The sequence below is a fragment of the Pseudonocardia sp. ICBG1034 genome (genome assembly GCF_020131375.1).
Lineage (GTDB): Bacteria > Actinomycetota > Actinomycetes > Mycobacteriales > Pseudonocardiaceae > Pseudonocardia > Pseudonocardia alni.
Window position 1 is genome coordinate 1,017,568 of record NZ_JAHLEK010000015.1, and the last position, 55,145, is coordinate 1,072,712.

The window sequence follows — 55,145 nt, forward strand, 5'->3', positions numbered from 1 at the left end:
GACATGTAGCCGATGTTCGCCGGCGTCCCGAGGACGACGGCGTCCGCGGCGAGCAGGTCGCTCGCCGTCGCGGCCAGGGCGGCGCGGGCGACGACCTCCACCCCGGTGATGTCCGGGTCGGACGCGCCCGCGCGGACCTCCGCGAGCAGCTCCGCGGTGGCGGGGGACGGCGTGTGGTGGACCAGGAGCAGGCGCGCGCTCATCCGGCGAGCATCCCGTCGACCTCCGTGCACAGCGCGTCGAGACGCTCCGCGGCGACGGCCCGCGACGCCGGCACCGCGGCCACGTCGCCGGTGGGGTCCTCCACGACCTCCAGGTAGGCCTTGAGCTTCGGCTCGGTCCCCGACGGGCGGATCACCACGCGGGTCCCGGGGCGCCGCAGCCGCAGCACGTCGGGGGCCGGGCGGTCGGCCTCCCAGCCGGCCGGGGGTGCGTCGCGCAGCCGGGCGACGGCGGCGTCGCGCTCGACGGGGGCCATCCGGATCGAGACACCCCGGGTGGCGTGCACGCCGAACTCCGCGGCCAGCTCGTCGAGCCGCCGCGGCACCGACGACCCGGCCGCGGCGAGCCCGCGCACCAGGTCCGCGGCGACGACGGCGGCGGAGACGCCGTCCTTGTCCCGGACGCCGCCGGGGTCGACGCAGAGCCCGATCGCCTCCTCGTAGCCGAAGACGAGCCCGTCGCCGGCCCGCACGATCCACTTGAACCCGGTGAGGGTCTCGGCGGAGCGGGCCCCGCGGGCGGCCGCGACCCGGGCGAGCATCGACGACGACACGACGGTCGTCGCGACCAGCGGGTCCGCCGCGGTCCCGGTCCGCAGGACGTGGTCGCCGAGCAGCACGCCGGTCTCGTCGCCGGACAGCATCCGCCAGCCGTCACCGAAGGCGACGCCGAGCGCGCACCGGTCGGCGTCCGGGTCCAGCGCGACGGCGAGGTCCGCGCCGCTCCGGGCGGCCAGCGCGAGCAGCGCGTCGGTCGCGCCGGGCTCCTCCGGGTTCGGGAAGGCGACCGTCGGGAAGTCGGGGTCGGGCACGGCCTGGCTCGCGACGACGGCCACGTCGAGCACCCCGGCCCGGGCGAGCGCGGCGACCGCGGTCGCGCCGCCGACGCCGTGCATCGGGGTGAGCGCGATCCGCGGCGCGGGCGCCCCGGTGTTCCGCGACAGCGTCGCGACCCGGTCCAGGTAGGCGCCGGTGACCTCCGCCGGGTCCGGCAGCGGCCCGAGCGGCACCGACACCGCGGGCGGGGCGGCGGTGATCGCGTCCTCGATGGCGGCGTCGTCGGGGCCCACGAGCTGCGCGCCGTCGGCGAGGTAGACCTTGTAGCCGTTGTCCGCGGGCGGGTTGTGCGAGGCGGTGACGGCGATCCCGGCGACCGCGCCGAGGTGGCGCACGGCGAAGGCCACCAGCGGGGTGGGAACGGGGCCGTCGAGCAGGGTCACGGTGAACCCGGCGCCGGTCAGCACCCGGGCGGTGGCCTCGGCGAACGCCGCCGACCCGTGCCGGGCGTCCCGGCCGACGACGACCCGCCCGGTGCCCGTGGTCCGGGCCAGGTGGGCGGCCAGCCCGGCGGTCGCCCGGGTCACGACGGCGACGTTCATCCCCGACGGCCCGGCCCGCACCGGCCCCCGCAGCCCGGCGGTGCCGAAGCGCAGCGGCCCGGACAGCCGGTCGGCCAGCTCGTCGCCGGCCGCCGCGGCGCCGTCGCCGCCGGCCATCGCGGTGGCCAGCACGCGCTGCAGCTCGGCCCGGGTGGCCGGGTCGGGGTCGTCGGCGATCCAGCGCAGCGCCGCATCGCGCAGCGGCCCCGGGAGCACCATCAGATGCGGCCGACGAGGTCGCGCAGCAGCGAGCCCATCCGGGTCGCCGCCGCGGCGCCGGCGTCGAGGACCTCCTGGTGGTTCAGCGGCTGCCCGGACAGGCCCGCGGCCAGGTTGGTGACCAGCGAGATGCCGGCGACCTCCAGCCCGGCGGCGCGGGCGGCGATCGTCTCGGCGACGGTGGACATCCCGACCAGGTCCGCACCCAGCGTGCGCAGCATCCGGATCTCGGCCGGGGTCTCGAAGTGCGGACCGGGCAGCCCGGCGTAGACGCCGTCGACCAGCGACGGGTCCAGCTCGCGGGCGGCGGCGCGCAGCCGCGGGGAGTAGGCGTCGGTGAGGTCGACGAAGTGCGCGCCGTGCAGCGGCGAGCGCGCCAGCAGGTTGAGGTGGTCGGAGATCAGCACCGGCTGCCCGACCGACAGGCCCTCGGTGACGCCGCCCGCCGCGTTGGTCAGCACGACCGTGCGGACACCGGCCGCCGCGGCGGTGCGGACGCCGTGCACGACCGGGTCCATCCCGTGGCCCTCGTAGAGGTGGGTGCGCCCGAGCAGGACCAGCACCCGGGTGTCGCCGATGCGCAGCGAGCGGGCGGTGCCGCCGTGGCCGACCGCGGACGGCGCGACGAACCCGGGCAGCTCGGCCATCGGGACCTCGGTGTCCGGGGTGCCGAGGACGTCGGCGGCCGGACGCCAGCCGGAGCCCAGGACCACCGCCACGTCGTGGGCGTCGGTGCCGGTGCGGCGGGCGAGCTCGGCGGCGGCGGCGTGGGCACGAGCGGTGGGGTCGGCGGTGTCGGCCATGCGCGCCAGCCTAGGGGGCGCCGGCGCCGTGGCCGGTTCAGCCCGGGGTGGCGCGGAAGCCCGAGGCGACGGCGTCGAACAGGCCCGCGACGGCGTCCTCGGCGCGGCCGGCGGGGGAGGTCAGCTGCAGTACCCAGACCCCGCCGAGCTGGTCGCGGCCGGGAATGATGCGCATCAGCGTGCTGCGCTGCGCGCTGCCGCTGCCGGTGGTGAGCGCGACCTGGCTGGAGCCGTCGGGCAGCTGCTCGACCGGTCCGGCCTCGACCGGGTCGACGCCCAGCGCCTCGGGGGTGAGGGCCTCGGTGACGGCCCCGACCGAGGTCGCCGCCCGGACCGACAGCTCCTGACGGCCGTCCGGGCTGACGAAGCGGACGACGACCGAGCCGTCGGGGGCGGGCGAGCGGAACTGGGTCCAGCCGTCGGGCACCGGCACGGTGAAGCCGAGCGGGTCCGGGTAGGTGGTGCGCAGCGACCGGTCGGTGGCGACGGTGACCGTCGACAGCGGTTCCTGCCCGGCCAGCGCGCGGACCCCGGCGAACCCGGCGAGCGCGCCGAGCAGCACGATCAGGGCGCCGCCGAGCACCAGCGGGACGGCGCCGAGCACGGTGGTCGGGCCGGCCGCCGCGGTACGGGCGGGCGCCGCCCCCCGCGACGACGGGCGGGCCTGCCGGGGGCGCGGCGGCTCGGCGGGCGGCGGTGCGGGCACGGGGTCGGTGACCGGGACGCGGCCGTAGGTGCCGGTGCCGGTGGGGCCGACCGGGCCGGGCGGGGGCGGTGCGGCGACCCGCGGCGGTGCCGGTGCCGGGGCCGCGCCGGTCGGTGCGGGCACCCGCGCCATCACGGTCGGCACGTCCGGGGAGCCGGGGAAGATCGGGTCGTCCGGGTCGGCGAGCAGCGGGCGCAGCCGGGCCCGGACCTCGTCGAGCGGCATCCGGCCCGACGGCTCCTTGACCATCAGCCCGGCGATGACCTCGGCGAGCGGGCCGGTGACCGTCGGCGCGGGGACGGGACCGTCGACGACCTCGGTGATGGTGCGGACCGGGTCACCGTCGACGTCGTAGGGCGGGCGGCCCTCGACGGCGGCCCAGAGCGTCGCGCCGAGGCCCCACAGGTCCGCGGCCGGCGTGACCGGCTGGCCCGCGGCGACCTCGGGCGCGATGTAGGCGGGCGAGCCGAGCACGAGACCCGCGGAGGTCATCGGCGCGTCGGACTCGTTGCGGGCGATGCCGAAGTCGGTGAGCTTGATCCGGCCGTCGTCGGAGATCAGGACGTTGCCGGGCTTCACGTCGCGGTGGGTGATCCCGGCCCGGTGCGCGGCCCGCAGCGCCGCCGCGGTGCCGTGCCCGACGACGCCGGCCTGCGCGGCGTCGAGCCTGCCCAGCTCGGTGATCGCCGCGGCCAGGTTCTTCGACGGCACCAGCTCCATGACCACCAGCGGCTCGTCGCCGCCGGAGTCGAGCACGTCGAAGACGGTCACGACGTTGGGGTGCGACAGCCCGGCGAGTGCCCGGGCCTCCCGCATGATGCGTTCCCGCAGCTCCAGCTTCTCCCCGGCCGGGATGCCGTCGGGGATCTTCAGCTCCTTGAGCGCGACGCGGCGGTGCAGGACCTCGTCGAAACCCGACCAGACGGTGCCCATCGCGCCGCTCCCGAGCGGACCGTCGACGCGGTACCGCCCGGCGAACTGTCGGCGCTGGACCTCGCCCTCGGGAACGGACACGGCGCCGATTGTTCCATCGTGCCCGCGCGGCCCGTCCCCGCACACCGTTCCCGGCCGGGATCGTCACCGCCGGTGCACAGTGGTGACAATGTGTGACGACACTGGTCGTTCCGGGACGCCGGACGGCCGCCGCGGCGGGCCGGGCGTGCGGACGGTCACGGTCCGGTGGCGTTCCGGCCGCGGGCCGGTGTCGTCGTCCCGGGAGTTCTCCGTGACGGGCGTCCGAACCGCCGGTGAACGGCGAGGACGGCCGTTCGCCGACGGGAGGAACGGTCGCACGCGGCCGTTCACCTGGAGCGGTGAACCCGCTGGCAGCAGCTCGCCGACCCCTTGCCGCCCCGTGGCGTGAACGGACGATTTCGACTGGAACACCGCCGGACGGGTGAGCACCATCATGGGTGGTGGGAGACGACCGAACGCCGTCCGCGTCGACCGCGGACACGCGGGCCGTTCCCGCCGAGGGCCAGTACGAGGAGGACAAGGTGACTGCGCTGCAGACCCGCACCGAGCTCCCGGAGATCACCGATCCCGCGGTCGACGATCTCGGCTCCGGCACGGGTCCGGCCTGGCTGGAGTCGTGGATGCGGGCGCACAAGGGCGAGATCGTCGGCTGGCGCCGCGCGATCCACGCCCAGCCCGAGCTGGCCCGTCGCGAGCACCTCACGACCGCGCGGGTCGCGGAGACCCTGCTGCGGGCCGGTCTGGAGCCGCGCACGCTGCGCGGCGGCACCGGTGTCGTCTGCGAGGTGGGGCACGGCGAGCCGCTGGTCGCCCTGCGCGCGGACATGGACGCGCTGCCCCTGCAGGAGCAGACCGGTCTGCCGTTCGCCTCCGAGGTGCCCGGCGTCATGCACGCCTGCGGGCACGACGCGCACACCGCGATGCTGCTCGGCGCGGCACTGGCGCTGCAGTCCGCGCCGTCGCTGCCCGGCCGGGTCCGGCTGGTGTTCCAGCCGGCCGAGGAGGTGCAGCCGGGCGGCGCGCTCGACGCCGTCGAGCAGGGCGTGATGGAGGGGGTGCAGCGGATCTTCGCTCTGCACTGCGACCCGCGCCTGGAGGTCGGACGGCTCGGAACCCGGGTCGGGCCGATCACCTCGGCCTGCGACCTCATCGAGGTCCGGCTGACCTCCCCGGGCGGGCACACCTCGCGCCCGCACCTGACCGCCGACCTCGTGCAGGCGCTCGGGCTGCTGGCCACGCAGGTGCCGCTGCTGCTGACCCGCCACGTCGACCCGCGCTCGGGCACCGTCCTGACCTGGGGTGCGGTGCACGCCGGGGACGCGGCGAACGCGATCCCGCAGTCCGGCCTGCTGCGCGGCACCCTGCGCACCGCCGACCACACCACCTGGACCGAGCTCGAGGAGAAGCTGCGGGCGCTCGTCGCGTCCGTGCTGGCCCCGACCGGTGTCGGCTACGTGCTCGACCACGTCCGCGGTGTCCCGCCGGTCGTCAACGACGCGGTGTCCACCGGGATGCTGCGCGACGCCGCGGTGACCGTCGGTGGCGAGGTCGCCGACGCGTCCACGGAGCAGTCCTCCGGCGGCGAGGACTTCGCCTGGTACCTGGAGCACTCCGCGGGCGCCATGGCGCGGCTCGGGGTGTGGTCGGGCACCGGCAAGCAGCGGGACATCCACCAGCCGACCTTCGACCTCGACGAGCGGGCCCTGCCGTTCGGGTCGCGGGTGCTGGTGCAGGCCGCGCTGTCCGCGCTGGCGCAGGCGGCCTCCTGAACCACCGTCTCCCGCGGTGAACGACGACGGCCCGGTCCCCTCGCGGGGGCCGGGCCGTCGTCGTCAGCCGGTGCGGCCGGTCAGGACCGGTTGCCGGGGGAGGACTTGCGGCTGGGCCTGCTGCGCAGCTCGTTGACGTAGTCGTCCGGGGCGCCCGCGGTCTCCGCGGCGTCGGCGATCACGCCCAGGTAGCGGGCCGACGGGTCCCCGCCCTCGTAGGCGTTCAGCACGTAGATGAACGCGAGGACGCTGCCGTCGAGGGTGGCGACCCGCAGCCGCAGCTTCTTGTGCATGCCCAGCTCGCCGCCCTCCCAGCGGTCGAGCTGGCGTTCGTCGTGCTCGGGGACGTCGTAGAGCACGACGAACACCTGCGAGCCCGGCTCCTCCACCACGGTGGAGAGCGCGCCCTCCCAGGTGTAGTCCTCGCCGCCGAACGTCAGCCGCCAGCCCTGGAGCCACCCGGTCCCGGCCATCGGCGAGTGCGGGGCGCGCTCCTTCATCTGCTCGGGGTCCATGTTCGACCCGTACGCGGCATACAGCGGCACGCGTGCAGGGTAATGGGGAGCCCGGCGGGGCCTCGACCCGCCCGGTCGTAACGATGGGACACGCGTACTGTGAGCCCCGTCGACGCCGGCGGGCGGGACCGCCTGCCGGTCCACCACCACCGACTTCTCCAGGGGGATCTCCCGTGACCCGCATCGTCATCATGGGCGGCGGACCGGCCGGTTACGAGGCCGCACTCGTCGCGGCACAGCACGGCAGCGAGGTGACCGTCGTCGAGCGGGACGGGATGGGCGGCGCCTGCGTCGTCTACGACTGCGTCCCCTCGAAGACCTTCATCTCCTCCGCGGCCGTCCGGGTCGACCTGCACCGTGCCGAGGACCTCGGCGTGCTGGTGGACCGCGGCAACTCCGCGGTCGACCTGCCCGCGGTCAACGAGCGGGTCAAGTCCCTCGCCCTCGCCCAGTCCGCCGACGTGCGGGCCCGGCTGGAGAACGAGGGCGTCCGGATCATCGCCGGCACCGCGCAGTTCGCCGGGCCCGCCGCGGCCCGCGCCGCGCACGAGGTGACCGTCACCCATGCCGACGGGACGGTCGAGGAGCTCGTCGCCGACGTCGTCCTCATCGCGACCGGGGCCACCCCGCGGGTGCTGGACTCCGCCCGCCCCGACGGCGACCGGATCCTGGACTGGCGCCAGCTCTACGACCTCGACGAGCTGCCCGAGCACCTGATCGTGATCGGGTCGGGCGTGACCGGCGCGGAGTTCTGCTCCGCCTACGTCGAGCTCGGCTGCCGGGTCAGCCTGGTCTCCAGCCGTGACCGGGTCCTCCCGCACGAGGACGCCGACGCCGCCGCCGTGCTCGAGGAGGTCTTCGCCGAGCGCGGCGTCGAGATCCTCGCCCACGCCCGCGCGGACTCGGTCGAGAACACCGGTGACGGCGTCCGTGTCACGCTGTCCGACGGCCGGGTCGTCGAGGGCTCGCACGCCCTGATGACCGTCGGGTCGATCCCGAACACCGCCGACCTCGGCCTGGAGAAGATCGGCATCGAGACCGACCGCGGCGGGTTCGTCCCCGTCGACAAGGTCTCGCGCACCTCCGAGCCGGGCGTCTACGCGGCCGGCGACTGCACCGGCGTGCTCATGCTCGCCTCGGTCGCGGCCATGCAGGGCCGGATCGCGATGTGGCACGCGCTGGGCGAGGGCGTGTCCCCCATCCGGCTGCGGACCGTCGCGGCGAACGTGTTCACCCGCCCCGAGATCGCGACCGTCGGGATCAGCCAGAACGCGATCGACTCCGGTGAGGTCCCGGCCCGCACCGTGATGCTGCCGCTGTCGACGAACCCGCGCGCCAAGATGCGCGGGCTGCGCCGCGGCTTCGTGAAGCTGTTCTGCCGCCCGGCGTCCGGCGTGGTCATCGGTGGTGTCGTGGTCGCCCCGGTCGCGAGCGAGCTGATCCTGCCGATCGCGATGGCGGTCCAGAACGGGCTCGGTGTGGACGACCTGGCCCACACCTTCTCGGTGTACCCGTCGCTGTCCGGGTCGATCACCGAGGCGGGCCGTCAGCTCATGCAGCACTCCGACCTGGACTGAACAGCTCCGCGAACCGGTCGCGCAGCTCGCCGTCGCCCGCGGGGGCGAGGGTGGACCACTCGGGTCCGCCGTGCGCGCCGGTCCCGCGGGTCAGCCGGTAGCGCCCTCGCGGCGTGTCGACGACGGCGACGTGCCCCGGCAGCCGCGACGGGCTGCCCCAGCGGTCGTGCCGGACGGCACAGATCTGCGCCCGGTGCGCGGGCCCGGCGAGCAGCGGCTCGAGCCGGGCCCGGTGCTCGACGTCCCCGTCCGTGCCGGGGTCGGTGTGCACGTCCGCCTCGAGGAGGCGGGCCAGCTCGCTGGTGGGCAGGGCCACGGCGGGCCCGGGCCCCGGCGCGCGCCGGGGCAGGGCCGACACCGCGGCGTGCGCCGGTGAGCCCGCCGCGGTGACGGTGACGGCTCCGCCGGTGTGGACGGCGAGGACGCCGTCGCCGTCGCGTTCGGCGGCGACCGCGCGCAGCGGCCCGTCGTCGAAACGGCCGCGCACCTCCAGGTGACGGTCGGGACGGGCGAGCAGGGCCAGCAGCCGTACCAGCGCGGGGTCGGGTCCGGCCGGACCGGCGAGGCCGCGGGCGCGCAGCCCGCCGACGCCGGCCGCCACGACCCGGCGTCGTTCCTCGCGGGTGCGCCCGGGGGAGGGCAGCCGCAGCGCCACCGGGGTGGGGCCGAGCCCCAGGTGCTCCCAGACGACGTCGAACTCGGCGCCGATGAGCACGAACGGCACCGACGGGGTCCAGGGCGCGGGCTCAGCCACGGCCCCTCCAGCGGGCGTCGGGGCGCAGGACGCCGGGGTCCGGTCGGGCATCGGGCTGCTCCGGGGGGTCGTCGGGGGCGGCGTGCTCGTCGGCGACGAGGCGCCAGGCCGGGGTGCGGGGGTCGGCGGGCGCGCCGACGGTCGCCGCGGCCGGGAGCGGGGCGGCCGGGACCGCGCCCACCGGTACCCCGGCGGGGGTGACGGCCGGCTCGCCCGGTGCCGGCGTCGGCGGCGGGGCGTGGCGGGCGTGTGTGGCGGCGCCGTGGGGCGCCGGGCCGTCGGGGTGGGGAACGGCGAGGTCGCCGGTGGTGACGCCGTGGTGGACCGGGCTCCGGGGACCGTCGGGGCCTTCGGGGGCGGCACCGCCGCCCGCTCCGTCCGGGGACGGTCGGTCGCTCGTGGTCGCACCGGGAGCGGGGCCTGCGTGTGGCGCGGGACCGCCGTCGGGCGCGGTGTTCCCGGTGGCGCCGTCCGGGGCGGGGTCACCGGGCGTCGGCGGCGCCCCACCGTCGGCGGCCGGGGCGCCGTTGGGGGCGCGGGTGCCGCTGGTCGTCGCGTCGCCGGACGGCGGGCGGTGCTCGGCCCCGCTCGGCGGTCCGTCACCCGGCGCCTCCTGGGCGACACGGCCGGACGGTGTCCCGTGGCCGACCGCGTCGCCGGGCCGCGGGCCCTCAGCGGGGGTGGCGTCGCCGCCGGGGCGCGGGTGCCCGGGCGGCGTGCCGTCCCCGGCGGGCCCGCGTCCGTCCCGGGCCTGCCGCTCCCGGCGGATCGTCGCGCCGACCAGGATCCCGGCCCCGCCGAGCGCTCCGCCCGCGAGCACCGCGGCGGTCACCGCGGTGCTGCCGCCGCCGGGGTCCGCGCCGCCGACGCCGTCCGGGACGCCCGCGCCCGCGGGGGACGCCGGACCGGCCGGAAGCTCACCGGTGCCGGGTCCGGTGTCCGTGCCGGGTGCGCCGGTCGTGCCGGTGCGGGGGGCATCGGTCGAGGGGGCCGGCCCGGAGGAGGGCCCGCCGACGTCGATCGGCCGCGCCCCGGGCACCCCGGCCCGTCCGTTCCCGGTCAGCACCGCCGCGGTGATCCCGCCGAAGCCGATCCCCGCGAACACCGTCGTCCCCGTCGCAGCGCCGCCCGCCGGGTCCGGGGCCGGGTCCGCGTCGCCGCCGGGCGGGGGCCCGCCGGGCGACGGGGCCGGGACGGCGGGGGAGGCGGGGGCGGCGCCCTCGTGGGTGACGACCGGGGACACACCCCACCCGGTCCACGGGGCGCCGGTGACACGGGTGTCGTCGTCGTAACGGACCATCAGCTCCGCGGCCCGGCCGGCCGAGTTGCCCGCGGCGAGGTCGGCGGCCGCCCAGTCGTCGAGCAGGGCCGGGCCGGTGGGTGCGGTCTCGGGCGGCGTCGGCGCCGCGGCGGCAGGCATCCGGGCCCGGAGGTCCGCGGCGAGCCCGGCCTGGGCGGCCAGCGCGTCGGCGGTGCGGCCCGCGTCGACGGCGGCGGAGACGACCCAGCCGTCCAGCGACCCGCACGCCACGGTGACGCCGTCCGCGGTGCCGCCGGACCATCCTCCGGGCAGGTCACGGACCTGCCCGGCCAGCTCGCGGTGGACGTCGGTGAGCGCGGCGGCGGCGTCGCGCCACGCCCGCTCCGCCCCGGCCGACGCCGCGGGGCCCGGACCGGCCGCCACCATCGCGACGATCTCGGCGTGGCTCAGTCCCGCCCAGCGCGGCGCGGTCACCGGGCACCCCGGCTCAGCGCGTCCGTCGTCGACTCCTCGGTGCGGGTGTAGGCACGCCCGGTGGCACCGGCGGCGTCGCGGGCCCGCAGCAGCTCCGCGTGCAGCGTGTGCAGCCGCCCGATCGCGGCGTCGGGGCCGTCCGCGGCGTGCACGGCGTAGCGGGCCGCGGCCTCGGCGCTGGCCGGATCCCCCAGCCACGGCTCGACCCGGCGGGCGTCGGCGTCGAGGGTGCGGAGCGCGACGGCCAGCCGGGACGCGGCCCGGTCGAGCGCCTCCGCCGCCCCGGCCGGGGCGGCCGGGTCGACACGCAGGTCCGGGTGGATGTCGGGCACGTCGGCCTCCGGTGCGGACGGGCGGATCACGGACGGGCGCACGCTAGGCCCGCACCGGCCGTCGCCGCGGCGGTTCGCCGCGGAACGGTCGCGATCGCGAAGCCCGCACACGACGACACCCCCGTCCGCACCGGTGGTCACCGGCGCGGACGGGGGTGTGTGTCGCGGTCAGGCCGCCGTCACCTCGGCCGGCTCCGGGACCTCGACCGGGGCGCACCCGCGCAGCGGGCACGGCGGTGGGGCCCAGGACCTGGGCGTCCCGCCGAGGGCGGGAACGGTCCCCGCGAACGGCCACCGGCCTGCGAAACGTTGCAGGTACCAGTAGACGAACAGGTGGTCCGGTTCCTCCGGGTCGGAGACGAACAGCGCACGCCCGCCCAGGTCGGTGACCCAGGCTGCGTAGTCGTTCGCCACCTGCCCCGGTGGGCGCGAGGCCCGCCGGGTCAGGAGCCAGTCCTCCGCCCGGGTGCGCCAGGTCGCCAGCGCGGTCGGGTGCAGGGTGGCCCCCGGGAGCTCCCGGAGGTTGGCGGTGAAGGTGCCGATCAGGACCCCGTCCGCGCCGTACGCGGAGGAGGCCAGGGTGAGCAGGGAGTGCGGGCCCGGGATCGGGCCGTCGGTGTGGAGGTGCGTCGTGACGTGGAACGTCGTCGGCGCGATGTCGAGCTCTGGGGGCATGACGGATCCTGTGACGTCTCGGTCGAACTGGGACGGCTCACGGCGCGGCAGGGCCTGCGTGGTGAGCGGATCCGCGGCGCGGTACTCCGCGTGGCGGTAGTTCCGGGCCCCGTGGATCGGGCACACGGGTCGGCTGTGGAGTTGTGAGGTTGCGTGCCGCGGGCGCCGGACGGCGTGCGCGACACGCCGGGAACGCTAGAACGGCGCGACGTGCCGGTCAACGGGCGGTGACCCGGTCGGCACGGCGCGTTCCGCGGCACGCGGCTGTCGCCGTGCGGGCGACGGGGCCGGGCGGAGCGCCTCAGCCCTCGCCCGACAACCGCCCCAGCACGACGACGTCGACCCGCTCGCCGTCGACGGTCCACGCCTCCCGCAGCCGCCCCTCCGGCACGAACCCCAGCGCCGCGGCGACGGCGGCGGAGGCCCGGTTCGGCTCGGCGTGCATCCAGGTGACGCGGTGCAACCCGAGCCCGCCGAAGGCGAAGCGCACGACCGCCCCGGCCGCGGTGCGGGCCAGACCGCGTCCGCGGGCGCCGGGCAGCGTCCAGCAGCGCAGCTCGGCGGTGCCGTGGGCGATGTCCAGGTGCTCCAGGGTGATCTCGCCGAGCATCTCCCCGGTCGTCGGCTCGGCGACGGCCCAGGCACAGCGGGTGCCGCGGGCCCAGCCGTCGATCCGATCCGCGACGTGCGCGGTCACCTGCTCGTCGAAGTCCGGGGCGGCCGGGTCCGGACGGTTGCGCCAGCGCCGGATCTCCGGGTCCCGGCAGGACGCGGCGACGGCCGGGCGGTCGTCCACCCGGCCGTCGTGCCGTGGTCCGCGCAGGTACCACGTCCCGGCGTTGATCTCGACCGGGTCGAGCACCGGGCCGGGAGCGGGGACGGGCACCTGGTCCAGGGGACTCAGTCCTTGATCTCGCAGATGACGGTGCCCTGGGTGACCGAGGCGCCCTGCTCCGCGTCCAGGCCGGTCACGGTGCCGGCCTTGGTCGCGGTGACCGGGTTCTCCATCTTCATCGCCTCGAGGACGACGATCAGGTCACCCACCTCGACGGTGTCGCCCTCGGAGACCGCGATCTTGATGATCGTGCCCTGCATCGGCGCGGTGACGGCGTCGCCGGAGGCCTTCGCCCCGCCGCCGCCCTTGCCGCCGCGCTTGCGCGGGGCCGCCTTGGCCGCGCCGCCGCCGTTGCCGCCGCCGCCGAGGGCGAGGTCACCGGGCAGCGAGACCTCCAGGCGTCGCCCGCCGACCTCGACGACGACGGTCTGCCGCTCGCCGGACTCGTCGTCGGCACCCGCGCCGCCCTCGAACGGCGGGACGGTGTTGTCCCACTCGGTCTCGATCCAGCGGGTGTGCACGGTGAAGTCCTCGAGGGTCTCGGCGGCGTAGGCCGGGTCGGAGACGACGAGACGGTGGAACTCGAGCACGGTCGCCATGCCCTCGACCGTGAACTCGCCGAGTGCGCGACGGGCCCGCTGCAGCGCCTGCTGCCGGTCGCTGCCCCACACGATCAGCTTGGCCAGCAGCGAGTCGAACTGACCCCCGATGACCGAGCCGTCCTCGACGCCCGCGTCCATCCGGACGCCCGGCCCGGCCGGGTACCAGATCCGCTCGACGGTGCCCGGCGCCGGCAGGAAGTTGCGCCCGGCGTCCTCGCCGTTGATGCGGAACTCGATGGCGTGCCCGCGCGGCTGCGGGTCGTCGTCGAAGTCCAGCTCCTGGCCCTCGGCGATCCGGAACATCTGGCGGACCAGGTCGATCCCGGTGGTCTCCTCCGAGACCGGGTGCTCGACCTGCAGACGGGTGTTGACCTCGAGGAAGGTGATCATGCCGTCCTGGCCGATCAGGAACTCGACGGTCCCGGCGCCGTAGTAGCCGGCCTCCTTGCAGATCGCCTTCGAGGCGTCGTACAGGGTCTTGCGCTGCTCGTCGCTCAGGAACGGCGCGGGTGCCTCCTCGACGAGCTTCTGGAAGCGGCGCTGCAGCGAGCAGTCCCGCGTCCCGACGACGACGACGTTCCCGTGCTGGTCGGCCAGCACCTGGGTCTCGACGTGGCGCGGCTTGTCCAGGTAGCGCTCGACGAAGCACTCGCCGCGGCCGAACGCCGCGGTGGCCTCACGGACCGCGGACTCGTACAGCTCGGCGATCTCGGAGCGCTCGCGGGCGACCTTCATGCCGCGCCCGCCACCGCCGAAGGCGGCCTTGATCGCGACCGGCAGGCCGTGCTCGTCGGCGAAGGCGATGACCTCGTCCGCGTCCTTGACCGGGTCCTTCGTGCCGGGCACCAGCGGGGCGCCGGCCTTCAGGGCGATGTGACGCGCGGTCACCTTGTCGCCGAGATCGCGGATCGACTGCGGCGACGGGCCGATCCAGGTCAGCTCGGCGTCGATCACGGCCTGGGCGAAGTCGGCGTTCTCCGACAGGAAGCCGTAGCCGGGGTGGATCGCGTCGGCACCGGCCTGCTTCGCGGCACCGATGACCTTCTCGATGTCGAGGTAGGACTCGGCGGCGGTCGAGCCACCCAGCGCGAAGGCCTCGTCGGCGAGCCGCACGAACATCGCGTCCCGGTCCGGGTCCGCGTAGACGGCGACGCTCTGAAGTCCCGCGTCCTTCGCTGCTCGGATCACGCGGACGGCGATCTCTCCCCGGTTGGCGACGAGCACTTTGCGCAGTGCGGGCACGGTCGAACTCCTCCGGTCACGGCGCCGGCCCGATGCTCCGGCGCAGGGTTAGGCGGAGTGTAAGAGCAGAGCCGCCGGAAGTTACCGGTGGGGAATGTGGCGATGGCAACGTCGTCACCCGTCCGAGGGCCCCGACCTCGACCCCGATCGCTCCGGTCGTGACCGGTACCACCATCGGGACAGGCGGTTCCGGGGGCGCGGGGCGGTGCGGCCGTCGTAGTGCAGCACCGCCTCGCGTGCGGCCAGCTCGCGCCGCGCGCCGGCACCGAGCCGCCCGGCGGCCGCGAGCTCGCGGGCCAGGTCCCAGCCCTCCCGCTCCGGGCCGTAGGGGGCGACGCCGTCGAAGCGGGCGTCGAACCGGGCCTGCCAGTCCGCCCCGGCGTCGACGGCGAGCAGCGGCCACGCCGCGGCGACGAGCCCGGCCCGCTTGCGCAGCAGCGCCGCCCGGGCCGCGGCCAGGCGCGCCGCGTCGAACCCGGCCGGGTCCGCCCCACCGGCGACGAGCGCCGCCACCAGCTCGGCCTGCCGCCGCGCGAGCCCGGCGCTCACGTCGGGCCCGGCCCGTCCGCGGGGGGCGCCGCCACCGGCCCGGCCCCGCGCCCGGCGCCCGCACCCGCCCGGCACGGTGCCGCGTGCCCGGCCGCGGCCGCGACGGCGTCCAGCTCCGCGCGCAGCACCGCGGCGGGCGGGTAGCGGCCGTCGCGTTCCAGCATCACCGGTGGCGGCACCGGCAGCTGCGCGACGGTGTGGGTCAGCAGCGCCAGCACCGCGTCCGGGACGGGGTCGGTGTGGGTGTCGTGCAGCAGCCCCGCCGCGTCGGCGGCGTGCCCGGCGACGTGGCAGTAGGCCACCGCCCCGGGCGGCAGCCCGGCGAGCAGCGCGTCGACGTCCGCCCGCGGGTCACGGCCCCGGTTGCGGGCGTTGACGAACACGTTCGCGACGTCCAGGAGCAGCGGCGCCCCGGTCCGGTCGTGCAGCCGGTGCAGGAAGCCCGCCTCGTCGAACTCGTCGCCGGGCCAGTCGAACAGGGCCGCGATCGGCTCCAGCGCCAGCGGGACGTCCAGCTCCGCGCGGGTCGCCGTCACGTTGGCGACGAGCACGTCGAGCGCCTCGCGGGTGCGGGGCAGCGGCAGCAGGTGTCCCGCCTCGATCCCGCCGGCCCGGGTGAACGCGATGTGCTCGCTGACCAGCGCCGCACCCGTCGCCGCGGCGCAGGCCGCGAGGTGGGCGACCCTGCCCGGGTCGACGCCCTCGGGTGAGCCGGGCGACAGCCGCACCCCGTGCACGACGACGGGCCTGCGCAGCAGCGACGCCGGCACCGCGTCCGGGCGCAGCGACTCGGCGATGACCTCGTGGAACGCGAGACCGTCGACGTCGTCGAGGACGGCGGCGACAGCGCTGCGCCAGCCGACCCCGGTCCCGCCCGGGACACCCGTCATGTCGCCACCTCCGCCCGTACGAGCCGTCCCCGCAGCTTCACACCCCCCACGGTGCAGCTGCGGGGACGGCAGATCCGGTTCCCCGCGCGGGCTCAGCCGCCGCAGCCGCCTCCGCCGCCACAGCCCCCGCCGCCTCCGCCGCAGCTGCTCCCGCCGCTGTCACCGCCGGACCAGCCGACGACGCCACCGCCGTCGGAGGAGCCGCCCCCGGTCGCGGCGGGCGCCCCACCGAGCGTGGCGAGCTTCTGCGCGGCGAGCTCCTCGGCGAAGGCGGGCTCGGCGGCCAGCATCGCGCCGACCCCGAACGCACCGACCGACAGCGCGGCCGCGGCGGGCCCGACGGCCGTCCAGTCCGGGCGCATCGACGGCGACAGCGCGTCGTTCCGGGACCGGACGACGGTGAGCGCGGCGTCCCCGGCCCGGGTCCGGTCGGGCACCCGCGTCGCGAGCACCGTGGCGAACACCGCGGTGGCGGCGACGAGCGCGAACAGGAACCCGACCGGGCGCCCACCGCCCAGACCGGCGGCGATCCGTACCGCACCGGCGAGGGCGAGCACCCCGACCGGCCAGGCGGTCGCCCGGTAGCGGACCCGGTCGGCCGGGGACAGCAGCAGCCCCGCGGTCTCCAGCCGTTGCGCGGCCCGGGCCAGCTCGGTGCGGACCGGCTCGTGGGTGCCCAGCATCCGGCCCGGGGTCAGGCGCTGCGCGGAGCGGTGGATCGCCCGCTGCAGCGCCGTCGCGCCGTGCCCGGGGACCCGGCCCGCCCGCACCTGTCCCGTGGTGCGGCCGGAGGTGACCAGGCTGCCGTCGACGTGCATGGCCGACAGGGCCGCGTACACGGCCAGCTCGGGGCCGCCGTTGAGGTACGCGACGTCCTCGGGCCTGCTGTCGAGGGTGCGGGCGCCGCGCGGATCCCCCTGCGCGATCGTCCGCCGCCGGCGCAGCACGATCCCGGAGACCAGGACCAGCGCGACGACGTAGAGGACCAGGAAGGTCTGACCCGGGATGCCCCAGGTGTCCCCGGTGAGGTTCGTGCCCATCTCCACCACCCCCTGCGGTGAGCGACACTTCGTCGTTCGAAGCAGTGTGCGCCCGCTCACCCCGACCGGGTGACCGATTTGAGGTGGACTTGAGGAAGGGCCGCGGACGACGACAGCCGGGGTCACCGACGGTGACCCCGGCTGTCGCGGGAGTGAGTGTGGGGGCTCAGGCGGTCGCGGCCCGCACCTGGTTCTTGATGCGCGCCAGCATCGCCGCGATGCCGCGCAGCCGCAGCGGGCTGACGGCCTCGGCGAGGCCGAGGTCGGTGTAGAAGTCGTCCGGCACGGCCAGCACCGCCGCGGCGGGCTGCCCGTCCAGCCCGGTCACCATGATCGAGGCGAACCCGCGGGTGGTCGGCGCCTCCTTCGGTGCGGAGAAGAACAGGTGCACCGGCCGCTCACCGCCGTCCTCCACCTCGACGGCGAGGAACAGCGGCGACTGGCACTCGTGGACCTGCTCCATGGTGTCCGCGCTGTCGGCGTAGCGCTCGGGCAGGTCCGGCAGCTCCTGGGACAGCTCCAGCAGCAGCTGGAGACGGTCCTTCGGGCCGACCGCGGCGAAGTCGTCGACCAGCTCGGCGAGATCGGGGGGCAGGGTGCCCGGGTCGGTGGAGCTCACGCGGACCCGCGCTCCTCGCCCTGCACGATCGGCACGCGCACGGCGTTGCCCCACTCGGTCCAGCTGCCGTCGTAGTTGCGGACCCGGTCGAAGCCCAGCAGGTACGTCAATACGAACCAGGTGTGGCTGGAACGCTCGCCGATCCGGCAGTAGGCGACGACGTCGTCCGAGGCCGACAGCCCCTGCTCCTGCTCGTAGATCGCGGACAGCTCGGCACGGCTCCGGAAGGACCCGTCCTCGGCGGCGGCGCGGGCCCACGGGACGCTCGCGGCGCCCGGGATGTGCCCGCCGCGGACCGCGCCCTCCTGCGGGTAGTCGGGCATGTGCAGCTTCTCGCCGGTGTACTCCTGCGGGGACCGCACGTCGACCAGCGGCCTGCCCAGGTGGGCGAGGACGTCGTCCTTGAAGGCGCGGATGCCGGAGTCGTCGCGCTCGACGACCGGGTAGTCGGCCCGGGCCGGGGTGGGCGCGTCGGTGACCATCTCGCGGCCCTCGGCGACCCACTTGGACCGGCCGCCGTCGAGCAGCCGCACGTCGGCGTGGCCGAACAGGGAGAACACCCACAGCGCGTAGGCGGCCCACCAGTTGTTCCGGTCCCCGTAGACGACGATCGTGGTGTCCCGGCCGATGCCACGCTCGGACATGATCTCGGCGAAGCGGGTGCCGTCGACGTAGTCCCGGGTGACCGGGTCGTTGAGCTCGGTGTGCCAGTCGACCTTCACCGCGCCGGGGATGTGCCCGGTGTCGTAGAGCAGGACGTCCTCGTCCGACTCCACGACCACCAGACCGGGGTCCTTCAGGTGCTCCGCCAGCCAGGCGGTGGTGACCAGGCGCTCGGGGTGCGCGTACTCGGCGAGCTTCGGGTCGGGGTCGTGTCCGACAGTCATGGCCGCAGGGTAACCGCGCGCCCCGACACCCACACGGCGGTCAGGACCGTGGCGTCCACAGATCGACCACCGACACCCCGACCGCGCCCAGCAGACGGCGCAGCAGCGGCAGGCTGATCCCGATCACGTTGGACGGATCGCCGTCGATGCCCTCGACGAACCAGCCGCCCAGCCCGTCCAGGGTGAACGCGCCCGCGACCTCCAGCGGCTCCCCGGTGGCGAGGTAGGCGTCCAGCTCGGCGTCGGTCGGCTCGGCGAAGCGCACCCCGGTCCCGGCGTGCCCCTCGGCCTCCTGCGCGACCGCTCCGCCGGCCAGGCGCAGCACGGCGTGCCCGGTCAGCAGCTCGCCGGTGCGCCCGGCCATGGCCTTCCAGCGGCGCCGCGCGGTCTCCGCGTCGTGCGGCTTGCCGACCAGCTCACCGTCGACGAGCAGCATGGAGTCGCAGCCCACGACGACGCCGTCCCCGGTCAGCCGGCCGGCGACGGCGGCGGCCTTGGCCGCGGCCAGCAGCGTCACCTTGCGCGCGGGGTCGGCGTCGGGGTGCGCGGCGAGCAGGGCGTCCTCGTCGACGTCGGAGACCTCCACGGCGGGGTCGGCCCCGGCGGCGCGCAGGACCGACAGGCGGGCGGGGGAGGCGGAGGCGAGAACCAGGCGCACGACGCCGGACGCTACCGGCCCGCCACCGCGGAGCCGTGGTCCGCCGCCGGGGCGGTGGTCCGGTCCGGCCCGGCGACGCGGTGCAGACGCAGCGCCAGGTGCAGGTGGAAGCGGCCCTCGGGGGTGCGCCAGTCCGGTCCGAGCAGGTCGTCGACGCGTTCGAGGCGCTGGCGCACGGTGTTCGGGTGCACCGACAGCGCGTCGGCGGCCGGGGCGAGCAGCTCGCCCGCGGCGAACCAGTGCCACAGCGTCTCGGCCAGCCGGGTGCGCCGGCGCCGGTCGTAGTCGAGGACCGGGCCGAGGTGGCGCCCGACGATCTCCCGCGACGTGGTGCCGGTCCGGTCCCGGATCACCGCGCCGACCGCGCCGAGCGAGGCGAAGTCCGCGTGCCCGGTGGTGCGGCCCAGGGCACGGGCCGCCGCGGCGACGTCGGCGGCCTCGGTGTGCGCGCGGCGCAGGTCCGACGGCCCGCCCGAGGGGCTGTGCGCGGCGCCGACGAGCGACGGCGTCCCGGCCGCGGCGAGCCCCTCGGCGACGAGCGGTGCCGCCCCGGTCCCCGCGGGGCCGGGGCCGGTCGTCCCGGCGGCGATCACGCACACGTGCCCGTCGTGCACCGACACCAGCCAGCGGCCCGCCCCGTCGAGCCCCCGGACCGCCCGCGCCGCGGTCACCGCACCGGCCGGGTCGACGTCGACGACCAGCACCGTCGCCGGGGCGTCGGGGGAGAGGCCGTACTGCGCGAGCCGGGTCCCCAGCGTCGGCCGTGGCGGGACCCGGCTGTCGACGAGCTCCTCGACCAGCGTCGTCTGGGCGGTCTCGTCGGCCTGCGCCAGCGCCCGCTCGACCAGCAGCGCGACCGTCATGAACGCCGAGGCGTGCGCCAGCCGGGCGACGGCGTCGTCGTCGGCGCCCTCCATGACCAGGGTCGCCAGGTGCTCCCCCGCCGTGGTGATCGCGAGCAGCGCGTAGGTCCCGCCGCCGGGCAGGTGCGCGATCGCGACCCCACCGGCCTGCTGGGAGGTGCGGACCGCCGACCGCAGCCGCCACCCGGCCAGCTCCTCGGGGGTGAGCAGCCGTCGTCCCGTGCGCAGCGCCCCGGACGGGTCGTGCAGCGAGAGCGGGTGCCCGACGGACTCGGCGAGCACGGCGAACACCCCGGCCGCCTCGGCGGTGGAGCCGGCCATCGCCCCCATGAGGCGTTCGTCGAGGTGCAGGAGGTGTTCCAGGCGCAGCCGGGCGCCGGGGTCGGAACCGTCGTCGCGGGTGGTGCGCAGGCGCCGGATCTCCTCGCCGCGCCGGGTCTGCTCCAGCGCGACGGCGGCCTGCACGGCCATGTGCTCCAGCGCCGTCCGGGCGGCCGGGCCGAGGGTGCGGGGTCCGCGGTGGGCCACGAGCAGCGCTCCCACGACCCGCCCGCCCAGGCGCATCGGTGCGCCGGCGATGGCCCGCACCCCCTCGCCGCGCACGATCGTGTCGATCCCCGACAGGTGGTTGAGCGCGCGGTCGGCCAGGTAGTCCGCAGTGGCGACCGTGCCCGCGCCGGCCGCCGCCCGCCCCAGCACACCGGTGCCGAACGGCATCCGGATCGCGCGGTACTCCGGCGTGCGGACGCCGTCGGTCAGCTCGATGTAGGTCGTACCGGAGTGCAGGTCGTTGAGGCTGAAGTAGGCCATGTCCGCGCCGAGCAGCGCCCGGGTGCGGCGCAGTACGGCGCCGAGCATGACGTCGCGGTCGCCGACGTTCGCGAGGTCCAGCGCTGTCTGCCCGACGGCCTGGAGGATCGCGTCCTGGCTGGGCTCGGGGAACGGCGGAGCCGGCTTCATGCGCCCGACCCTATGTCTGTCCGCGCCATGTCCTGCGATCAAGACAGGCGCATACGACCATGGACGCCCGCCCCGGGCTTCCCGAGACTGGCCCGGCGACCAACTGCCAGAACCCTCCAGCGACGAAGGGAATCCTCATGGCCACGGCGAACAAGCTCAGCGTCATCCCCTGCGGGGCGATGCACGCCAATCTCCCGTTCCTGCTCCTCAAGCCCGGTGTCAGCATCAAGCCACGGTCCGAGAAGGACGCCCCGATCGACTGGGTGGAGGTGCCCACGCACTGCGTCCTCGTCGAGACCGACGAGGGCAAGCTGCTGTGGGACACCAGCTGTCCGTCGGACTGGGAGACGCGCTGGGCGCCGACCGGTCTGCAGGAGTTCTTCCCCTACGACCAGGTCGCCGACGACGAGTACCTGGACAAGCAGCTGCACAAGATGGGCGTCGGGCTCGACGAGATCGACTACGTCGTCCTGTCGCACCTGCACTTCGACCACGCGGGCAACGCCCAGATGTTCAAGAACACCAACGCGAAGATGATCTGCTCGGACAAGGAGAAGGAGTTCGCGCTCGGCTTCGAGGGCCCGTTCAACGGCGCCCACCTCAAGGCCGACTACGAGGGCATCGACTGGGAGATCGTCTCCGGCGACGTCGAGCTGCTCCCCGGCGTCAGCATGATCCAGACCCCGGGGCACACCCCCGGCTGCATGTCGATGCGCGTCGACCTCCCCGACACCGGCACGATGATCTTCACCTCGGACGCGGTCTACATGGGAGAGAGCTACGGCCCGCCCGCCGCGCCCGCCGCGATCGTCAACAACCTCGAGGACTGGTTCTCCTCGGTAGAGAAGCTGCGCGGCATCCAGGAGCAGACGAACGCGCAGATGGTGTTCGGCCACGACGCCGAGCAGATCCACCAGCTGCGCAAGGCACCGGAGGGGTCGTACACCTGATGACGTTCGAGGTTCCGGAGTACACCGAGGAGACGATCTTCACCTGGGGGGCGCCGCCGCTGAAGTTCGGCGCGGGCGCGATCGACGAGGTCGGCTTCGAGCTGTCGGCCTACGACGTGTCCCGGGTCCTGATCGTGACCGACCCGGGGGTGAACGCGCTCGGCGCGCCGCAGCGCCTGGCCGACAACCTGTCCCGCTACGGCATCGAGTCCGAGATCTTCGACGGCGTGCACGTCGAGCCGACCGACGACTCGATGAACAAGGCGACCGAGTACGCCCGCGCGCAGGGTCCGTGGGACGGCTTCGTCGCCGTCGGGGGCGGGTCGGCGATCGACACCGCCAAGGCCATCAACCTGCTCACCAGCCACCCCGGCGAGCTGATGGACTACATCAACAAGCCGATCGGCGGCGCGAAGGTGCCGCCCGGGCAGCTCAAGCCGCTGATCGCCGTCCCGACGACGGCGGGCACCGGCTCGGAGTCCACCGCGATGTGCGTGCTGGACATCCTGTCCATGAAGGTCAAGACCGGGATCAGCCACTGGCGGCTGCGCCCGACCCTGGCCGTCATCGACCCGCTGCTGACGATGACGCTGCCGCCGCAGGTCACCGCGGCGGCCGGGATGGACATCACCTGCCACGCGCTGGAGAGCTACACGGCGCGGTACTACACCACCTTCGACCGCAAGAAGCCCGAGGAGCGGGTCACCTACTGCGGCTCCAACCCGGTCTCGGACCTGTGGTGCGAGAAGGCGATGTCACTGCTCGCGAAGTCGTTCCGGGCCGCCGTCGAGCGCGGCGCCGAGGACGTCGAGGCCCGCTCGGACATGATGATGGCCGCGACCTTCGCGGGCATGGGGTTCGGCAACTCCGGCGTGCACATCCCGCACGCCAACGCCTACCCGATCGCGGGCATGGTCAAGGACTACCGGCCGCAGGGCTACCCGCAGGACGAGGCGATGGTGCCGCACGGGGAGTCGGTGTCGCTGACCGCGCCCGAGGCGTTCCGGTTCTCCTTCGACTCCGCGCCGGAGCGGCACCTGCGGGCGGCGGAGCTGATGGACCCGCGGGCGGACAAGGTGAACGACCCGCGCGAGCAGCTGCCCGGGGTCCTGACCCGCCTGATGCGCGACATCGGCATCCCGAACGGCATCGGCGGCGTCGGCTACACCGAGGCCGACGTGCCGGACCTGGTCCCCGGGACGATGAAGCAGCAGCGGCTGCTCGCGACCTGCCCGCGGACCCCGACCGAGGACGACATCGCCGACATCCTCACGAAGTCCGTCGAGAACTGGTGACCGTCGCGGCCGGTGGTCCTCCGGGGCCGCCGGCCGCCCCGATCGAAGGCGGCACGATGCCGATCTACGTCTTCCGCTGCGGGTGCGGAGCCCGCTTCGAGCACCTCGCGTCCATGTCGGACGCGGCCACCCCGCCCTGCCCGCTCTGCGGGGACGGCGCGACGACCAAGGTCCCCGCCGGGTTCGCGCTCGGCGGCCAGGCCAGCCCCGGCCTGTCCAAGGACGAGATGCCCCAGACCTGGCGCGGGGTCTACAACGGCAACTCCGAGTACATCGACTCGATGCGCCGGACCTGGGACCAGCGACGCAGGCTGGAGGAGAAGTACCCGGAGATCGCCGGGGACCAGCGGCCGATCCTGGCGCACGAGGGCAAGTACCACGACGCCCCGCTGCGGGCCGGTGACATCCAGCTGGGCGGCACCGCCCCCATGCCCGGCGCGGGCGTGGCGGCCAAGCAGGGCCACGGGCACGGCCACGGCCACGGCCACGGGCACGGTCACGGCCACACTCCCGCACCGACGCCCCCCGCCACCACCACCGACTGACCCGTCGGATCCACACCCCCTGGCCGGTCCCCACACCCGTTGCACCAGGTGTGGGGGCACGCCAGGGGGTGTGGACACCGGGCCGCGCCGGTCCCCGCCGCGCGCCCGCGGGAACGGTGTCAGCGGCCGGCCAGGCCGTGGCGGTAGGCGTAGCCGACGGCCTGCGCGCGGTCGCGCAGCCCGGTCTTGGCGAACAGGTGGTTGACGTGGGTCTTCACTGTCGCCTCACCGACCACGAGCCGTCGCGCGATCTCGGTGTTGGACAGCCCCTCGGCGATCAGCCCGAGCACCTCGACCTCGCGCGGGGTCAGCCCGTCCGGCGGGTCGACCGGTGCCGCCGGGACGGTCGACGCGCGGGCGGCGACCAGCCGGGACAGCACGCCGGCGTCCACGGTGGACACACCGTCGGCGGCCGAGCGCAGGGCCCGGCCGATGGCCTCGGCGTCGGCGTCCTTGGACAGCCAGCCCGAGGCGCCCGCGGCGATCGCGTCGACCACGGCGTCGTCGTCGACGTAGGTGGTGAGCACGACGACGGCGGTGCCGGGGTGTCCGTCGCGGACCCGGCGGGTCGCCGAGACGCCGTCGCCCGCGGGCATCCGCAGGTCGGTGAGCAGCACGTCCGGCGCCAGCTCGGCGACCCGGGCGACCGCCTCGTCGCCGCCGCACGCGGTGCCGACGACCTCGATGCCGTCGAGCAGGCCCAGGACGGTGGCGAGGCCGTCGCGCACGATCCGCTGGTCGTCGGCCAGCACCACCCGCAGGTCGCTCACGTCGTGATCCTCTCGCGGTCCGGGGAGCGGGCGGGCAGCCGGAGCCGGACCCGCCAGCCGTCGGGGGTGGGGCCGGTCTGCAGCTCGGCGCCGACGAGAGCCGCCCGCTCGGCCATCCCGGCCAGGCCGGAGCCCTCGCCGTCGCCGGGCGGTGGCGGGGCCCCGGCGACGTCGACGACCTCCAGCTCGGCGCCGTCGCCGTCGCGGCGCAGGTGCACCGTCACGGGGGCGCCGGGGGCGTGCTTGCGGGCGTTGGACAGCGCCTCCTGCGCGGTGCGCAGCACGGTCTCGCCCTCCCGCGCGCCGAGGCGCAGCCCGTCGGCGACCTCGACGGTCGCGTCCGGGTGCGCCCGGCCGAGCTCGCGCAGCTCCTCGGCGACGTCGACCGGCGCCGGTCCCTCGCGCAGCGCCCGCACGGCGCGGCGGGCCTCGGTGATCCCGTCGGAGGCGAGCCGCTGGGCCCGCTCGATCTGGGCGATGGTGTCCGGCGCGGCCCCGTCGCGCAGTGCCATCAGCCGGGCGCCCTGGAGCTGGACGGCCAGTGCGGACAGCGAGTGGGCCAGCACGTCGTGCACGTCGCGGGCGACCCGGGCGCGGTCGGCGATGGCCTCGGCGCGGGCGTGCTCCTCGCGGGCCCTGGCGTCGGCGACGAGTGTCCGCTCGTGCTCCTCGATCCGGCGGGCGGAGTCGCGGCGGCCGATCCCGAACAGCACCATCGCGGTCAGCGCGGCGACCACCAGCAGCGCGTCCCACAGCGAGGTGTAGGGCCCGACGACGATCGTGGTGGCCGCGATGACCGGCACGTCGACGAACAGCGCGGTCCGGTACGGCAGCCGCAGCGCGGCCACGAACACCGCCATCATCGGGAAGGCCGCCGAGGTGGTCCAGCCGTCGGACCCGGCCAGCAGGGCGATCCCGCCCCCGGCGAGCGCGACGCTGGTCAGGACCGTCGCGACCGGCGGCATGCTCCGGTGGAGGGCGAAGACCACCCACCCGGCGACGGCCGGGACGAGCCCGGCGTAGAGCCAGGTCGGGGAGACCTGCTGGGCCGGCGACCAGAACAGCAGGAACAGCACGATCGGCAGCCACAGCAGCGACACCAGCCGCCGGGGCACCCCGAGCAGCGGCGACCGGTCGTGCTCGACGCGGCGGGCCGTGCGGGCGGCGGGCGTGCTCACCGTTTCACTCTGACACAGCGGCCGGGCCGGGCGGGACGCTCAGGCCGCCGCGCGGGCACGGCGCGCCTCGTCCGGCCGGACCGGCAGCCCGGCCGCGGCCACCCGGCGTCGCAGGACCAGGCTCTGGACCAGCAGGCTGCCGCCGAAGACCAGCGCCGACGACGTCGACAGCAGCGGTCCGGCACCGACGGCCCCGCCGAGCACCCCGGCGCCGACCCGCACACCGATGGTCAGCACCCAGGCGACCAGCAGCGCGGCCGAGCCGCTGCGGTACGCCCACCCGTCGCGGGTGCCGAGGCGGAAGGCGTAGCCGCGCACTACCCCGAGCGCGGCCGCCAGCACCAGCTCGGCGGCGAGCAGTGCCACCCCGGCCGCGGTGACCTCCGGGCGGGCCTGGGCGAGGGTGAGCACCCCGATGCCGATCACGACGAACGGGAGCGTCACGTCCCGTCGCCCGCCGACGAACTGCCCGCGGAACTGCTTGTAGAGGACCAGGCCGACGATCGCGACCGTGATGACGAGTGAGGTGGCGTCCATGGGGAGGACGATCTCGCCGCGGACCCGGTCGGCGCGTCGGCGCCGGGGTCGATCCCGGGTGGACCCGCACCCTCCACCCCCGGGTGGACCGCCATCCCCGGGCCGGACGCGACGGCGCCCGGCCCCCGGCGACGTGGTGTGCCGGGGACCGGGCGCCGGTCGGTGGTACCTACGAGGTCAGCGGGGGAGGCCGGAGGCGCGCCAGGCGCCCGGGCCCGCGTGCAGCGGGGCGCGGAGCTGGGCCGCGGGGTGCGACCACAGGTCCGGCGTCCACGGCGGGGCGGGCGGCCCGCCGGCGCTCGCCGCCGCGGCGACGACGGCGGTCAGCGCGGCGAGCTCGTGGTCGTCCGGGGTGCCCCGCACGACGCGGAACAGCGCGCGGCGCTCCTCCGGGGTCTGTTCGGTGGACTCCTCGGCGGCCATCAGAGCGGGATGTTCCCGTGCTTGCGGGTCGGGCCCTGCTCCCGCTTGGTGGACAGCATCCGCAGCGCCCGGCCGACGTAGCCGCGGGTGTGCGACGGCGGCACGACCGCGTCGATGTAGCCCCGGTCGGCGGCGATGTAGGGGTTGCAGAGGGTGTCCTCGTAGTCCTGCTGCAGCTCCGCCCGCCTGGCGGCGAGCTCGTCGCCCTCCAGGCCCTTGAGCTCCTTGCGGTAGAGGATCGACACCGCGCCCTGCGCGCCGGTGACCGCGATCTGCGCGGTCGGCCAGGCGATGTTGACGTCGGCGCCGAGGTGCTTGGAGCCCATGACGTCGTAGGCGCCGCCGTAGGCCTTGCGGGTGATGACGGTGACCTTCGGGACGGTCGCCTCGGCGTAGGCGTAGATCAGCTTCGCGCCGCGGCGGATGATGCCGTTCCACTCCTGCTCGGTGCCGGGCAGGAAGCCCGGGACGTCGACGAAGGTCAGCACCGGGATGTTGAAGGCGTCGCAGGTCCGCACGAAGCGGGCGGCCTTCTCCGAGGCGTCGATGTCCAGGCAGCCGGCGAACTGGGTCGGCTGGTTCGCGACGATGCCGACGCTGCGGCCCTCGACGCGGGCGTAGCCGATCACGATGTTCGGCGCCCAGAGCTCCTGGACCTCGAGGAAGTCCTCGTCGTCGACGACCCGGTTGATGACCTCGCGGATGTCGTACGGGGTGTTCGCCGAGTCCGGGATGAGGGTGTCGAGCTCGCGGTCGGAGTCGATGATCCCGTCCTCGATCGAGCCCTCGACGGGCTCGGTGGCCGGGAACGACGGCGGCTCGGACAGGTTGTTCGACGGCAGGAAGCTCAGCAGCTGCTTGACGTAGTCGAGTGCGTCGGCCTCGTCGCCGGCCAGGTAGTGGGCCACACCGGACTTGGTGTTGTGGGCCCGGCCGCCGCCGAGCTCCTCCATGTCGACGTCCTCGCCGGTGACGGTCTTGATGACGTCCGGGCCGGTGATGAACATGTGGCTGGTCTCGTCGACCATGACCGTGAAGTCGGTGATCGCGGGGGAGTAGACGGCGCCGCCCGCGCACGGGCCCATGATCAGCGAGATCTGCGGGATCACGCCCGAGCTCTGCACGTTGCGGGTGAAGATCTCGCCGTAGAGGCCGAGGGCGACGACCCCCTCCTGGATGCGGGCGCCGCCGCCGTCGTTGATGCCGACGACCGGGCAGCCGATCTTCGCGGCCACGTCCATGACCTTGACGATCTTCTCGCCGTAGACCTCGCCGAGCGCGCCGCCGAAGACGGTCGCGTCCTGGGAGAACACGGCGACCGGGCGGCCGTCGATCGTGCCGGTGCCGGTCACGACGCCGTCGCCGAAGGGGCGCTTGGCGTCCATCCCGAAGTTCGTCGAGCGGTGCCGGGTCAGCGCGTCCAGCTCGACGAACGAGCCCGGGTCGAGCAGCTGGTCGATCCGCTCACGGGCGGTCTGCCGCCCCTTCGCGTGCTGCTTCTCGACCGCGGACGCCGAACCGGCGTGGACCGCGTCCTCGAAACGCTGGTAGAGATCGGCGAGCTTGCCCGCCGTGGTGTGGATGTCCGGCTCTGCCCCACCACTGTCCGGGGTCGCCATCGGCTCCGTTGCGGCGCTCATGAGGTCGGAGCTTAACCCGCAAGTAGGTTCGGCCCGGGCGTGACGTCCGACGCAGCCGACCGGGTGGCCGTCCCGCCGACACCGTTACCGATCCGTTCACCCTTCGCGGTCCCCGGCGCGTCGCGGGGCCGTTACGGTGCGCGGTGATGACGACCGGGACGAATCACGGCGACGGGACCCCGCTGGACCCGTATGCCCTGCGGACGGCCGTGCTCCGTCCCGCGGGGGGCTGGACGGCGCTCGACGTCGTCGCCTCCACCGGATCCACGAACGCCGACCTGCTGGCCGAGGCCGGGCGCGGTGCGCCGGACCGCTCGGTGCTGATCGCCGAGGACCAGGTGCGCGGCCGGGGCCGCCTCGACCGGACCTGGATCTCGCGGCCCGGGGCGGCGCTGACGATGTCGGTGCTGTGGCGCCCCGAGGGCGTGCCCGCCGACCGGCTGGGCTGGCTGCCGATGCTCGCGGGCGTCGCGCTGGCCGACGCGATCACCGAGCTCGCCCCGGACGTACCGGTGGCCCTGAAGTGGCCCAACGACCTGCTGGTCGGGCCGGCGCGGGGCAAGGCCGCGGGGATCCTCGCCGAGATGACCGCGGTCTCCGGCGGCGGGCCGGGGATCGTCCTGGGCATCGGGCTCAACATCTCCACCCCGGCCACCGACCTGCCGTGGGGTGCGACCTCGCTGGCCGCGCACGGGTTCACCGCGTCCCGTGCCGAGACCGCGACCGTACTGCTGGGGCACCTGTACCGGCGCGAGGCGCAGTGGCGCGACGCCCGCGGCGACGCCGACGCCTGCGGCCTGCGCCGCGACTACCGCTCGGCCTGCGCCAGCCTCGGCTCGCGGGTGCGGGTGGAGCGCCCGGCCGGGGACCACCTCGTCGGGACGGCCGAGGACGTCGACCCGCAGGGCCGGCTGCTGGTCCACCCGGACGACGGGGCCCGCGTCGCGGTGGCGGCCGGGGACATCGTCCATCTGCGCGCGGCCGACCAGTCCTGAGTCACCCACTGCGCTGACCTGCGACGCAGCCCCCGCGCGTCGCGTGGGCGGTGGGCGTCCGGCGCCCTACCGTGGGGGTATGGCGTTCCCCGACAGCGCTCTGGACCGGGCTCTGGACCGGGTTCTCGACGAGGGCGAGCACGTCGTGCTGGTCGGGCACCCGCACTGGCGGCTGGCTCTGCGCCCGGCCGCGGTCCTCGTCGGGGTCAGCGCCGTCGCCGGGTTCGGGGCCGCCGTGGTCCGGTTGCAGCCGTGGGCGCCGTGGGCCTGGCTCGTGCTCGGGGTGCTCGCCGCGCTCGTCGCGGTGCGGTTCACGCTGCTGCCGATCGCCCGCTGGCGCGCCACCCTGCTGGTCGTCACCGACCGGCGGTTCCTCGTCCGGGAGGGCCTGCTCGTCCGCGACGGCCTCGACGTGCCGATCGACCGCATCGACTCGGTCCGTGTCCGGACCGGCGCCGGGGGACGGGTGTTCGGCTGCGGCACCCTGCTGCTCGACGTCGCCGGGGAGCGGCTGCGGTTCACCGACGTGTCGGGCGTGGAACGGGTGCAGGCCCGGCTGCACCGGGAGATCGGCCTGCTCGCCGAGCGGCGCCGCAGCAACGAGAAGGAGAGCGAGCACACGGCCCGCCGTGGTCACGCCGACGCGGCCGTGCGGGGCAGGATGGAGGCTCCCGCACCGCAGCGAGAGAGGGCGTCCCTGTGAGCAACGGTCTTCCCACGACGGTGCGCGACCCCGCGCTCCCGGAGCGCGTCGAGATCTACGAGGTCGGCCCCCGCGACGGGCTGCAGAACGAGAGGACCGTCGTCCCGGTCGCGGTGAAGGCCGAGTTCCTCGACCGGCTCGCCGACGCGGGCCTGCGCACGCTGGAGGCGACCAGCTTCGTGCACCCGACGTGGGTGCCCCAGCTCGCCGACGCCGCCGACCTGCTCGCCGTGCTCGACCGCCGCGCCGGGCTCGACTACCCCGTCCTGACCCCGAACGAGCGCGGGCTGCAGCGGGCGATCGACGCCGGCTGCGACCACGTCGCGGTGTTCGCCTCGGCCACCGAGACGTTCGCGAAGCGGAACCTGAACCGCACGCTCGACGAGCAGTTCGCGATGTTCGAGCCGACCGTGACCCGCGCGGTGTCCGAGGGTCTGCGGGTGCGGGCCTACGTGTCGATGGTGTTCGGCGACCCGTGGGAGGGCGGCGTCGACCCGGATCAGGCCGCCGCGGTCGGGGCGCGGCTGATGGAGATGGGCTGCGACCAGCTCTCCCTCGGCGACACGATCGGCGTCGCCACCCCGGCGCACGTCGGCGCGGTGCTCGACGCGTGCGTCGCCCGCGGGGTCGGCGTCGAGCGGCTCGCGGTGCACTTCCACGACACCTACGGCCAGGCGCTGTCCAACACCCTGGCCGCGCTGCGGTACGGCGTGACCACCGTCGACGCCAGCGCGGGCGGCCTGGGCGGCTGCCCCTACGCCGGGTCCGCGACCGGCAACCTCGCCACCGAGGACCTGGTGTGGATGCTCGACGGGCTCGGCATCGACCACGGCGCCGACCTGCGGAAGCTGGTCGACACGAGCGTGTGGATGGCCGGGCACCTGGGACGGCCGTCGCCGTCGCGGGTGGTCACGGCGCTGTCGGCCTGACCTCGAACATTCCGGTGAACCGGGACCGGTACACGACCGCGCCGTCGCCGGTGCGGGTCAGCGTCCCGCGCAGCGTGATCAGGCCCATCGACGGGCGGCTGCGCGAGACGCGGGCCTCGAGGACCTCCATCTCCGCGTGCAGCTCGTCGCCCGCGAACACCGGTGCCGGCCACGCGATCTCGTCGCCGCCGGGTGAGCCGAGCGACGCCGCGCGGGACAGCACGGTGTCGACGTAGGCGCGCATCCACAGGCTCGCGGTGAACCAGCCGGACGCGGCCAGGCCGCCGAACACCCGCTCGCCATCGGCCTCGTGCAGGTGGAACGGCTGCGGGTCGAAGCGGGCCGAGAACGCGACCATCTCGTCGCGGTCGACCGCGGTCGTACCGAGGTCGACGACGGTCCCCGGGGGCAGGTCGTCGAAGTACAGCTCAGCCACGCAGCACCTCCAGCACGGCGTCGTGCAGCAGACCGTTGCTGGTCAGGCCGTGTCCGCCGGACCAGGTCGGGTTCCCGGCGAGGTCGGTCAGCCGCCCGCCCGCCTCGGCGACGACGGCGGCCGGCGCCGCCAGGTCCCACGGGTTCGCGGCGGGTTCCACCGCGACGTCGACGACCCCCTCGGCGACGAGCACGTGCTGCCAGAAGTCGCCGAACGCGCGGGACTCCCAGCAGGCCTCGGTCAGCGCGATCCAGCCCTCCCGCGACGCCGGGGACGGGTCGGTGCGGAAGGTCTCGGTGTTGGTGGTCGAGACGTAGGCGTCGGCGACGTCGGCCACCCCCGACACCGCGATCCGCTTCGGCGTCCCCGACGGCAGGTCACGCGCCCAGGCCCCGGCCCCCGCCGAGCCCCACCAGCGCCGGTGCAGCGCCGGCGCGCTCACCACACCCACCGTCGGCACACCGTCGACGACGAGCGCGATCAGCGTCGCCCACGCGGGCACCCCGCGGGAGAAGTTCTTGGTCCCGTCGATCGGGTCGATCACCCAGCCGCGGCCGTGCGCGGTGTCGGTGGACCCGCCGCGCTCCTCCCCGAGGATCGCGTCGGCGGGGCGCTCGTGGCCCAGCGCGGCGCGGATCGCGTCCTCGGCGGCGGTGTCGGCGTCGGTCACCGGGGTGCGGTCCGGCTTGCGCTCCACCCGCAGGTCGGCGGCCCGGAAACGGGGCAGCGTGATCGCGTCGGCGAGGTCCGCCAGGCGCAGGGCGAGATCCAGATCACCGGGTTCGGCGGGCACGCATCGGTCGGGGTTCACGTTGGGCGAGCATGCCAGCTCGCACCGCCACCGTGCCCGGGGCCCGGAGCCCTATGCTCGGTGAGATGACCACCGTGGTTCTGGCCGAGGACGACGCGGCCATCGCCGAGCCGCTGTCGCGGGCCCTGCAGCGCGAGGGGTACGACGTCGACGTCGTCGCCGACGGCGTCGGCGCCGTCGACCGGGTCACCCGTGCGCAGGTCGACCTGCTCGTGCTCGACCTGGGGCTGCCCGGCATGGACGGCCTGGAGGTCTGCCGGCGGGTCCGTGCGACCCTGCCGGACCTGCCCGTCCTCATGCTCACCGCCCGCACCGACGAGGTCGACTTCGTCGTGGGGCTCGACGCCGGCGCCGACGACTACGTGTCCAAGCCGTTCCGGCTGGCCGAGCTGCTGGCCCGGGTGCGGGCGCTGCTGCGCCGCCGCACCCAGGACGTCGTCGAGGTGGACGGCCTGCGGATGGAGCTGTCCGGCCGCCGCGTCCTGCTCGACGGCGACGAGATCTCCCTGGCCAACAAGGAGTTCGAGCTGCTGCGGGTGCTGATGATCCACGCCGGCCAGGTCGTGACGCGCGAGGAGATCCTGCACGCGGTCTGGGGTGACGCGGACATGAAGTCGTCGAAGACGCTGGACATGCACATGTCGTGGCTGCGCCGCAAGATCGGCGGCGAGAAGCGGATCGCCACCGTCCGCGGCGTCGGCTTCCGGTACAACTCGGACTGAGGTCGCCGTGCGCCGCCGGATCCTGATCTCCACCCTGCTGACGGTGGCGCTGACCGCGCTGTTCCTGGGCGGCCCGCTCGCGCTCGCGACCTGGCAGCTCGTCGAGGACTTCACCCGTGCCGAGCTGACCCAGCGCCTCGAGCAGGTCACCGAGACCGTCGAGGAGTACGGCACCGGGCCGCAGTCGCAACGGCTGGTGGAGGCGGCGATCCCGCCGAACTCCCGGCTGGTGGTCGTGCCGCCGGACTCCGACCCGATCGTCTACGGCGTGGACCGGGTCGACGACCCGGTGACCGAGTCGCTGCCGTTCGGGCCGGGCGGGATCATGGAGCTGTCCCAGCCGACCTCGGTGATGCGGTCCCAGCAGACCCAGGTTGTGGCCGTCGTCGTGCTGCTGGTGGGGTTCTCCGTCACCGTCGGCACGGGGGTCGCGGTGTACACCGCGCGCCGGCTGTCGGACCCGCTGCGCGACCTCGCGGCCCGCGCCGCCCGCCTCGGTGCGGGCGACTTCCGCCGGTCCCCGGCCCGCTACGACATCGCCGAGCTCGACCGCGTCTCGGAGGTCCTGGACTCCTCGGCGACGGCGCTGTCCCAGCTGCTGCACCGCGAGCGGTCGCTGGTCGGGGACGTGTCCCACCAGCTGCGCAGCCGGATCACCGCGCTGCAGCTGCGTCTGGACGAGCTCGCCTGCCACCCCGACCCGGACGCCCGCCGCGAGGCCAACGCGGCGCTGGAGCAGACCGAGCGGCTCACCGCCGTCCTCGACGACCTGCTGGAGTCCGCGCGCGCCGCGCGGGCGGTCGGGGCGGAACCGGTCGACCTGGCCGAGGCCGTCGCCGACGCCGAGCGGGAGTGGCGCGGCCCGCTCACCGCGGCCGGCCGGTCGCTCAAGGTGCGGGTGCCCGAGGGGCTGCTCGCCCGGGTGACCGCGGCACGGCTGCGCGAGGCGATCGGGGTGCTCGTCGACAACGCGCTGCAGCACGGCGACGGACCGGTCACGATCTCCGCGCGGACCGGGGAGAACGCGCTGCTGGTGGAGGTGTCCGACACCGGGCCCGGCGTGCCGGAGGACCTGGTGCCGCACGTGTTCGACCGGGGCATCTCGGCGCAGTCCTCGACCGGGCTGGGGCTGGCGCTGGCCCGGACGCTGGTCGAGGCCGACGGCGGCAGGCTGGAGCTGTCCCGGGCCCGGCCGCCGGTGTTCCGGCTGTACCTGCCCGCGGCCCGCACCGACGACGTCGCCGCGGCGGCCCCGGTGCCCGACCGCACCGGCCCGCGGTAGCCGGTGGCCCGGTCGCTCAGTCCTCGGGGGCCGGGGGGACCGGCGGGGGCTGGCGTCGCACGAACTGGTCCGGCCACACGAACCGGCGGAACGCCCACCAGCGGAAGGCCATCCCGACCAGGGTGCCGACGATCTGGCCGGCCACGAAGTCCGCGGACTCCTGGGCGACCAGCGAGACGAACGGCACCTGCAGCTCGAAGACGTAGCGCGAGACCCACAGCGGCGCCGAGTACACCCCGACCCCGACCCCGCTGATCACGAAGAACAGGAGGGCCTCGTGGTGCCGCTCGCGCCCGCCGCGGGTCCGGAAGGACCACTCGCGGTTCAGCACGTAGGACACCATCGTCGCCACCAGCACCGCGACCACCTTGGCGGTCACCGGCTTGTCGGCCAGCACCGTGGCCTTCAGCACCAGGAACACCACCGTGTCGATGACCCAGGTGCTGCCACCGACCATCAGGAACTTGATCAGCTCGCGGTGTTTGATCGCCTTGTCGCGGTACGGCTGGGGGATCCTGGCGAGCGTCGCCTCCACCACCGTCACGGGATCGATCGTGCCAGATTAGGCTCCCGGTCTCGTGGAGAGGGTTGACGCGCAGAAGGCCGCCTTGCCCGTTGTCGGCATGGTCGGCGGTGGCCAGCTGGCCCGGATGACCGCCCAGGCCGCCGTCGCGCTGGGGCAGACCCTGCGGGTGCTGGCCGCGTCGCCGGACGATCCGGCGGCCCGGGCGACGCCGGACGTCGTCATCGGCGACCCCGACGACGCCGCCGCGCTGCGGGAGCTCGCGACGGGCTGCTCGGCCGTCACGTTCGACCACGAGGGTGTCCCGCAGGAGGTGCTGGTCCCGCTCGCCGAGGCCGGGCTGCCGCTGCGGCCGCCGCCCTCGGCGCTCGTGCACGCGCAGGACAAGCTGGTGATGCGACGGCGGCTGTCGGAGATGGGGCTGCCGGTGCCCGCGTTCGCCGAGGTGGCGGCGCCCGGCGACGTCGCCGCGTTCGGGGCAGGGCACGGCTGGCCGGTCGTGCTCAAGGCCACCCGCGGCGGCTACGACGGCCGCGGCGTCTGGTTCCTGCGCGCCGGCGGCGACGACACCGACCGGCTGGTCGCCGACCTGCTCGACGCCGGCACCCCGCTGCTCGTCGAGTCCGCGGTCCTGATGACCCGCGAGCTGGCCGCGAGTGTCGCCCGCTCGCCCTTCGGCCAGGCCGCCGCATGGCCGGTCGTCGAGACCCTGCAGGTCGACGGCCAGTGCGCCCGGGTCACCTCGCCCGCCCCCGGGCTCGACCCGGACCACGCCGCCCGGATCCAGGAACTGGCGCTGCGGATCGCGGCCGAGCTCGGCGTCGTCGGGCTGATGACGGTCGAGCTGTTCGAGACCGCGCCCGGCGATGTCGTCGTGAACGAGCTGGCGATGCGCCCGCACAACTCCGGGCACTGGACGATCGAGGGCTCGGTCACCTCGCAGTTCGAGCAGCACCTGCGCGCGGTGCTGGACTACCCGCTCGGCTCCACCGCCCCGGTCGCCCCGGTCGCGGTGATGGCGAACGTGCTGGGTGCGGCGCAGGAGCCCGCGATGGGCATGGACGAGCGGCTGCACCACTGCTTCGCGCGCTTCCCCGAGGCGAAGGTGCACCTCTACGCCAAGGACGGCCGCCCGGCCCGCAAGATCGGCCACGTGACGGTGCTCGGCCGCGACGAGGCCGACGTGCGCACCCGCGCGGAGCTCGCCGCGGGCTGGCTGGCCACCGCGACCTGGGCGGACGGCTGGTCCGCCCACACCGGCGATCCCCGCTCCCCGCACTCCCCGGAAGGACCTCGATGACGCAGACCGGCTCCCCGCGCGTGGGCGTGATCATGGGCAGCGACTCCGACTGGCCGGTGATGGGCGCCGCGGGCGCCGCGCTCGACGAGTTCGGCGTGCCGTGGGAGGTGGGCGTCTACTCCGCCCACCGCACCCCGCAGCGGATGCTCGACTACGCCGCCTCGGCCGCCGACCGCGGCCTGCAGGCGATCGTCGCCGGGGCTGGTGGCGCCGCGCACCTGCCCGGGATGGTCGCCGCCGCGACGCCGCTGCCGGTCATCGGCGTGCCCGTGCCGCTGAAGTACCTCGACGGCCTGGACTCGCTGCTGTCGATCGTGCAGATGCCCGCCGGCGTGCCGGTGGCGACCGTCGCGGTCGGCAACGCCCGCAACGCCGGACTGCTCGCGGTGCGCATCCTCGGCGCCGGCGACGAGCGGCTCCGGCAGGCCATGGTGGAGTACCAGGCCGACCTCGAGCGCAGCGTCCTGGACAAGGACGCGGCGCTGCGCGTGGCCGCCCGCGAGGGCTGAGGACCGGGCCGCGATTTTCCGGTGGCGCGCCGCTCGATCCCGTGCGTACGGTGTCGGTACACGGGAGAGGAGGTGGTCCAGCAGATGAGCTACAGCAGGACACGTGAGGTGGCCGTCAGCTAGCACCACGTTCTGCTCCGGCGGGGAGAACCCGTCGGAGAGGCGGTCGTGGAAGCCGGTGTGGTGCCGGCGAGTTCCCGACGGTCACCCGTGATCCCCGGGTCCGAACTCTGTCCGGTTCGGTGACGCACCCCGGTGCGGCCCGGGGATCACGCATGTCCGGGGCCGGACGCCCCGGGGCCGGGCTCAGCCCGTGCGCCGGGTCGACTCCCGTTCCAGGGTCCGCGCCGCGCGCTCCAGACGCCGGGTCACGTCCTCCAGATCGGGTGCCGGGGCCGGCTCGCCCGCGTCCTCCAGCGGCAGCATCGGCGCGACCCGGCGGAAGTGGTCGACGGCGCCGGGCAGGTCGGCGTCACGCGCGCCCTCGACCAGCCACCGGCGCAGCGCCTGGTTGTGCGCGGCGACCAGCGCCGCCGCCGTCACCGCGGCCCGCAGCTCGCCGTCCGGGCGGTCGCCCAGCCGGGCGGTGAGCTCGCGGGTGAACAGCCGTCGGTAGTGGTGCACCGACGCGGCCTCGCGGTCGCGCAGCGCGGGCACCGAGCCGACGAGCGCGAAGCGCAGCCGGGCGACCTCCGGGTCCTCGGTGTAGAGCTCGAACACCGTCTCCGCGGCACGCAGTGCCAGTGACGGCAGCGGCTCGTCGGGGTGCGCGCCGGCGAACACCTCGCCGATCCGGGCCAGCCCGCGCTCGTGGTCGGGGGACAGCGCGTCCTCCTTGCCCCGGAAGTAGCGGAAGAAGGTGCGGCGCCCGACGCCCGCGGCGGCGGCGATGTCGTCGACGGTCGTGTCGTCGTAGCCGCGTTCGGTGAACAGCCGCGCGGCCGCCGCCACCAGCTCCCGCCGCACCTCGGCCCGCCCCTCGGGGGAACGCCCGCGCCGCGTGCTGGTCGTCATGGCACGGAGGGTAGCAAGGTCCCGTGACATGTGGCACGGAGTGCCGTTAGCATGGTCGGCATGAACAGCGAGTTCGACAGCTACCGGCTCAGCGACGAGCACACGGCCCTCCGCGAGGCGGTCCGGGACCTGGCGGAGAAGGAGATCGCCCCGCACGCCGCCGACGTCGACGAGCAGGGCCGGTACCCCGTCGAGGCGCGCGACGCGCTGGTCAAGGCCGGCTTCCAGGCCGTGATCATCCCCGAGGAGTACGGCGGCCAGGGTGCCGACGAGCTCGCCGGCTGCATCGTGATCGAGGAGGTCGCGCGGGTCTGTGCGTCGTCGTCGCTGATCCCCGGGGTGAACGGCCTCGGGCTCACCCCGATCCTGCTGTCCGCCTCGGACGAGCTGAAGAAGCAGGTCCTGCCGTCGGTCGCCGCGGGCGAGGCGATGGTCAGCTACGCCCTGTCCGAGCGCGAGGCGGGCTCCGACGCCGCGTCGATGAAGACCCGCGCCCGCCGCGACGGGGACGAGTGGGTCCTCAACGGCACCAAGTGCTGGATCACCAACGCCGGCGAGTCGACCTGGTACACGGTCATGGCCGTCACCGACCCGGAGAAGAAGGCCAACGGGATCTCGGCGTTCGTGGTCCACTCCGACGACCCGGGCTTCGTCGTCGGCACCAAGGAGCGCAAGCTCGGGATCCACGGCTCGCCGACCCGCGAGATCCACTTCGAGGACTGCCGCATCCCGGCCGACCGGATCATCGGCGCCGAGGGCACCGGCTTCAAGACCGCGCTGCGCACGCTGGACCACACGCGCCCGACCATCGGTGCGCAGGCCGTCGGCATCGCGCAGGGCGCGCTCGACGTCGCGACGCAGTACATGAAGGAGCGCAAGCAGTTCGGCAGGCACCTGGCCGAGTTCCAGGGTCTGCAGTTCATGCTCGCCGACATGGCGATGAAGGTCGAGGCCGCCCGCCAGCTCTGCTACGTGGCCGCCTCGCGCGCCGAGCGCAACGAGCCCGACCTGGGCTTCATCTCCTCGGCGGCCAAGTGCTTCGCCTCCGACACCGCGATGCAGGTGACCACCGACGCCGTCCAGCTGCTCGGCGGCGCGGGCTACACCCGCGACTTCCCGGCCGAGCGCATGATGCGCGACGCGAAGATCACCCAGATCTACGAGGGCACCAACCAGATCCAGCGCATGGTGATGGCGCGTTCGCTGCTCAGGTGACACCCTGACGGCCCACGGACGGGGCCGTCGTGGACGGCGACGATCCGGCCACTGAACGCGCTGCGCGAGCGGGCCTGGACCCGGCGGCGCCGGCGGGCACCGACCCTGTACGCCACCCGGGGTGCTCGCCCGGTGGGACGCGGCGGCCTGACGATCAGTACATGGGCGCGGTACGGGCCGCGCGCACCGCGCCCAGGTGCTGACGATCACGGACCCGGCGGGGTGCGGATGACGAGCACGGCCGCGGCCGGTGCCCCGGCGAGGGCGGTGTAGGTGTGCTGGCCGTCCGCGGGCCAGCGGGTGGCCTCGCCGGTGCCGAGGTCGGCCTCGCGCCCGCTGCGCCCGGCCCGGACGGCACCGCGGGTGACGAGCAGGTGCTCCACCACCCCCGGACCGTGTCCGGGGGACACGTGCACCGCCTCCGGGACGAGGGCCAGGGCGTACACCTCGACGGTGCCGTGGTCGTCGGTGACCGCCTCCAGCAGGCGCGCGGTGATGCCGGGGCCGGCGACCTCGGCCCCGGGGTGCTCGGCGAGCAGCCGCGACAGCGGTACGCCCAGGGCGTCCGCGAGCGCGTAGAGGGTGGACAGGGTGGGGTTGCGGCTGCCGTTCTCGATCTCAGACAGCGAGCCCTTCCCGATCCCCGCCCGCTCCGCGAGCGCTCCGAGGGACAGACCGCGTGCGGTCCGGGCCGTCCGCAGCCGTGCGCCGACGGCCGTGCGCAGTGCCCCGTCGTCCACCGGGCGACTGTAGCCCGGCCCGTCCGGACAGGTGGACGCCCGCGGCGGGGGAGCGCGGGCTACCCCGCCGGCGCGTCCGGGCCGGGCCGCGGCACGGGCGTCCCCGGGTCGCGCACCGCGGTGGCCGCGGAGAAGCGGGCCGGGAGCGCCGTGACCTGGTCCCGCAGATCCTCCACGTCCCACAGGTCACGGCCGTCCGGTTCCCGGAAGGCCGGTGTCACCAGGCCGGCCCTGGCCCAGCGGTGCAGCGCCCGCGGGCTCAGGGCCAGTCTGGTCGCGGCCTCGCCGGTGGTCACCAGTCGCACCGGGCGCCGCCGCCGGTCAGGCCGCGGCGGGTGCCGCGGTGCGGGCGGTCAGTCGGCCGACGACCAGGCTGCAGCCGTAGCCCAGCACGACCGAGCCGACCACGAACGACAGCAGCATCACCGTGAAGGGGCCGGTGGGCAGCGAGAAATCGGTGCCCGACGCCCCGCTGAGCAGGCCGAACGCCGCGGTCGTGGCGAACCCGACGACCGCGCCGGGGACGAACCCGAGCACCGGTACGAGCGCACCGAGGATGAACACCGCGGTCATCCCGCCGATGATCAGGCCCAGCAGGGCGGGGTTCGTGGTGAGGCCGGCCAGGACCAGCATGACGGTGCCGGTGACGATGCCCCAGACGTTCGTGGCCAGAGCGGTGACCAGCGCGGGCCGGTCACCGCCCGCCGCGAAGAACGTCGCGGCGCCCAGGAACGTCGCCGGTACGAACAGGCCGAGCCCGGAGAGCGGACCGAGGTAGAGGTACGCGATCACCGCCCCGGCGACGCCGATCACCAGGGCCAGAGCGACGGGCAGCTTCATGAGACGGGCCTTCCGGTAGAGCCGCGCCCGGCGGGTGCGGCGGCCCACGCAGGATGGGCCGCGGCAGGTGGCCGTACCAAGATCGGCGGACCGGACGTCACCGCCTGTTTTCCGGACGACACGGTTCGGTCATCTTTGGTCGGGTCGGCGGCACCCCGTGTATCGGCTGCAGAACATCCTGCTTACCGCCCGCGGCGGGTTCTGTTTACAGAACGACGCGGTTAGGGTGGCGCCGTGGATCGTTCCTGGGCGCAACCGGTGTCGGTCGGTGTCGTCTCCGCGGTGATCGGGGTGACCAGCTCGTTCGCCGTCGTCCTCGCCGGGCTGACGGCGGCCGGTGCCGACCCGGCGCAGGCCGCGTCCGGGCTGGTGGTGCTCACCGCGCTGATGGGGGTGGCGACGATCTGGCTGTCCCGCCGGTTCCGCCGCCCGCTGACGGTCGCCTGGTCCACCCCCGGCGCGGCGTTGCTGGCCTCCACCGGGGCCGTCGCGGGTGGGTGGCCCGCCGTGGTCGGCGCGTTCGTCGTCGGCGGTCTGCTGATCGTCGCGACCGGGCTCGTGCGCCCGCTCGGGCGGCTCGTCGGCGCGATCCCGGCGCCGATCGCGCAGGCGATGCTGGCCGGTGTGCTCCTGCCGCTGTGCCTGGCGCCGGTCCGTGCGCTGGTCGAGCGGCCGCTGCTGGTGGCGCCGATCGTGGTCCTGTGGGTCGTCCTGTCGCGGTTCGCACCGCGCTGGGCGTCCCCGGCCGCGTTCGGGCTGGCGCTGGTGATCGTCGTCGTCCTCGCCGACGGCTGGTCGTGGCTGCGCCCGCCGGAGATCGCCCTCACCGCCCCGGCCTTCTCGGTCGCGGCCCTGGTGGGGGTCGCGCTGCCGCTCTGGGTGGTCACGATGGCCTCGCAGAACGTGCCCGGCGTCGCGGTGCTCGCCGCGGCGGGCTACCCCGTCCCCTGGCGGTACGCGATGGTGCTCACCGGCGCCGGGACGGTCCTCGGGGCCCCGGCCGGTGCGCACGCGATCAACCTGGCCGCGATCACCGCGGCGCTGCCCGCCTCGCCCGAGTCCCACCCGGACCCGGCGCGACGCTGGGTCGCCTGCCAGGCCAACGGCGTCGCCTGCCTGCTGCTGGCCCCGCTCGCGACGACGATGGCCGCCCTGGTCGCGGCCGCGCCGCCCGGGGTCGTGGAGTCCGTCGCGGGGCTCGCGCTGCTCGGGACGTTCGGTGCCGCGCTCGCCGGGGCCCTCGCCGTCGCCGACCCGACGCCGGACCCGGCCGTCGCGCGGGTGCCCGCTGCCGCCGCGTTCCTGGTCTCGGCGGCCGGGGTCACGATCGCCGGGATCGGCGGGGCGTTCTGGGGGCTGCTCGCCGGGGTGGCGCTGCACCTGGTGCTGCGGCGGCGCCCGGCCGCCGCGTGACGCCGCGCCGCGGCCGCCACATCACCGCAGGACCCGGCGGCGTCAGCGGCGGAAGCCCTCCACCCGCACCTCGTCGGTCGGGGCGAACCGCCCCGCGGCCGCGTCGATGAGCGCGATCGTCCGCGCCGACTGCGCGCAGCCGAACCCGTACTTCGCCCGCACCCGCGCGTCGGCGATCTCCATGCAGGTGCGGCTGCGCGTGACGAACTCGGCCACCGGGTAGGTCGTGCCGGTGTCCAGGTGCTCGGTCACCACCAGCGACGGCGAGTAGTAGCTGACCTCGGTGCCGTCCGGCCAGCGGACGTCGAACATCATCTCGGGCACGGTCGTGCACGGTAGGCGGCCCGGATTGCCGCCGTGTTGCGCGCGGCGTCTACAGGATGAAGCCGAACAGCGGGCTGTCCGGCGGGATGGGCTCGATGTGCGGGGGAGCCTCCTGCATCCGCTTGAGCAGCGCGGGCAGGTCGTCCGGCGAACCCAGCTCGATGCCGACCAGGGCCGGGCCGGTCTCCCGGTTGGAGCGCTTGGTGTACTCGAACAGGGTGATGTCGTCGTCCGGGCCGAGGACGTCGTCGAGGAACCGGCGCAGCGCGCCCGGCTCCTGCGGGAACTCGACGAGGAAGTAGTGCTTGCGGCCCTCGAAGACCAGGGCGCGCTCGACGATGTCGGCGTAGCGGGAGACGTCGTTGTTGCCGCCCGAGAGCAGGCAGACCGTCGTCGCGTCGCGGGGGATGTCGAGCCGGTCCAGCGCCGCGGGGGACAGCGCGCCCGCGGGCTCGGCGATGATCCCGTCGGACTGGTAGAGCGCGAGCATCTCGACGCAGATCCGGCCCTCGGGCACCGCGAGCAGCTCCACGCCCGCGTCGCGCACCACGTCGAAGGTGGCCGCGCCGACCTTGCGCACGGCGGCGCCGTCGACGAACGGGTCCAGCGACCCCAGGTCGACCGGCTCGCCCGCGGCAACCGCCGCCGCCATGCTCGCCGCCCCGGCGGGCTCGACGCCCACGATCCGGGTCGACGGCGCGTGCTCGCGCAGGTAGGTGATGGCCCCGGCGAGCAGTCCGCCGCCACCGACCGGCACGACCAGCACGTCCGGCGGGTCGGCCAGCTGGGAGAGGATCTCGCGGGCGATCGTGCCCTGGCCCGCGACGGTGCGCGGGTCGTCGAAGGCGGGTACCTGGGTGGCACCGGTGGACGCGGCGTCGGCACGGGCGGCCGCGGCGGCCTCGTCGTAGGTGTTGCCGACCACCCGCACCTCGACGGCGTCACGGCCCAGCCGCGCGACCCGGTCCCGCTTCTGGCGCGGGGTCGTGCCGGGCAGGTACACCCGCCCGGTCACGCCGAGGCGCTGGCAGGCGAACGCGACGCCCTGGGCGTGGTTGCCGGCGCTGGCGCAGACGACGCCGGCGAGACGGTCGGCCTCGGGCAGCTGCGCGATGAGGTTGTAGGCGCCGCGGATCTTGTACGAACGGACCGGCTGCAGGTCCTCGCGCTTGACCCAGACCTCGCCGCCGAGCGCGTCGGACAGGCGGGGGTTGAGCTGCAGCGGGGTCGGGCCGATGACGGCGCGGAGCCGGGCCGCCGCGTCGTCGACGTCCCGGGCGCTCACAGAGGGGGTCACGGTCGACCAGGGTGTCATGACCCCCGGCCGGGGCCGCCGCTCACCCCAGGCGCAGGGTGACCCGCTCGGACTCCGCGCGGCGGTCGAGGGCCGCCGGGTCCCCGGCCGCGTTCACGGTCTGGACCAGCGACGCCCCCGCCGCGAGGACGGCGAGCAGCCCGTCGCGCAGGCCGTCCGCGCTGTCCCAGCCGGTGCTCGACAGCACCCGGGCGCCCGCGGTGATGCCGAGTGCGTCCGCACGCTCCCGGGCCGCCGCGAGGACCTGCTCGCCGCTCGCGCCGTCCCAGGCCGGGGCCGCGCCGTCCACCGGGTCCCACGGGACGAACTCGTCGCCGTGCACCCGCACCTCGGTCGCGAAATCGACGGTGCCGCCGGGGAGGTCGCCCAGGCCGCGGCCGAAGAAGTCCAGCGAGAACGCGACGACCGTGCCCGCCCCGGCCGCGAGCGCCACGTCGAGCCGCGCCGCGTCGGCGAGCACGACGTCCGCGCCCGCCGGGTCGCCGACGAGCTCCGCGCCGCAGGACCACACGGCCAGCAGAGCGGCGACGGTCTGCCAGTGCGCGGGCAGCAGCGCCGCGACCCGGGTGCCCGGCTCGACGTCGACCTCGTCGCGCAGCAGGTTCGCCGCCTTCGCGGTCCAGTTCGCGGTGGTCGTGCCGGACAGCTCGGTCCGCTCGCCGGTCGCGTCGTCGTAGTGGGTGACCAGCGGTCGCGGGGCGGCGGCGCCGAGCGCCGGGCCGAGCAGTGCGTCGGTGAGGAACAGGCCGGAGCCGAAGACGGTGTCCATCACGCCGGAACGCTACGTCAGTCGATGCAGGGGACCCCGCCCGCGGTGATCGGCGGGGTCGAGGGAGCCGGGGCGGCGGCGGGCGCGGCCGCCGCGGCGGCCGACCGGCCGCCGTTCGCGCGGTCGGTGCCGAGCAGCACCTGGACCCGGCCCTGGGCGACGGCGTCGGACTGCTCGACGCCGATGCCGCCCAGCGCCTCGGCGACCCGGCGGGCGGCGGCGTCGCCGTCGGCCTGGCTGTAGCGGACCACCGAGGTGGTGCGGTCCGGGGCGTTGCCGACCTCGCCGGGGGTGAACCCGTTGCGGCCCAGGGTGTCGGCGACCTGTGCGGCCAGCCCGGTCACCCCGGACCCGTTCGCCACGTCGGCCACGACCGGCGCCGCCGCCTCCGTGGAGGTCGCGGCCGCCTCCTCGGGCTCGGGGTCGGTGTGGTGGGCGACGAAGTCGCGGACCTCGGCGGGGTCGACGAGCAGCACGTCCTTGCCCCGGGTGGTCTCCGGGCCGCCGGTGGGGATGGTCAGGAAGTCCATCCTCCCGGCCGCGATCGACGACGCCTCGCGGGCGAAGCCGAGCAGGTCCCAGCCGCTGTCGATGACGACCGACTGCTGGATCACCTCGATGAGCGCGCCGAGCTTGGTCGGGTCGGTGAGCGTGCCCGAGGACAGGACCTTGTTGGCGACCGCGGCGAGGAACACCTGCTGACGGTTGATACGCGACAGGTCCCCGCCGGCGAGCCCGTGCCGCTGCCGGACGAACGCGAGCGCGTCGGCACCGGAGATCGTCTGCGGGCCCGCGGGGAAGTCGGCGCCGGAGAACTCGTCCCTGGCCGGGGCCTTGAGACAGACGTCGACGCCGCCGACGGCGTTGGTGAGGTTGTAGAAGCCGAGCAGGTTGACCTCGGCGAAGTGGTCGATGGCCAGCCCGGTGAGGTCCTGCACGGTGTCGATCAGGGCCTGCCGACCGGCCTGCGACGAGTCCTGGTCGATCTGCCGGGGGTCGCGCACACCCTCGGCGACCAATCGGGACGCGGCCTGCGCCTTCGTCTGCGGGTAGGCGGCGTTGATCTTGTTGCGGCCGATCCCGGGGATCGACACCTCGGAGTCGCGCGGGATGGAGAACGCGGTCGCGCTGCCGCCGTCGGCGGGCAGGTGCACGACGATGATCGTGTCGGAGTTGAGGACGCCGGACTCGGCGCCGCTGCGCAGCTGGGCCAGGACGTCGGCCGGCAGCGGGTTGCCCTGCGCGTCGGTACGGCTGTCCACGCCGACCAGCAGGATGTTCTGCTCGCCGCCCGCGGAGCCGCCGAACAGCAGGTTCGTCGTGGTGATGCCGCCGGTGACGTCGCGGTAGAGGGTCCACACGGCGCCGGTGAGCAGCACCGTCAGCGCCGACAGCACGGCGACGGCGAGCTGCAGCCGGGCCAGCAGCCCGCGGCCCCGGGGCGGTCGTCCGCCGGTGCGCCCGCCCCGCACCGGGTACGGGGGGTGCTCGTCGGGGCCGGTCGCGGTCCCGGCCCGGGTCCAGCCCGCGGAGCCCGCGGGGCGGCCGCGGGCGGCGCCGGTGTCCGGGCGGACCCGGGGCGAGCGCCACCGGTCGTCGGGGGCGGCGGGGCGGCCGGAGCGTCGCGCGGCGGCGCGCTCGGCGGCCGACGGGCGGGAGCGGTCCCGGTAGCCCTCGCCCATGCTCGCTCCCCTCGGGGTCCGTCTCGTCCGCGCCGCCGCGTCTCACCCGGACGGGGGAGTCCGGTGAACCGGAGCGCGGCCCGTGCGTCTCTGGGACCGGACACCCCGGTCGGGGACCAGGGTGCAGCATTCGGGCCCGCGCCGTGGGTCGTACGGGCCTGCGTGTCGGGTTGCTCGCCCGGTCGTCGTAGGGGGTCGGGACTTGAGGGTGACGCACGGGTACGACGTGTCGTCGCTGCTCGGGGGCGGTCCGGATGTTGAAGTGAGAGTGTCGCAATCATGGTCGCGGTGACGGAGTGTGATCTTCGCGGGCGCGAACGGGCGGTGCCGGACGGAGCCGCCGGGCACGGGCGTGCCCGTGCTGACTAGGTTGCGGGACATGCGCGGGGTGGACGAAAAGGACGGGGAGGTCACGTGACCGACGACGCACGGTCCTACGGCGACGGGGTCGCCGTCGTCACGGTGACCTACTCGCCGGGCGCGCTGCTGGACACCTTCCTCGACTCGCTGCAGGGCGCGACGGCCCGCACGGACGTGCCGGTCGTCCTGGCCGACAACGGATCCGTCGACGGCGCCCCCGAGCGCGCGGCCCGCGAGCGCGACCACGTGACGTTCCTGCCGATCGGGGAGAACGTCGGCTACGGCGCCGCCGCCAACCGCGGCGTGGCCTCGCTGCCCGACGGATACGGCTGGGTCGTCGTCGCCAACCCCGACCTGGAGTGGGGCGCCGGGTCGCTGGACACCCTGCTCGACGCCGGCCGTCGCCACCCCCGGGCCGGGTCGCTCGGCCCGCTGATCCGCGAACCGTCCGGCGAGGTCTACCCCTCGGCGCGCGAGGTGCCGTCGCTGACGGCCGGGGCGGCGCACGCCGTGCTGGCCCCGGTCTGGCCGGGCAATCCCTGGACGGCGGCCTACCGGCGCAGCCGCGAGGACCTGACGGAACGCGCGGCCGGCTGGCTGTCCGGATCGTGCCTGCTCCTGCGGCGCACCGCGTTCGACTCCGTCGACGGTTTCGACCCGCGCTACTTCATGTACTTCGAGGACGTCGACCTGGGGATGCGGCTGGATCTCGCCGGATGGCGAAACGTGTACGTCCCCGATGCCGATGTCGTACACGTGGGCGGAGCGTCCACGGGCAAGCCGGAGGTGTCGGCACGGATGCTCGCCGAGCACCACCGCAGCGCCTACCGCTACCTGGCCGACCGCCACCGCGGTCCGGTGCACGCTCCGCTGCGTGCGGCCCTGCGCACCGGCCTGGCCGTGCGCTCGGGTCTGCTGCGGCGGACCGGCTGAGCGCGAACGAGAAGAAGGAACCTGAGGGGGAACCTGCATTGCAGGACGTCGAGGCGGTCGTGCTGGTCGGGGGCAAGGGCACCCGGCTGCGGCCACTGACCCTGTCGGCGCCCAAGCCGATGCTGCCGACGGCGGGGGTGCCGTTCCTGGCGCACCTGCTGTCGCGGATCCGCGAGGCGGGCATCCGGCGGGCGGTGCTGGGCACGAGCTACCTGGCCGAGACCTTCGAGGAGCACTTCGGCGACGGCTCGTCGCTGGGGCTGGACCTCACCTACGTCACCGAGACCGAGCCGCTGGGCACCGGCGGGGGCATCCGCAACGTGGCCGGCAAGCTCTCCGCCGAGCACGTCATGATCTTCAACGGCGACGTGCTGGCGGGCACCGACCTGACCGCCGTCGCCGACACCCACCGCAGCACCGGTGCCGACGTCACGCTGCACCTGGTGCGGGTGCAGAACCCGCGGGCCTTCGGCTGCGTCCCCACCGATCCGACCGGCCGGGTGCTGGAGTTCCTCGAGAAGACCGAGGACCCGCCGACCGACCAGATCAACGCCGGTTGCTACGTCTTCCGCCGCGAGGTCATCGACACCATCCCCGAGGGCAGGCCGGTGTCGGTGGAGCGCGAGACGTTCCCCGACCTGCTCGCCTCCGGGGCCCACGTGCAGGGCCACGTCGACGTCGCCTACTGGCGCGACATGGGCACCCCCGGCGACCTGGTGCACGGCTCGGCGGACCTGGTCCGCGGGGTCGCGCCCTCGGCGGCGCTGCCTGGGCCGACCGGCGAGTCGATGGTGCTGGAGGGGGCCGAGGTGGCCTCCGACGCGTTCGTGTTCGGCGGGACGACCGTCGGCCGCGGCGCCCGGATCGGCTCCGGCGCCCGGGTCGAGGGCTCCATGCTGTTCGACGGCGCGGTGGTGCAGGCGGGCGCGGTCGTCGAGAACTCGGTGATCGGGGCCGGTGCGGTCGTCGAGGAGGGCGCGAGCGTCCGCGACACCGTGGTCGGCGACCGGGCCGTGATCGGCGCGCACTGCGAGCTGCGGCACAACATGCGGGTGTGGCCGGGCGTCACGCTGCCGCCCCACGGGGTCCGGTTCTCGCCCGACGTGTGACCATCGGGGGCGTGGACACGGCCGCCGTGGTGGTGGACCGGGAATGGCGACCGCCGTTCCCGCTCGACCTGTACGGCGTCCTCGCCCCGCTGCGCCGCGGCCGCGGCGACCCCACCTGGCGCACCGCCGTCGACGGCGCCGTGATCTGGCGGGTCTCGACGACGCCGGCCGGCCCGGCCACCGTCGCGATCCGCCGCCGCGCCGACGGCGGCCCGCACGGCACCGTGCGCGCGACCGGCTGGGGGCCGGGCGCGGCCTGGGAGATCGACCGGCTGCCGTCGCTGCTGGGGGCCGACGACGACCCGTCGGCGTTCGTGGCGCACCACCCGCTCGTCGCCGACGCGCACCGGCGCCGTCCCGGGCTGCGGCTGGGCTCCACCGGCCGGGTCTGGGACGCGCTGCTGCCCGCCGTGCTGGAGCAGAAGGTCACCGGCACCGAGGCGCACCGCTCGTTCCGCGAGCTCGCGTGGCGCTTCGGGGAGCCGGCGCCGGGGCCGGCCGGGGTGGTGCCCGCCGGCATGCGGGTCCCCCCCACGCCCGAGCAGATCCGGGCGGTGCCCGAGTGGGAGTGGCATCGGGCCGGCGTCGACCACGCCCGGCGGACGGCGATCCTGCACGCCGCCGTCGTCGCCCACCGGCTGGAACGGGCCGCCGAGCTGGGCGGGGAGCAGGGCCGGGTGCTGCTGCGCCGGGTCCGCGGCATCGGGGTGTGGACGGCCGCGGAGATCGCCCAGCGCGCCTGGGGCGACCCGGACGCGGTCAGCTTCGGCGACTTCCACGTGCCCAACACCGTCGGCTGGGCGCTGCTCGGCCACGACCTCGACGACGCCGGGATGCTCGAGGTGCTCGCCCCCTACGCGCCGCAGCGCCAGCGCGCGGTCCGCTACATCGAGGCGTCCGGATTCCGGCGTCCCCGGTTCGGGCCCCGCTTCTCCCCGCGCGACTACCGCTCGCTCTGACCGACGTAGGGTCGCCGTGTGAAGGTCACCGTTCTGGTCGGCGGCGTCGGCGGAGCCCGCTTCCTGCAAGGCGTGAAGCACGCGCTCGGACTGCCCCCCGTGGGGTCGGGAGAGTCCGCGCACGAGGTCACCGCCGTGGTCAACGTCGGCGACGACATCTGGCTGCACGGGCTGCGGGTCTGTCCGGACCTCGACACCGTCATGTACACCCTCGGCGGCGGCATCGACGTCGAGAAGGGCTGGGGCCGCTCGGACGAGACGTGGTCGGTCAAGGCCGAGCTGGAGGCCTACGGCGCCGAGGCGACCTGGTTCGGGCTGGGCGACCGCGACGTCGCCACCCACCTCGTCCGCACCCGGATGCTGCGTGCCGGCTACCCGCTGTCCCAGGTCACCGAGGCGCTCTGCCACCGCTGGCAGCCCGGGGTGCGGCTGCTGCCCGCCTCCGACGACCGCGTCGAGACCCACGTCGTGATCGACAACCCGGACCCGGCCGCGGTGGAGGAGACCCCGCAGGTCGCGATCCACTTCCAGGAGTGGTGGATCCGGTACCGGGCCGCCCCGAAGGCGTACCGCTTCGCCTCGGTCGGCGCCGACCAGGCCGCGATCCTGCCCGACGCCCGGGCCGCGATCGCCGGGGCCGACGTCGTGCTCGTCGCCCCGTCCAACCCGGTGGTGTCGATCGGCACGATCGTCTCGGTCCCCGGGATGGCCCAGGCCCTCGCGGCGACGCCCGCGAAGGTCGTGGGGCTGTCCCCGATCGTCGGAGGGGCGCCGGTGCGGGGCATGGCCGACGCGTGCCTGACCGCGATCGGCGTCGAGACCAGCGCCGAGGGCGTGGGCCGGCACTACGGCGGCCGCGGCGAGGGCGGCCTGCTCGACGGCTACCTGGTGCACACCGGCGACGCCGCGACCGTGCCCGGCGCGACCGTGCGCGAGGTGCCGCTGCTGATGACCGACCACGACGCGACCGCCGCCATGGCCCGCGCCGCGTTCGAGCTGGCGGGCGTCGGTGTCTGAGGGTTTCCCCGACCACGCGGCGCAGCGGCTGGAGATCATCGGAGTCCCGGGGCTGCCGGAGTTCCGCCCCGGTGACGACCTCACCGCCGCGCTGGCCGAGCGGATGACCTGGCTGCGCGACGGCGACGTCGTGGTGGTCACCAGCAAGGTGTTCTCCAAGGTCGAGGGCAGGCTGGTGCCGGCCCCCGCCGACGAGGAGGAGCGCGACGCGCTGCGCCGCAGGCTGGTCGACCAGGAGACCGAGCGGGTGGTGGCCCGCAAGGGCCGGACGCTGATCGTGGCCGGGAAGCTCGGCATCGTGCAGGCCGCCGCGGGCATCGACGGCTCCAACGTCCGCCGCGACGAGCTCGCCCTGCTGCCCGCCGACCCGGACGCCAGCGCGGCCGGGCTGCGCGCCGGGCTGCGGGAGCGGCTCGGGGTCGAGGTCGGCGTCGTCGTCACCGACACCCTGGGGCGCAGCTGGCGGGTCGGCCAGACCGACATCGCGATCGGCTCGGCCGGACTGCCGGTGCTGCACGGCTACTCCGGCGCCGTCGACGGCCAGGGCAACGACCTGGTCGTCACCGAGATCGCCGTCGCCGACGAGATCGCCGCGGCCGCGGACCTGGTGAAGGGCAAGCTCGGCGGGCTGCCGGTCGCGGTGCTGCGCGGCGCGGCCCTGCCCGACGACGGCTCGACCGCCCGTGACCTGATCCGGCCGATCTCCGAGGACCTGTTCTGGCTGGGCACCGAGGAGGCGATCGCCCGCGGGCGCGGCGAGGCGGTCCTGCTGCGTCGCAGCACCCGGGACTTCGCCGACGAGCCGGTCGACGCCGACGCTGTGCGCCGCGCCGTGGGCGTCGCGCTGACCGCGCCCGCGCCGCACCACAGCTCCCCGTTCCGGTTCGTGTGGCTGCGTGACGCGGCGCGGCGCACCGCGGTGCTCGACGCGCTGCGCGAGCGCTGGCGCGCCGACCTGGTCGCCGACGGGCGCCCGGCCGACGAGGTGGAGCGTCGCCTCGCCCGCGGGGATCTGCTGCGCCGCGCCCCGGAGCTGGTCCTGGCGTTCCGGTCCACCGCGGGGATGCACGGCTACCCGGACACGGCCCGGGCCGCCGCCGAGCGGGACATGTTCACCGTCGCCGGCGGGGCGGCGGTGCAGTCCCTGCTGGTCGCACTGGCCGCGGAGGGGCTGGCGTCCTGCTGGGTCGGCTCGACGATCTTCGCCGCGGACGTCGCCCGCCGGGTCCTGGACCTGCCCGACGACTGGGCGGCGCTCGGTGCGGTCGCCGTCGGCGTGCCGGTCGAGCCGATCGCCCCGCGCGCGCCCCGGCCGGCCGGCGACGGCCTGCTGGAGCTGTGAGCCGTGGTGGCCACGGCGACGGCCGCCCGCGAGCTGGGCGCCTGGACACCGCGCGACCCCGGCCAGCGGGCCCTGCAGCACGCGCTGCTGGCCTTCCTCGACGCGCGCCCCGACGACGCCTGCGACCGCTCCTGCGTGCCCGGGCACCTCACCGCGTCGGCGCTGGTGCTCGACGCGGGCGGGGACCACACGCTGCTGACCCTGCACCCGCGGGTGGGCCGCTGGATCCAGCTGGGCGGGCACTGCGAGCCGGGCGACGACTCGCTGCGCGCCGCGGCGCTGCGCGAGGCCACCGAGGAGTCCGGGATCGACGGCCTGGAGATCGACGAGCACCCGCTGCACGTCGACGTCCACCCCGTCACCTGCTCGCTCGGGGTCCCGACCCGCCACCTGGACGTGCGCTACCTGGTGCGCGCCCCCGCGGGCGCGACGCCGCGGATCAGCGACGAGTCGCTGGACCTGCGGTGGTGGCCGGTGGACGCGCTGCCCGCCGACGACGACACCGTCGCGACGATGGTCGCCGCCGCCCGCTGAGCCGGGCTCAGAGGTCGCGCCAGAAGAACATCGCGGAGTAGCCGAGCCGGAACAGCTCCTGGTCCCCGCCGGCGGCGCCGAACAGCAGCTGGGTGGCGGCGAAGAACAGCGCACTCACCCCGGGCACGAACAGCAGCAGGGCGAGCAGCACGAACGGTGCCCAGGGCCGGACCCGCTCGCCGAGGCTCCGCGCCGACGCGGACAGGTACGGCTCCAGCGCCCCCCAGCCGTCGAGGCCGGGCACGGGCAGCATGTTCAGCACGAACGCGATGATCTGGAAGTACGCGAGCGCGGACAGCCCGGCCGCCACCGGCAGCGGCATCCCCGGGAACGCGGCCACCGTGATGATCAACACGACGCCGAGGGCCAGGTTCGCCGCGGGGCCCGCCAGCGAGACCGCGCTGCGCCGGGCCCGCGACCGCAGCGCCCACTGGTTGATCCACACCGCTCCGCCGGGCAGCGGCAGCCCGCCGATCAGCAGGATGATCAGCGGCAGCACCAGGGACAGGCCGGGGTCGGCGTAGCGCCGCACGTCGAGGGTCAGGTAGCCCTTCGCCGCGACCGAGGTGTCCCCGCCGCGATAGGCGGTGACGGCGTGCCCGTACTCGTGCAGGCACAGCGACACCACCCAGCCGCCGAGCACCAGGACGAAGATCCCGGAGGTCGCCAGGACCCCCGATCGGGTGGGGACGGCGGCGGCGGCGAGGACACCACCGAGAAGGGTGACGCCGAGGATCAGCAGGAACCAGGGGCTGATGCGGCGTGTCAGGGACGGCACGTACCCATACTCCATGTCGGAGGAAACGCCCGCGCGCGACCCTTCACTCAATCGGCAGAGCCGGCTTGCACAGAGCGAGTGTCAGCGCTGTACTTACAGCGGTGTCATTCGCCGGTGCGTTGCGGGGAGGTGGGCGAGTGGACGACGTCGAGGGGTTCATGCGGATGCTGCGGCCGGTGGGGGCCGAGCCGATGGGCACGGTCGAACGGCCCGATCACGAGATGGCCGACTACGACCAGGTCGCCCAGATCCTGGACCTGAAGGGCCTGCTGGACGACGGTTCCTCCGAGGAGGTGCCGGACTGGCAGGAGCGTGCGCTCTGCGCGCAGACCGACCCGGAGGCGTTCTTCCCCGAGAAGGGCGGCTCCACCCGTGAGGCCAAGCGCATCTGCTCCGGCTGCGAGGTCCGGGCCGAGTGCCTGGAGTACGCGCTGGCCCAGGACGAGCGTTTCGGCATCTGGGGCGGGCTGAGCGAGCGGGAGCGCCGTCGCCTCCGCCGCGCCGCCGTCTGAGACTCCGCGGGGGAACAGGAACACGAGGGCCGGTCGCCGTCACGGTGACCGGCCCGTCGTCGTCCCCGGGCCGTGTCGTGCCGCGGGGGCCTCAGCCACCGTCGACGGCGTCGGGCTCGATGTTGAGGTACTCCGCGACCTGCTCGACGAGCACCTCGTGCACGAGGTCGGCGAGGTCCTCGCCGTTGCGGGCCCTGGCCTCGAGCGGGCGGCGGTAGAGCACGATCCGCGCCCGGGTCGGCATCCCGGCGGAGTCGACCCCGGCCGGCACGAGGTGGGCCAGCGGGACGCCGACGTCGGCCAGCACCCCGGTGCCCCACACGATCTCGTCGGGCGAGGTGCGGTCGACCGACGGCACGTCGTCGACGGCGAGGTCGAGGTCGACCAGCTCCGGGCCCCAGCGCGCCTCGATCGGTTCGAGCGCCTCCAGCACCTTCGCGTCGAAGCGTTCGGCGCGGGTGCGGAAGGCCGGCGTCGACACCGGGTACATCAGGCCGCGCAGGCCGCGTCCTCGCCGGTCCCGCCGGCGCGGGCTGCGCGGCGACCGGCGGTCGTTCTGGGGACGAGCGGTGGGCACCAGGGCATTCTAGGACCCCCGCGCCCCACCGGGGGGTGACCCGCGACCGCGGCGGGCGGACCGTCCGCCGAGCGGGGTGCGCGTCGCAGTACGGCGGCGGGCCCGTGACGGGCTATCGTCGGCGATGTGTTGAGTGTGCGGAGATGTTCACGGACGGGCTGCACCGAGCTCGCCGTCGCCACGCTCACCTACGTCTACGCCGACTCGACCGCCGTCGTCGGCCCGCTGGCCACGCAGGCCGAGCCGCACTCCTACGACCTCTGCACCGGGCACGCGCACAACCTCACCGCCCCCCGCGGGTGGGAGGTCGTCCGGTTCGAGGGCGAGTTCGCCCAGCCCCAGCACAGCGGCGAGGACCTCACCGCGCTCGCCGACGCCGTCCGCGAGGCGGGCCGGGTGGACCGGCCGGTCGAGGTGGTCGCACGGCCCGGTGGCACGGGGCGGCGCGGCCACCTGCGGGTGCTCCCGAAGCCCGAGGACGGCTGAGCAGCCCCACGGGGTGAGGAGACCTGCGCGGACGGGTGACACGGCTGCGCTAGGGTCGTGCGTCGTGCCCGACCTCTCGGCGATCGTGAAGGCCTACGACATCCGCGGTGTCGTCGGCGACCAACTGGACGAGCCCACCGCGCGCGCACTGGGTGCGGCGACGGCGCGGCTCGTGGCGGGCGACGACCCGGCGCCGTCGGCGGTGGTCGTCGGGCGGGACATGCGGGACAGCTCGCCCGCGCTCGCGGCGGCGTTCGCCGACGGGGTGACCGGGCAGGGGCTCGACGTCGTCGACATCGGGCTCGCGAGCACCGACATGCTCTACTACGCCTCAGGCACGCTGGACCTGCCCGGCGCGATGTTCACCGCGAGCCACAACCCGGCCGCCTACAACGGCATCAAGCTGTGCCGCGCCGGTGCCGTCCCGGTCGGCCAGGACTCCGGCCTCGCGACGATCCGCGACGAGGCGGGCCGCTTCCTCGACTCCGGGGTCCCCGAGGTCCGGTCGACGGGTGCCGTGCGCACCGAGGACATGCTCACCGGCTACGCGCGCTACCTGCGCGGCCTGGTCGACCTGACCTCGCTGGACGCCTCCCCGGAGCTGACCGTCGTCGTCGACGCCGGGAACGGGATGGGCGGGCACACCGTCCCGACCGTGTTCGACGGCCTGAACGTGCGCGTCGTGCCGCTGTACTTCGAGCTCGACGGGAACTTCCCGAACCACGAGGCGAACCCGCTGGACCCGGCGAACCTGGTCGACCTGCAGAAGCGGGTCGTCGCCGAGGGCGCGGACCTCGGCCTGGCCTTCGACGGCGACGCCGACCGCTGCTTCGCCGTCGACGAGCGGGGCGAGGCGGTGAGCCCCAGCGCCAT

59 protein-coding genes (2 of these 59 only partly in view) are annotated in these 55,145 nt (G+C 75.3%); 23 read left to right on the plus strand and 36 right to left on the minus strand.

The features are described 5' to 3' along the window. The 4 genes in view from KPF22_RS06480 to KPF22_RS06495 are tightly spaced (at most 37 nt apart) and all read right to left on the minus strand, a layout consistent with a single transcriptional unit that may run on beyond the window. Positions 1-203 carry the 5' end (the start) of a flavodoxin family protein gene (locus KPF22_RS06480; protein ID WP_208826259.1) on the minus strand. Its footprint begins 259 nt before the window's first position, so only the first 203 of its 462 coding nucleotides appear in the window; the start codon lies at positions 201-203; its stop codon lies beyond the left edge, outside the window. Beyond that, positions 200-1,819: a phospho-sugar mutase gene (locus KPF22_RS06485; protein ID WP_224401477.1), complete on the minus strand. Its 1,620-nt coding sequence runs from the start codon at positions 1,817-1,819 to the stop codon at positions 200-202. Before KPF22_RS06485 ends, KPF22_RS06480 begins: the two co-directional genes overlap by 4 nt. After that, positions 1,819-2,622 carry a purine-nucleoside phosphorylase gene (locus KPF22_RS06490; protein WP_224401478.1) on the minus strand — a complete coding sequence of 268 codons (804 nt, stop codon included), beginning with the start codon at positions 2,620-2,622 and terminating at the stop codon, positions 1,819-1,821. Before KPF22_RS06490 ends, KPF22_RS06485 begins: the two co-directional genes overlap by 1 nt. A gap of 37 nt (positions 2,623-2,659) precedes the next feature. Next, complete coding sequence (locus tag KPF22_RS06495; RefSeq protein WP_224401479.1) at positions 2,660-4,342, minus strand: serine/threonine-protein kinase; 1,683 nt, start codon at positions 4,340-4,342, stop codon at positions 2,660-2,662. Between the two features lie 482 nt (positions 4,343-4,824). Between KPF22_RS06495 and KPF22_RS06500 the strand changes: the two genes are divergently transcribed. After that, complete coding sequence (locus KPF22_RS06500) at positions 4,825-6,072, plus strand: amidohydrolase (RefSeq protein ID WP_208826274.1); 1,248 nt, start codon at positions 4,825-4,827, stop codon at positions 6,070-6,072. A gap of 80 nt (positions 6,073-6,152) precedes the next feature. Here KPF22_RS06500 and KPF22_RS06505 read toward each other — a convergent pair whose 3' ends face one another. Beyond that, positions 6,153-6,617 (minus strand): gamma-glutamylcyclotransferase, encoded by a 465-nt coding sequence (locus tag KPF22_RS06505; RefSeq protein WP_208826265.1) that lies wholly within the window; start codon positions 6,615-6,617, stop codon positions 6,153-6,155. 143 nt (positions 6,618-6,760) lie between these two features. Between KPF22_RS06505 and KPF22_RS06510 the strand changes: the two genes are divergently transcribed. Further along, positions 6,761-8,164 (plus strand): NAD(P)H-quinone dehydrogenase, encoded by a 1,404-nt coding sequence (locus tag KPF22_RS06510; RefSeq protein WP_224401480.1) that lies wholly within the window; start codon positions 6,761-6,763, stop codon positions 8,162-8,164. On the opposite strand, the gene KPF22_RS06515 is transcribed toward KPF22_RS06510, so the two are convergent. The 13 genes from KPF22_RS06515 to KPF22_RS06575 form a co-directional block, all read right to left on the minus strand. Further along, on the minus strand, positions 8,139-8,918 hold the full coding sequence (locus KPF22_RS06515; RefSeq protein WP_208826270.1) for an ESX secretion-associated protein EspG: 780 nt from the start codon (positions 8,916-8,918) through the stop codon (positions 8,139-8,141). The genes KPF22_RS06510 and KPF22_RS06515 overlap by 26 nt on opposite strands. Then, positions 8,911-10,653 (minus strand): hypothetical protein, encoded by a 1,743-nt coding sequence (locus tag KPF22_RS06520; RefSeq protein WP_224401481.1) that lies wholly within the window; start codon positions 10,651-10,653, stop codon positions 8,911-8,913. Before KPF22_RS06520 ends, KPF22_RS06515 begins: the two co-directional genes overlap by 8 nt. Then, positions 10,650-11,015 carry a hypothetical protein gene (locus tag KPF22_RS06525; protein ID WP_208821778.1) on the minus strand — a complete coding sequence of 122 codons (366 nt, stop codon included), beginning with the start codon at positions 11,013-11,015 and terminating at the stop codon, positions 10,650-10,652. Before KPF22_RS06525 ends, KPF22_RS06520 begins: the two co-directional genes overlap by 4 nt. 138 nt (positions 11,016-11,153) lie before the next feature. Next, on the minus strand, positions 11,154-11,660 hold the full coding sequence (locus tag KPF22_RS06530) for a hypothetical protein (RefSeq protein WP_224401482.1): 507 nt from the start codon (positions 11,658-11,660) through the stop codon (positions 11,154-11,156). 301 nt (positions 11,661-11,961) lie between these two features. Further along, complete coding sequence (locus KPF22_RS06535) at positions 11,962-12,546, minus strand: GNAT family N-acetyltransferase (RefSeq protein WP_224401483.1); 585 nt, start codon at positions 12,544-12,546, stop codon at positions 11,962-11,964. Positions 12,547-12,560: 14 nt separating this feature from the next. Further along, positions 12,561-14,339 carry an acetyl/propionyl/methylcrotonyl-CoA carboxylase subunit alpha gene (locus KPF22_RS06540; RefSeq protein ID WP_224401484.1) on the minus strand — a complete coding sequence of 593 codons (1,779 nt, stop codon included), beginning with the start codon at positions 14,337-14,339 and terminating at the stop codon, positions 12,561-12,563. Positions 14,340-14,453: 114 nt separating this feature from the next. Next, positions 14,454-14,888: a hypothetical protein gene (locus tag KPF22_RS06545; protein ID WP_208821771.1), complete on the minus strand. Its 435-nt coding sequence runs from the start codon at positions 14,886-14,888 to the stop codon at positions 14,454-14,456. Beyond that, positions 14,885-15,778, minus strand: coding sequence for a DUF692 family multinuclear iron-containing protein (locus KPF22_RS06550; protein ID WP_208821767.1), 894 nt, complete (start codon positions 15,776-15,778; stop codon positions 14,885-14,887). Before KPF22_RS06550 ends, KPF22_RS06545 begins: the two co-directional genes overlap by 4 nt. A gap of 92 nt (positions 15,779-15,870) precedes the next feature. Beyond that, the gene (locus tag KPF22_RS06555) at positions 15,871-16,818 is read right to left on the minus strand and encodes a TIGR04222 domain-containing membrane protein (protein ID WP_208821764.1); all 948 of its coding nucleotides are present in this window, start codon (positions 16,816-16,818) and stop codon (positions 15,871-15,873) included. A 166-nt stretch (positions 16,819-16,984) separates the two neighbouring features. Beyond that, complete coding sequence (locus KPF22_RS06560; protein WP_208821761.1) at positions 16,985-17,437, minus strand: SufE family protein; 453 nt, start codon at positions 17,435-17,437, stop codon at positions 16,985-16,987. After that, the gene (locus tag KPF22_RS06565) at positions 17,434-18,324 is read right to left on the minus strand and encodes a sulfurtransferase (RefSeq protein ID WP_062397623.1); all 891 of its coding nucleotides are present in this window, start codon (positions 18,322-18,324) and stop codon (positions 17,434-17,436) included. The genes KPF22_RS06560 and KPF22_RS06565 overlap by 4 nt, the downstream gene beginning before the upstream one ends. Positions 18,325-18,364: 40 nt before the next feature. After that, positions 18,365-18,982 (minus strand): nucleoside triphosphate pyrophosphatase, encoded by a 618-nt coding sequence (locus KPF22_RS06570; RefSeq protein ID WP_208821758.1) that lies wholly within the window; start codon positions 18,980-18,982, stop codon positions 18,365-18,367. 11 nt (positions 18,983-18,993) lie between these two features. Next, positions 18,994-20,805 (minus strand): helix-turn-helix domain-containing protein, encoded by a 1,812-nt coding sequence (locus KPF22_RS06575; protein ID WP_208821755.1) that lies wholly within the window; start codon positions 20,803-20,805, stop codon positions 18,994-18,996. A 137-nt stretch (positions 20,806-20,942) separates the two neighbouring features. Between KPF22_RS06575 and KPF22_RS06580 the strand changes: the two genes are divergently transcribed. The 3 genes from KPF22_RS06580 to KPF22_RS06590 are packed head-to-tail and all read left to right on the plus strand — an operon-like array spanning position 20,943 to position 23,595. After that, complete coding sequence (locus tag KPF22_RS06580) at positions 20,943-21,755, plus strand: N-acyl homoserine lactonase family protein (protein WP_062397615.1); 813 nt, start codon at positions 20,943-20,945, stop codon at positions 21,753-21,755. After that, positions 21,755-23,050: a hydroxyacid-oxoacid transhydrogenase gene (locus KPF22_RS06585; RefSeq protein WP_208821752.1), complete on the plus strand. Its 1,296-nt coding sequence runs from the start codon at positions 21,755-21,757 to the stop codon at positions 23,048-23,050. The genes KPF22_RS06580 and KPF22_RS06585 overlap by 1 nt, the downstream gene beginning before the upstream one ends. A 56-nt stretch (positions 23,051-23,106) precedes the next feature. Then, positions 23,107-23,595 (plus strand): zinc ribbon domain-containing protein, encoded by a 489-nt coding sequence (locus KPF22_RS06590; protein WP_224401485.1) that lies wholly within the window; start codon positions 23,107-23,109, stop codon positions 23,593-23,595. A 119-nt stretch (positions 23,596-23,714) separates the two neighbouring features. Here the strand turns inward: KPF22_RS06590 and KPF22_RS06595 are convergent, their stop codons facing one another. The 5 genes from KPF22_RS06595 to KPF22_RS06615 all read right to left on the minus strand — a co-directional run bounded on the left by KPF22_RS06595 (position 23,715) and on the right by KPF22_RS06615 (position 28,143). Further along, positions 23,715-24,365 (minus strand): response regulator transcription factor, encoded by a 651-nt coding sequence (locus KPF22_RS06595; RefSeq protein WP_224401486.1) that lies wholly within the window; start codon positions 24,363-24,365, stop codon positions 23,715-23,717. Beyond that, positions 24,362-25,543, minus strand: coding sequence for a histidine kinase (locus KPF22_RS32975; RefSeq protein WP_224401487.1), 1,182 nt, complete (start codon positions 25,541-25,543; stop codon positions 24,362-24,364). The genes KPF22_RS06595 and KPF22_RS32975 overlap by 4 nt, the downstream gene beginning before the upstream one ends. Before the next feature lie 39 nt (positions 25,544-25,582). Then, the gene (locus KPF22_RS06605) at positions 25,583-26,080 is read right to left on the minus strand and encodes a hypothetical protein (RefSeq protein WP_224401488.1); all 498 of its coding nucleotides are present in this window, start codon (positions 26,078-26,080) and stop codon (positions 25,583-25,585) included. Between the two features lie 177 nt (positions 26,081-26,257). Continuing rightward, positions 26,258-26,503, minus strand: a complete 246-nt coding sequence (locus tag KPF22_RS06610) for an acyl-CoA carboxylase epsilon subunit (RefSeq protein ID WP_224401489.1) — start codon at positions 26,501-26,503, stop codon at positions 26,258-26,260. Further along, positions 26,503-28,143: an acyl-CoA carboxylase subunit beta gene (locus tag KPF22_RS06615; RefSeq protein ID WP_224401490.1), complete on the minus strand. Its 1,641-nt coding sequence runs from the start codon at positions 28,141-28,143 to the stop codon at positions 26,503-26,505. Before KPF22_RS06615 ends, KPF22_RS06610 begins: the two co-directional genes overlap by 1 nt. 146 nt (positions 28,144-28,289) lie before the next feature. Between KPF22_RS06615 and KPF22_RS06620 the strand changes: the two genes are divergently transcribed. The 3 genes from KPF22_RS06620 to KPF22_RS06630 all read left to right on the plus strand — a co-directional run bounded on the left by KPF22_RS06620 (position 28,290) and on the right by KPF22_RS06630 (position 30,770). Further along, positions 28,290-29,138, plus strand: a complete 849-nt coding sequence (locus KPF22_RS06620; protein WP_208821734.1) for a biotin--[acetyl-CoA-carboxylase] ligase — start codon at positions 28,290-28,292, stop codon at positions 29,136-29,138. Between the two features lie 79 nt (positions 29,139-29,217). Next, positions 29,218-29,841 (plus strand): PH domain-containing protein, encoded by a 624-nt coding sequence (locus KPF22_RS06625; RefSeq protein ID WP_208821730.1) that lies wholly within the window; start codon positions 29,218-29,220, stop codon positions 29,839-29,841. Continuing rightward, positions 29,838-30,770: a hydroxymethylglutaryl-CoA lyase gene (locus KPF22_RS06630; RefSeq protein WP_224401491.1), complete on the plus strand. Its 933-nt coding sequence runs from the start codon at positions 29,838-29,840 to the stop codon at positions 30,768-30,770. Before KPF22_RS06625 ends, KPF22_RS06630 begins: the two co-directional genes overlap by 4 nt. On the opposite strand, the gene KPF22_RS06635 is transcribed toward KPF22_RS06630, so the two are convergent. Both KPF22_RS06635 and KPF22_RS06640 read right to left on the minus strand, forming a co-directional pair. After that, a complete protein-coding gene (locus KPF22_RS06635) occupies positions 30,751-31,206 on the minus strand; it encodes a MaoC/PaaZ C-terminal domain-containing protein (RefSeq protein ID WP_208821725.1) in 456 nt (151 codons plus the stop codon). The two genes, KPF22_RS06630 and KPF22_RS06635, sit on opposite strands and share 20 nt — an antisense overlap. After that, positions 31,199-32,017 carry an inositol monophosphatase family protein gene (locus tag KPF22_RS06640; RefSeq protein ID WP_224401492.1) on the minus strand — a complete coding sequence of 273 codons (819 nt, stop codon included), beginning with the start codon at positions 32,015-32,017 and terminating at the stop codon, positions 31,199-31,201. Before KPF22_RS06640 ends, KPF22_RS06635 begins: the two co-directional genes overlap by 8 nt. A gap of 65 nt (positions 32,018-32,082) precedes the next feature. Between KPF22_RS06640 and KPF22_RS06645 the strand changes: the two genes are divergently transcribed. Together KPF22_RS06645 and KPF22_RS06650 are read left to right on the plus strand one after the other, a co-directional pair. Beyond that, entirely contained in the window at positions 32,083-32,739 is a 657-nt protein-coding gene (locus tag KPF22_RS06645; RefSeq protein WP_062397592.1) for a response regulator transcription factor, read from the plus strand. Positions 32,740-32,746: 7 nt separating this feature from the next. Then, positions 32,747-34,021, plus strand: coding sequence for a HAMP domain-containing sensor histidine kinase (locus KPF22_RS06650; protein WP_208821719.1), 1,275 nt, complete (start codon positions 32,747-32,749; stop codon positions 34,019-34,021). Between the two features lie 16 nt (positions 34,022-34,037). Here KPF22_RS06650 and KPF22_RS06655 read toward each other — a convergent pair whose 3' ends face one another. Next, complete coding sequence (locus tag KPF22_RS06655) at positions 34,038-34,565, minus strand: GtrA family protein (protein WP_224401493.1); 528 nt, start codon at positions 34,563-34,565, stop codon at positions 34,038-34,040. Positions 34,566-34,599: 34 nt separating this feature from the next. Here KPF22_RS06655 and KPF22_RS06660 point away from each other — a divergent pair, with 34 nt between their 5' ends. Further along, positions 34,600-35,844: a 5-(carboxyamino)imidazole ribonucleotide synthase gene (locus KPF22_RS06660; RefSeq protein WP_224401494.1), complete on the plus strand. Its 1,245-nt coding sequence runs from the start codon at positions 34,600-34,602 to the stop codon at positions 35,842-35,844. Further along, positions 35,841-36,353 (plus strand): 5-(carboxyamino)imidazole ribonucleotide mutase, encoded by a 513-nt coding sequence (purE, locus tag KPF22_RS06665; protein ID WP_178376051.1) that lies wholly within the window; start codon positions 35,841-35,843, stop codon positions 36,351-36,353. Before KPF22_RS06660 ends, purE begins: the two co-directional genes overlap by 4 nt. 306 nt (positions 36,354-36,659) lie before the next feature. Here purE and KPF22_RS06670 read toward each other — a convergent pair whose 3' ends face one another. Next, positions 36,660-37,367, minus strand: coding sequence for a TetR family transcriptional regulator (locus KPF22_RS06670; RefSeq protein WP_224401495.1), 708 nt, complete (start codon positions 37,365-37,367; stop codon positions 36,660-36,662). Between the two features lie 60 nt (positions 37,368-37,427). Between KPF22_RS06670 and KPF22_RS06675 the strand changes: the two genes are divergently transcribed. Then, complete coding sequence (locus KPF22_RS06675; RefSeq protein WP_208821713.1) at positions 37,428-38,582, plus strand: acyl-CoA dehydrogenase; 1,155 nt, start codon at positions 37,428-37,430, stop codon at positions 38,580-38,582. Positions 38,583-38,788: 206 nt separating this feature from the next. Here KPF22_RS06675 and KPF22_RS06680 read toward each other — a convergent pair whose 3' ends face one another. From KPF22_RS06680 to KPF22_RS06690, 3 genes are read right to left on the minus strand one after another with little or no spacing between them, the layout of a single operon-like run. After that, entirely contained in the window at positions 38,789-39,322 is a 534-nt protein-coding gene (locus KPF22_RS06680; protein WP_208821710.1) for a helix-turn-helix domain-containing protein, read from the minus strand. Positions 39,323-39,381: 59 nt separating this feature from the next. Next, a complete protein-coding gene (locus tag KPF22_RS06685) occupies positions 39,382-39,618 on the minus strand; it encodes a MerR family DNA-binding transcriptional regulator (protein ID WP_062397580.1) in 237 nt (78 codons plus the stop codon). 25 nt (positions 39,619-39,643) lie between these two features. Beyond that, positions 39,644-40,162, minus strand: a complete 519-nt coding sequence (locus KPF22_RS06690) for a DUF1097 domain-containing protein (protein ID WP_208821707.1) — start codon at positions 40,160-40,162, stop codon at positions 39,644-39,646. A gap of 234 nt (positions 40,163-40,396) precedes the next feature. On the opposite strand from KPF22_RS06690, the gene KPF22_RS06695 reads away from it, so the two are divergent. Next, complete coding sequence (locus KPF22_RS06695) at positions 40,397-41,575, plus strand: benzoate/H(+) symporter BenE family transporter (RefSeq protein ID WP_224401496.1); 1,179 nt, start codon at positions 40,397-40,399, stop codon at positions 41,573-41,575. Between the two features lie 42 nt (positions 41,576-41,617). Here the strand turns inward: KPF22_RS06695 and KPF22_RS06700 are convergent, their stop codons facing one another. The 4 genes from KPF22_RS06700 to KPF22_RS06715 are packed head-to-tail and all read right to left on the minus strand — an operon-like array spanning position 41,618 to position 45,665. After that, positions 41,618-41,890, minus strand: a complete 273-nt coding sequence (locus tag KPF22_RS06700) for an MSMEG_0570 family nitrogen starvation response protein (RefSeq protein ID WP_202416400.1) — start codon at positions 41,888-41,890, stop codon at positions 41,618-41,620. A gap of 58 nt (positions 41,891-41,948) precedes the next feature. Further along, positions 41,949-43,214 carry a threonine ammonia-lyase IlvA gene (gene ilvA, locus KPF22_RS06705; protein ID WP_244326554.1) on the minus strand — a complete coding sequence of 422 codons (1,266 nt, stop codon included), beginning with the start codon at positions 43,212-43,214 and terminating at the stop codon, positions 41,949-41,951. Positions 43,215-43,236: 22 nt separating this feature from the next. Then, positions 43,237-43,983, minus strand: coding sequence for a TIGR03089 family protein (locus KPF22_RS06710; protein WP_224402387.1), 747 nt, complete (start codon positions 43,981-43,983; stop codon positions 43,237-43,239). A 17-nt stretch (positions 43,984-44,000) separates the two neighbouring features. Further along, positions 44,001-45,665, minus strand: a complete 1,665-nt coding sequence (locus KPF22_RS06715) for an LCP family protein (RefSeq protein WP_224401497.1) — start codon at positions 45,663-45,665, stop codon at positions 44,001-44,003. A gap of 414 nt (positions 45,666-46,079) precedes the next feature. Between KPF22_RS06715 and KPF22_RS06720 the strand changes: the two genes are divergently transcribed. From KPF22_RS06720 to KPF22_RS06745, 6 genes are read left to right on the plus strand one after another with little or no spacing between them, the layout of a single operon-like run. After that, on the plus strand, positions 46,080-46,958 hold the full coding sequence (locus KPF22_RS06720; RefSeq protein ID WP_208821702.1) for a glycosyltransferase family 2 protein: 879 nt from the start codon (positions 46,080-46,082) through the stop codon (positions 46,956-46,958). Positions 46,959-46,996: 38 nt separating this feature from the next. Further along, complete coding sequence (locus tag KPF22_RS06725) at positions 46,997-48,067, plus strand: sugar phosphate nucleotidyltransferase (protein ID WP_224401498.1); 1,071 nt, start codon at positions 46,997-46,999, stop codon at positions 48,065-48,067. A gap of 11 nt (positions 48,068-48,078) precedes the next feature. After that, positions 48,079-49,026: a DNA-3-methyladenine glycosylase gene (locus KPF22_RS06730; RefSeq protein WP_224401499.1), complete on the plus strand. Its 948-nt coding sequence runs from the start codon at positions 48,079-48,081 to the stop codon at positions 49,024-49,026. A gap of 18 nt (positions 49,027-49,044) precedes the next feature. Beyond that, positions 49,045-50,043: a 2-phospho-L-lactate transferase gene (gene cofD, locus KPF22_RS06735; RefSeq protein WP_062397568.1), complete on the plus strand. Its 999-nt coding sequence runs from the start codon at positions 49,045-49,047 to the stop codon at positions 50,041-50,043. Beyond that, the gene (locus KPF22_RS06740) at positions 50,036-51,385 is read left to right on the plus strand and encodes a coenzyme F420-0:L-glutamate ligase (RefSeq protein WP_208821696.1); all 1,350 of its coding nucleotides are present in this window, start codon (positions 50,036-50,038) and stop codon (positions 51,383-51,385) included. Before cofD ends, KPF22_RS06740 begins: the two co-directional genes overlap by 8 nt. A gap of 3 nt (positions 51,386-51,388) precedes the next feature. Continuing rightward, positions 51,389-51,919 (plus strand): NUDIX hydrolase, encoded by a 531-nt coding sequence (locus tag KPF22_RS06745; protein WP_224401500.1) that lies wholly within the window; start codon positions 51,389-51,391, stop codon positions 51,917-51,919. A 7-nt stretch (positions 51,920-51,926) separates the two neighbouring features. Here the strand turns inward: KPF22_RS06745 and KPF22_RS06750 are convergent, their stop codons facing one another. After that, the gene (locus KPF22_RS06750) at positions 51,927-52,697 is read right to left on the minus strand and encodes a site-2 protease family protein (RefSeq protein ID WP_224401501.1); all 771 of its coding nucleotides are present in this window, start codon (positions 52,695-52,697) and stop codon (positions 51,927-51,929) included. Between the two features lie 221 nt (positions 52,698-52,918). Here KPF22_RS06750 and KPF22_RS06755 point away from each other — a divergent pair, with 221 nt between their 5' ends. Then, positions 52,919-53,209 (plus strand): WhiB family transcriptional regulator, encoded by a 291-nt coding sequence (locus KPF22_RS06755; protein WP_083658828.1) that lies wholly within the window; start codon positions 52,919-52,921, stop codon positions 53,207-53,209. A 91-nt stretch (positions 53,210-53,300) separates the two neighbouring features. Here KPF22_RS06755 and KPF22_RS06760 read toward each other — a convergent pair whose 3' ends face one another. Further along, positions 53,301-53,786: a metallopeptidase family protein gene (locus tag KPF22_RS06760; protein ID WP_174525520.1), complete on the minus strand. Its 486-nt coding sequence runs from the start codon at positions 53,784-53,786 to the stop codon at positions 53,301-53,303. A 135-nt stretch (positions 53,787-53,921) separates the two neighbouring features. Between KPF22_RS06760 and KPF22_RS06765 the strand changes: the two genes are divergently transcribed. Together KPF22_RS06765 and KPF22_RS06770 are read left to right on the plus strand one after the other, a co-directional pair. After that, complete coding sequence (locus KPF22_RS06765) at positions 53,922-54,272, plus strand: DUF3499 domain-containing protein (RefSeq protein ID WP_020627719.1); 351 nt, start codon at positions 53,922-53,924, stop codon at positions 54,270-54,272. 64 nt (positions 54,273-54,336) lie between these two features. Next, positions 54,337-55,145 carry the 5' portion of a phosphomannomutase/phosphoglucomutase gene (locus KPF22_RS06770; RefSeq protein ID WP_073576345.1) on the plus strand. The gene runs 604 nt beyond the window's last position, so 809 of the gene's 1,413 nt are visible here — the first part of the coding sequence; the start codon lies at positions 54,337-54,339; its stop codon lies off the right edge, out of view.

Coding starts and splice junctions, on each gene's coding strand:
- KPF22_RS06690 (WP_208821707.1), bottom strand. CDS start 40,162: ATGAAGCTGCCCGTCGCTCTGGCCCTGGTGATCGGCGTCGCCGGGGCG.
- purE (WP_178376051.1), top strand. CDS start 35,841: ATGACGCAGACCGGCTCCCCGCGCGTGGGCGTGATCATGGGCAGCGAC.
- KPF22_RS06625 (WP_208821730.1), top strand. CDS start 29,218: ATGGCGTTCCCCGACAGCGCTCTGGACCGGGCTCTGGACCGGGTTCTC.
- KPF22_RS06590 (WP_224401485.1), top strand. CDS start 23,107: ATGCCGATCTACGTCTTCCGCTGCGGGTGCGGAGCCCGCTTCGAGCAC.
- ilvA (WP_244326554.1), bottom strand. CDS start 43,214: ATGACACCCTGGTCGACCGTGACCCCCTCTGTGAGCGCCCGGGACGTC.
- KPF22_RS06585 (WP_208821752.1), top strand. CDS start 21,755: ATGACGTTCGAGGTTCCGGAGTACACCGAGGAGACGATCTTCACCTGG.
- KPF22_RS06715 (WP_224401497.1), bottom strand. CDS start 45,665: ATGGGCGAGGGCTACCGGGACCGCTCCCGCCCGTCGGCCGCCGAGCGC.
- KPF22_RS06710 (WP_224402387.1), bottom strand. CDS start 43,983: ATGGACACCGTCTTCGGCTCCGGCCTGTTCCTCACCGACGCACTGCTC.
- KPF22_RS06555 (WP_208821764.1), bottom strand. CDS start 16,818: ATGGGCACGAACCTCACCGGGGACACCTGGGGCATCCCGGGTCAGACC.
- KPF22_RS06645 (WP_062397592.1), top strand. CDS start 32,083: ATGACCACCGTGGTTCTGGCCGAGGACGACGCGGCCATCGCCGAGCCG.
- KPF22_RS06575 (WP_208821755.1), bottom strand. CDS start 20,805: ATGAAGCCGGCTCCGCCGTTCCCCGAGCCCAGCCAGGACGCGATCCTC.
- KPF22_RS06675 (WP_208821713.1), top strand. CDS start 37,428: ATGAACAGCGAGTTCGACAGCTACCGGCTCAGCGACGAGCACACGGCC.
- KPF22_RS06620 (WP_208821734.1), top strand. CDS start 28,290: ATGACGACCGGGACGAATCACGGCGACGGGACCCCGCTGGACCCGTAT.
- KPF22_RS06530 (WP_224401482.1), bottom strand. CDS start 11,660: ATGCCCCCAGAGCTCGACATCGCGCCGACGACGTTCCACGTCACGACG.
- KPF22_RS06755 (WP_083658828.1), top strand. CDS start 52,919: ATGGCCGACTACGACCAGGTCGCCCAGATCCTGGACCTGAAGGGCCTG.
- KPF22_RS06485 (WP_224401477.1), bottom strand. CDS start 1,819: ATGGTGCTCCCGGGGCCGCTGCGCGATGCGGCGCTGCGCTGGATCGCC.
- KPF22_RS06605 (WP_224401488.1), bottom strand. CDS start 26,080: ATGGACGCCACCTCACTCGTCATCACGGTCGCGATCGTCGGCCTGGTC.
- KPF22_RS06615 (WP_224401490.1), bottom strand. CDS start 28,143: ATGAGCGCCGCAACGGAGCCGATGGCGACCCCGGACAGTGGTGGGGCA.
- KPF22_RS06550 (WP_208821767.1), bottom strand. CDS start 15,778: ATGACGGGTGTCCCGGGCGGGACCGGGGTCGGCTGGCGCAGCGCTGTC.
- KPF22_RS06490 (WP_224401478.1), bottom strand. CDS start 2,622: ATGGCCGACACCGCCGACCCCACCGCTCGTGCCCACGCCGCCGCCGCC.
- KPF22_RS06700 (WP_202416400.1), bottom strand. CDS start 41,890: ATGATGTTCGACGTCCGCTGGCCGGACGGCACCGAGGTCAGCTACTAC.
- KPF22_RS06565 (WP_062397623.1), bottom strand. CDS start 18,324: ATGACTGTCGGACACGACCCCGACCCGAAGCTCGCCGAGTACGCGCAC.
- KPF22_RS06610 (WP_224401489.1), bottom strand. CDS start 26,503: ATGGCCGCCGAGGAGTCCACCGAACAGACCCCGGAGGAGCGCCGCGCG.
- KPF22_RS06670 (WP_224401495.1), bottom strand. CDS start 37,367: ATGACGACCAGCACGCGGCGCGGGCGTTCCCCCGAGGGGCGGGCCGAG.
- KPF22_RS06580 (WP_062397615.1), top strand. CDS start 20,943: ATGGCCACGGCGAACAAGCTCAGCGTCATCCCCTGCGGGGCGATGCAC.